56 protein-coding genes and 1 riboswitch (1 of these 57 cut by a window edge) are annotated in these 54,139 nt (G+C 70.6%); of the genes, 29 read left to right on the forward strand and 27 right to left on the reverse strand.

Features of this window, described 5'->3' with window-relative positions:
• Positions 1-89: 89 nt before the first annotated feature.
• On the reverse strand, positions 90-890 hold the full coding sequence (hisN, locus tag ABT001_RS25380; RefSeq protein WP_351281685.1) for a histidinol-phosphatase: 801 nt from the start codon (positions 888-890) through the stop codon (positions 90-92).
• Positions 891-1,039: 149 nt separating this feature from the next.
• Between hisN and ABT001_RS25385 the strand changes: the two genes are divergently transcribed.
• The gene (locus tag ABT001_RS25385; protein WP_351281688.1) at positions 1,040-1,690 is read left to right on the forward strand and encodes a TetR/AcrR family transcriptional regulator; all 651 of its coding nucleotides are present in this window, start codon (positions 1,040-1,042) and stop codon (positions 1,688-1,690) included.
• On the opposite strand, the gene ABT001_RS25390 is transcribed toward ABT001_RS25385, so the two are convergent.
• From ABT001_RS25390 to ABT001_RS25405, 4 genes are all read right to left on the reverse strand, one after another.
• Positions 1,582-1,905 carry a DMT family transporter gene (locus tag ABT001_RS25390; protein ID WP_351281691.1) on the reverse strand — a complete coding sequence of 108 codons (324 nt, stop codon included), beginning with the start codon at positions 1,903-1,905 and terminating at the stop codon, positions 1,582-1,584. The genes ABT001_RS25385 and ABT001_RS25390 overlap by 109 nt on opposite strands.
• Before the next feature lie 118 nt (positions 1,906-2,023).
• Complete coding sequence (rsgA, locus tag ABT001_RS25395; RefSeq protein WP_351281694.1) at positions 2,024-3,040, reverse strand: ribosome small subunit-dependent GTPase A; 1,017 nt, start codon at positions 3,038-3,040, stop codon at positions 2,024-2,026.
• 4 nt (positions 3,041-3,044) lie between these two features.
• A complete protein-coding gene (gene aroA / locus ABT001_RS25400) occupies positions 3,045-4,424 on the reverse strand; it encodes a 3-phosphoshikimate 1-carboxyvinyltransferase (RefSeq protein WP_351281697.1) in 1,380 nt (459 codons plus the stop codon).
• A gap of 120 nt (positions 4,425-4,544) precedes the next feature.
• Positions 4,545-5,258, reverse strand: a complete 714-nt coding sequence (locus ABT001_RS25405; protein WP_351281700.1) for a M50 family metallopeptidase — start codon at positions 5,256-5,258, stop codon at positions 4,545-4,547.
• Positions 5,259-5,341: 83 nt separating this feature from the next.
• On the opposite strand from ABT001_RS25405, the gene ABT001_RS25410 reads away from it, so the two are divergent.
• The 9 genes from ABT001_RS25410 to ABT001_RS25450 all read left to right on the forward strand — a co-directional run bounded on the left by ABT001_RS25410 (position 5,342) and on the right by ABT001_RS25450 (position 13,630).
• The gene (locus ABT001_RS25410; protein ID WP_351281702.1) at positions 5,342-6,157 is read left to right on the forward strand and encodes an SOS response-associated peptidase; all 816 of its coding nucleotides are present in this window, start codon (positions 5,342-5,344) and stop codon (positions 6,155-6,157) included.
• A 24-nt stretch (positions 6,158-6,181) separates the two neighbouring features.
• Positions 6,182-6,835 carry an alpha/beta hydrolase family protein gene (locus ABT001_RS25415; RefSeq protein WP_351281705.1) on the forward strand — a complete coding sequence of 218 codons (654 nt, stop codon included), beginning with the start codon at positions 6,182-6,184 and terminating at the stop codon, positions 6,833-6,835.
• A 331-nt stretch (positions 6,836-7,166) separates the two neighbouring features.
• Complete coding sequence (locus ABT001_RS25420; protein WP_033298180.1) at positions 7,167-7,823, forward strand: sigma-70 family RNA polymerase sigma factor; 657 nt, start codon at positions 7,167-7,169, stop codon at positions 7,821-7,823.
• The gene (gene rsrA, locus ABT001_RS25425; protein WP_351281708.1) at positions 7,820-8,137 is read left to right on the forward strand and encodes a mycothiol system anti-sigma-R factor; all 318 of its coding nucleotides are present in this window, start codon (positions 7,820-7,822) and stop codon (positions 8,135-8,137) included. Before ABT001_RS25420 ends, rsrA begins: the two co-directional genes overlap by 4 nt.
• Before the next feature lie 141 nt (positions 8,138-8,278).
• Positions 8,279-9,667, forward strand: coding sequence for an HD-GYP domain-containing protein (locus ABT001_RS25430; protein ID WP_351281711.1), 1,389 nt, complete (start codon positions 8,279-8,281; stop codon positions 9,665-9,667).
• On the forward strand, positions 9,664-10,911 hold the full coding sequence (locus ABT001_RS25435) for an HD-GYP domain-containing protein (protein WP_351281714.1): 1,248 nt from the start codon (positions 9,664-9,666) through the stop codon (positions 10,909-10,911). The genes ABT001_RS25430 and ABT001_RS25435 overlap by 4 nt, the downstream gene beginning before the upstream one ends.
• Positions 10,912-11,001: 90 nt before the next feature.
• Positions 11,002-11,994: a tetratricopeptide repeat protein gene (locus ABT001_RS25440; RefSeq protein ID WP_351281716.1), complete on the forward strand. Its 993-nt coding sequence runs from the start codon at positions 11,002-11,004 to the stop codon at positions 11,992-11,994.
• A gap of 91 nt (positions 11,995-12,085) precedes the next feature.
• Positions 12,086-12,724: a peptide deformylase gene (gene def, locus ABT001_RS25445; protein WP_351281719.1), complete on the forward strand. Its 639-nt coding sequence runs from the start codon at positions 12,086-12,088 to the stop codon at positions 12,722-12,724.
• 168 nt (positions 12,725-12,892) lie between these two features.
• Positions 12,893-13,630, forward strand: coding sequence for a D-Ala-D-Ala carboxypeptidase family metallohydrolase (locus ABT001_RS25450; RefSeq protein ID WP_351281721.1), 738 nt, complete (start codon positions 12,893-12,895; stop codon positions 13,628-13,630).
• Positions 13,631-13,694: 64 nt separating this feature from the next.
• Here the strand turns inward: ABT001_RS25450 and ABT001_RS25455 are convergent, their stop codons facing one another.
• Positions 13,695-14,669: a GlxA family transcriptional regulator gene (locus ABT001_RS25455; RefSeq protein ID WP_351281723.1), complete on the reverse strand. Its 975-nt coding sequence runs from the start codon at positions 14,667-14,669 to the stop codon at positions 13,695-13,697.
• 81 nt (positions 14,670-14,750) lie between these two features.
• Here ABT001_RS25455 and ABT001_RS25460 point away from each other — a divergent pair, with 81 nt between their 5' ends.
• The gene (locus ABT001_RS25460; RefSeq protein ID WP_351281725.1) at positions 14,751-14,963 is read left to right on the forward strand and encodes a hypothetical protein; all 213 of its coding nucleotides are present in this window, start codon (positions 14,751-14,753) and stop codon (positions 14,961-14,963) included.
• Here the strand turns inward: ABT001_RS25460 and ABT001_RS25465 are convergent.
• The 6 genes from ABT001_RS25465 to ABT001_RS25490 form a co-directional block, all read right to left on the reverse strand.
• Positions 14,960-15,916, reverse strand: coding sequence for a ribonucleotide-diphosphate reductase subunit beta (locus ABT001_RS25465; RefSeq protein ID WP_502967520.1), 957 nt, complete (start codon positions 15,914-15,916; stop codon positions 14,960-14,962). The two genes, ABT001_RS25460 and ABT001_RS25465, sit on opposite strands and share 4 nt — an antisense overlap.
• 59 nt (positions 15,917-15,975) lie before the next feature.
• The gene (locus ABT001_RS25470; protein ID WP_351281731.1) at positions 15,976-18,372 is read right to left on the reverse strand and encodes a ribonucleoside-diphosphate reductase subunit alpha; all 2,397 of its coding nucleotides are present in this window, start codon (positions 18,370-18,372) and stop codon (positions 15,976-15,978) included.
• A 140-nt stretch (positions 18,373-18,512) separates the two neighbouring features.
• A riboswitch (cobalamin riboswitch) is annotated at positions 18,513-18,636 on the reverse strand.
• Positions 18,637-18,688: 52 nt separating this feature from the next.
• Positions 18,689-19,189, reverse strand: a complete 501-nt coding sequence (locus ABT001_RS25475; RefSeq protein ID WP_351281733.1) for a GNAT family N-acetyltransferase — start codon at positions 19,187-19,189, stop codon at positions 18,689-18,691.
• Between the two features lie 146 nt (positions 19,190-19,335).
• Positions 19,336-20,970 (reverse strand): monocarboxylate uptake permease MctP, encoded by a 1,635-nt coding sequence (gene mctP / locus ABT001_RS25480; protein ID WP_351281735.1) that lies wholly within the window; start codon positions 20,968-20,970, stop codon positions 19,336-19,338.
• Positions 20,967-21,221 (reverse strand): DUF3311 domain-containing protein, encoded by a 255-nt coding sequence (locus tag ABT001_RS25485; RefSeq protein WP_351281737.1) that lies wholly within the window; start codon positions 21,219-21,221, stop codon positions 20,967-20,969. Before ABT001_RS25485 ends, mctP begins: the two co-directional genes overlap by 4 nt.
• Before the next feature lie 180 nt (positions 21,222-21,401).
• Complete coding sequence (locus tag ABT001_RS25490; protein WP_351281890.1) at positions 21,402-22,172, reverse strand: GntR family transcriptional regulator; 771 nt, start codon at positions 22,170-22,172, stop codon at positions 21,402-21,404.
• 283 nt (positions 22,173-22,455) lie between these two features.
• On the opposite strand from ABT001_RS25490, the gene ABT001_RS25495 reads away from it, so the two are divergent.
• From ABT001_RS25495 to ABT001_RS25510, 4 genes are all read left to right on the forward strand, one after another.
• Positions 22,456-23,736: an extracellular solute-binding protein gene (locus ABT001_RS25495; RefSeq protein WP_351281739.1), complete on the forward strand. Its 1,281-nt coding sequence runs from the start codon at positions 22,456-22,458 to the stop codon at positions 23,734-23,736.
• A gap of 81 nt (positions 23,737-23,817) precedes the next feature.
• A complete protein-coding gene (locus tag ABT001_RS25500) occupies positions 23,818-24,798 on the forward strand; it encodes a carbohydrate ABC transporter permease (RefSeq protein WP_351281741.1) in 981 nt (326 codons plus the stop codon).
• 29 nt (positions 24,799-24,827) lie between these two features.
• Positions 24,828-25,634 carry a carbohydrate ABC transporter permease gene (locus tag ABT001_RS25505; RefSeq protein ID WP_451127433.1) on the forward strand — a complete coding sequence of 269 codons (807 nt, stop codon included), beginning with the start codon at positions 24,828-24,830 and terminating at the stop codon, positions 25,632-25,634.
• 10 nt (positions 25,635-25,644) lie between these two features.
• Complete coding sequence (locus ABT001_RS25510; RefSeq protein WP_351281745.1) at positions 25,645-27,168, forward strand: glycoside hydrolase family 3 protein; 1,524 nt, start codon at positions 25,645-25,647, stop codon at positions 27,166-27,168.
• 73 nt (positions 27,169-27,241) lie between these two features.
• Here ABT001_RS25510 and nagB read toward each other — a convergent pair whose 3' ends face one another.
• Positions 27,242-28,027: a glucosamine-6-phosphate deaminase gene (gene nagB, locus ABT001_RS25515; protein WP_351281747.1), complete on the reverse strand. Its 786-nt coding sequence runs from the start codon at positions 28,025-28,027 to the stop codon at positions 27,242-27,244.
• 531 nt (positions 28,028-28,558) lie between these two features.
• Between nagB and ABT001_RS25520 the strand changes: the two genes are divergently transcribed.
• Positions 28,559-30,025, forward strand: coding sequence for a sensor histidine kinase (locus tag ABT001_RS25520; RefSeq protein WP_351281892.1), 1,467 nt, complete (start codon positions 28,559-28,561; stop codon positions 30,023-30,025).
• Positions 30,026-30,206: 181 nt separating this feature from the next.
• Here ABT001_RS25520 and ABT001_RS25525 read toward each other — a convergent pair whose 3' ends face one another.
• The gene (locus ABT001_RS25525; RefSeq protein WP_003953983.1) at positions 30,207-30,464 is read right to left on the reverse strand and encodes a WhiB family transcriptional regulator; all 258 of its coding nucleotides are present in this window, start codon (positions 30,462-30,464) and stop codon (positions 30,207-30,209) included.
• Between the two features lie 320 nt (positions 30,465-30,784).
• Positions 30,785-31,753, reverse strand: a complete 969-nt coding sequence (locus ABT001_RS25530) for a diacylglycerol/lipid kinase family protein (protein ID WP_351281750.1) — start codon at positions 31,751-31,753, stop codon at positions 30,785-30,787.
• A 147-nt stretch (positions 31,754-31,900) separates the two neighbouring features.
• On the opposite strand from ABT001_RS25530, the gene ABT001_RS25535 reads away from it, so the two are divergent.
• On the forward strand, positions 31,901-32,350 hold the full coding sequence (locus ABT001_RS25535; protein WP_351281752.1) for a hypothetical protein: 450 nt from the start codon (positions 31,901-31,903) through the stop codon (positions 32,348-32,350).
• Positions 32,351-32,374: 24 nt separating this feature from the next.
• Here the strand turns inward: ABT001_RS25535 and ABT001_RS25540 are convergent, their stop codons facing one another.
• From ABT001_RS25540 to ABT001_RS25550, 3 genes are all read right to left on the reverse strand, one after another.
• The gene (locus ABT001_RS25540) at positions 32,375-33,328 is read right to left on the reverse strand and encodes an RNA polymerase sigma factor SigF (protein WP_351281755.1); all 954 of its coding nucleotides are present in this window, start codon (positions 33,326-33,328) and stop codon (positions 32,375-32,377) included.
• Entirely contained in the window at positions 33,325-33,738 is a 414-nt protein-coding gene (locus ABT001_RS25545; protein WP_003966375.1) for an ATP-binding protein, read from the reverse strand. Before ABT001_RS25545 ends, ABT001_RS25540 begins: the two co-directional genes overlap by 4 nt.
• Before the next feature lie 230 nt (positions 33,739-33,968).
• Entirely contained in the window at positions 33,969-34,229 is a 261-nt protein-coding gene (locus tag ABT001_RS25550) for a UBP-type zinc finger domain-containing protein (protein WP_351281758.1), read from the reverse strand.
• 35 nt (positions 34,230-34,264) lie between these two features.
• On the opposite strand from ABT001_RS25550, the gene ABT001_RS25555 reads away from it, so the two are divergent.
• Positions 34,265-35,866, forward strand: coding sequence for a Na+/H+ antiporter (locus ABT001_RS25555; protein ID WP_351281761.1), 1,602 nt, complete (start codon positions 34,265-34,267; stop codon positions 35,864-35,866).
• A 4-nt stretch (positions 35,867-35,870) separates the two neighbouring features.
• On the opposite strand, the gene ABT001_RS25560 is transcribed toward ABT001_RS25555, so the two are convergent.
• The 4 genes from ABT001_RS25560 to ABT001_RS25575 all read right to left on the reverse strand — a co-directional run bounded on the left by ABT001_RS25560 (position 35,871) and on the right by ABT001_RS25575 (position 39,313).
• Complete coding sequence (locus tag ABT001_RS25560) at positions 35,871-36,764, reverse strand: 1-aminocyclopropane-1-carboxylate deaminase/D-cysteine desulfhydrase (RefSeq protein WP_351281764.1); 894 nt, start codon at positions 36,762-36,764, stop codon at positions 35,871-35,873.
• Positions 36,765-36,792: 28 nt separating this feature from the next.
• Positions 36,793-37,383 carry an N-acetylmuramoyl-L-alanine amidase gene (locus ABT001_RS25565; protein WP_351281766.1) on the reverse strand — a complete coding sequence of 197 codons (591 nt, stop codon included), beginning with the start codon at positions 37,381-37,383 and terminating at the stop codon, positions 36,793-36,795.
• A 141-nt stretch (positions 37,384-37,524) separates the two neighbouring features.
• Positions 37,525-38,724 carry a globin domain-containing protein gene (locus ABT001_RS25570; RefSeq protein WP_351281769.1) on the reverse strand — a complete coding sequence of 400 codons (1,200 nt, stop codon included), beginning with the start codon at positions 38,722-38,724 and terminating at the stop codon, positions 37,525-37,527.
• 136 nt (positions 38,725-38,860) lie between these two features.
• On the reverse strand, positions 38,861-39,313 hold the full coding sequence (locus ABT001_RS25575) for an RrF2 family transcriptional regulator (protein WP_351281772.1): 453 nt from the start codon (positions 39,311-39,313) through the stop codon (positions 38,861-38,863).
• Between the two features lie 102 nt (positions 39,314-39,415).
• Between ABT001_RS25575 and ABT001_RS25580 the strand changes: the two genes are divergently transcribed.
• From ABT001_RS25580 to ABT001_RS25615, 8 genes are all read left to right on the forward strand, one after another.
• The gene (locus tag ABT001_RS25580) at positions 39,416-40,843 is read left to right on the forward strand and encodes an FAD-binding oxidoreductase (RefSeq protein WP_502967519.1); all 1,428 of its coding nucleotides are present in this window, start codon (positions 39,416-39,418) and stop codon (positions 40,841-40,843) included.
• A gap of 272 nt (positions 40,844-41,115) precedes the next feature.
• Positions 41,116-42,522: a family 2B encapsulin nanocompartment shell protein gene (locus tag ABT001_RS25585; protein WP_351281777.1), complete on the forward strand. Its 1,407-nt coding sequence runs from the start codon at positions 41,116-41,118 to the stop codon at positions 42,520-42,522.
• 97 nt (positions 42,523-42,619) lie between these two features.
• The gene (locus tag ABT001_RS25590; RefSeq protein ID WP_351281779.1) at positions 42,620-43,663 is read left to right on the forward strand and encodes a family 2 encapsulin nanocompartment cargo protein polyprenyl transferase; all 1,044 of its coding nucleotides are present in this window, start codon (positions 42,620-42,622) and stop codon (positions 43,661-43,663) included.
• Between the two features lie 91 nt (positions 43,664-43,754).
• Positions 43,755-44,351 (forward strand): GNAT family N-acetyltransferase, encoded by a 597-nt coding sequence (locus ABT001_RS25595; protein WP_351281781.1) that lies wholly within the window; start codon positions 43,755-43,757, stop codon positions 44,349-44,351.
• Between the two features lie 79 nt (positions 44,352-44,430).
• Complete coding sequence (locus tag ABT001_RS25600; RefSeq protein ID WP_351281784.1) at positions 44,431-45,099, forward strand: DUF6304 family protein; 669 nt, start codon at positions 44,431-44,433, stop codon at positions 45,097-45,099.
• Between the two features lie 168 nt (positions 45,100-45,267).
• Positions 45,268-46,272 (forward strand): NAD-dependent epimerase/dehydratase family protein, encoded by a 1,005-nt coding sequence (locus ABT001_RS25605; RefSeq protein ID WP_351281787.1) that lies wholly within the window; start codon positions 45,268-45,270, stop codon positions 46,270-46,272.
• 17 nt (positions 46,273-46,289) lie between these two features.
• The gene (locus ABT001_RS25610; protein WP_351281789.1) at positions 46,290-46,643 is read left to right on the forward strand and encodes a DUF952 domain-containing protein; all 354 of its coding nucleotides are present in this window, start codon (positions 46,290-46,292) and stop codon (positions 46,641-46,643) included.
• Positions 46,640-47,521, forward strand: coding sequence for an NAD(P)H-binding protein (locus ABT001_RS25615; protein ID WP_351281791.1), 882 nt, complete (start codon positions 46,640-46,642; stop codon positions 47,519-47,521). Before ABT001_RS25610 ends, ABT001_RS25615 begins: the two co-directional genes overlap by 4 nt.
• A 124-nt stretch (positions 47,522-47,645) precedes the next feature.
• Here the strand turns inward: ABT001_RS25615 and sodN are convergent, their stop codons facing one another.
• Positions 47,646-48,041, reverse strand: coding sequence for a superoxide dismutase, Ni (gene sodN, locus ABT001_RS25620; protein ID WP_033298259.1), 396 nt, complete (start codon positions 48,039-48,041; stop codon positions 47,646-47,648).
• 180 nt (positions 48,042-48,221) lie between these two features.
• Here sodN and sodX point away from each other — a divergent pair, with 180 nt between their 5' ends.
• On the forward strand, positions 48,222-48,659 hold the full coding sequence (gene sodX / locus ABT001_RS25625) for a nickel-type superoxide dismutase maturation protease (RefSeq protein WP_351281794.1): 438 nt from the start codon (positions 48,222-48,224) through the stop codon (positions 48,657-48,659).
• Here sodX and ABT001_RS25630 read toward each other — a convergent pair.
• On the reverse strand, positions 48,563-49,192 hold the full coding sequence (locus tag ABT001_RS25630) for a CGNR zinc finger domain-containing protein (protein ID WP_351281797.1): 630 nt from the start codon (positions 49,190-49,192) through the stop codon (positions 48,563-48,565). The genes sodX and ABT001_RS25630 overlap by 97 nt on opposite strands.
• An 88-nt stretch (positions 49,193-49,280) precedes the next feature.
• Here ABT001_RS25630 and ABT001_RS25635 point away from each other — a divergent pair, with 88 nt between their 5' ends.
• The gene (locus ABT001_RS25635; RefSeq protein ID WP_351281799.1) at positions 49,281-50,036 is read left to right on the forward strand and encodes a class I SAM-dependent methyltransferase; all 756 of its coding nucleotides are present in this window, start codon (positions 49,281-49,283) and stop codon (positions 50,034-50,036) included.
• Positions 50,037-50,096: 60 nt separating this feature from the next.
• Here the strand turns inward: ABT001_RS25635 and ABT001_RS25640 are convergent, their stop codons facing one another.
• The 3 genes from ABT001_RS25640 to ABT001_RS25650 are packed head-to-tail and all read right to left on the reverse strand — an operon-like array spanning position 50,097 to position 52,807.
• Positions 50,097-50,858, reverse strand: a complete 762-nt coding sequence (locus tag ABT001_RS25640) for an amino acid ABC transporter ATP-binding protein (RefSeq protein WP_351281801.1) — start codon at positions 50,856-50,858, stop codon at positions 50,097-50,099.
• Positions 50,855-51,820 (reverse strand): amino acid ABC transporter permease, encoded by a 966-nt coding sequence (locus ABT001_RS25645; protein WP_351281803.1) that lies wholly within the window; start codon positions 51,818-51,820, stop codon positions 50,855-50,857. The genes ABT001_RS25640 and ABT001_RS25645 overlap by 4 nt, the downstream gene beginning before the upstream one ends.
• A 27-nt stretch (positions 51,821-51,847) precedes the next feature.
• Positions 51,848-52,807, reverse strand: a complete 960-nt coding sequence (locus ABT001_RS25650; RefSeq protein ID WP_351281806.1) for an ABC transporter substrate-binding protein — start codon at positions 52,805-52,807, stop codon at positions 51,848-51,850.
• A gap of 522 nt (positions 52,808-53,329) precedes the next feature.
• Between ABT001_RS25650 and ABT001_RS25655 the strand changes: the two genes are divergently transcribed.
• Positions 53,330-54,139, forward strand: the 5' portion of a protein-coding gene (locus ABT001_RS25655; RefSeq protein WP_351281809.1) for an NAD(P)-dependent malic enzyme. It continues 426 nt past the right edge of the window; 810 of the gene's 1,236 nt are visible here — the first part of the coding sequence; the start codon lies at positions 53,330-53,332; its stop codon lies beyond the right edge, outside the window.

Raw genomic sequence — 54,139 nt, forward strand, 5'->3', positions numbered from 1 at the left:
TCAGCCGAAGGCCGCCTGCGTGTACCGCAGTTACCAGCCCGAGTGATCAAGTACGACGGACCGTTCGGACCCCGAGGTTAAAGATCAAGCTAGTAGCGCTGGTTGAGATAGCCGAGCAGCTCGTGGTGCAGCAGTCCGTTGGACGCCGCCGCGTTGCCACCGCCCGGGCCGGAGACCCCGTCCAGGCTGGTGAACTGCCCACCCGCCTCCTGGACGATGATCGCGTTCGCCGCCATGTCCCAGAGGGAGAGCTCCGGCTCCGCGCAGATGTCCACGGAACCCTCCGCGACCATCATGTACGGCCAGAAGTCCCCGTAGCCACGCGTGCGCCAGCAGGCCCGGGTCAGATCCATGAAGCCGTCGAGCCGGCCCTGCTCCTCCCAGCCGGTCATCGAGGCGTACGCGAACGACGAGTCCGCGATCCGCTCGACCTTCGAGACGTGCAGCCGGGTCGCGGACGTCAGGCTGCGGCCGGAGAAGGCGCCGGCGCCCTTCGCCGCCCACCAGCGGCGGTTCAGCGCGGGGGCCGACACCACGCCGACCACCGGCTGGAAGCCGTCCTCGCCCGCCTCCATCAGCGAGATGAGGGTCGCCCAGACGGGGACGCCCCGCACGTAGTTCTTGGTGCCGTCGATCGGGTCGATGACCCAGCGTCGCGGCCCCGTGCCCTCGATCCCGTACTCCTCGCCCAGGATCGCGTCGCGTGGGCGGGCCCGGTGCAGGTGCCCGCGGATCAGCTCCTCCGCGTGTTTGTCGGCCTCGCTCACCGGGGTCATGTCCGGCTTGGTCTCGACCTTGAGGTCCAGAGCCTTGAACCGGTCCATCGTCGCCGCGTCGGCGGCGTCCGCCAGCACGTGGGCAAGGCGCAGATCATCGTGGTAGTCGGGCATGCCGTCACAGTATCCACCGCCACCCGCCCGGGCTACACGGCCCCGCGTGGCCCCGGCCCTGCCGAGCCGGGGCCGGCCGTGCGTGGACCCTTGACAGCCACCCCGGGCGCATCGACTCTGACCGCAGGTCCCCGGGGTGGGAGGCGACGATGCCATCGGCGCGAGAAGCACTGCTGGACTCCGCGCGCTCGGCGCTCTCCGAACTGCCCTGGACGGCCGTGCGCATGGTTGACGTGGCGGCGGACGCGGGTGTCTCGCGGCAGACCCTCTACAACGAGTTCGGCAGCAAGGACGGTCTGGCCCGCGCGTTGGTCCGGCGTGCGGCCGACGGGTACCTGGCCGGCGTCGAAGGGTCGCTCGGCGCTGCCGCGGAGGGGGAGTGGCCGGCGGAGCTCGTGCGCTGGACGGTCCGGGCGGCCCGCGCGGACGTCCTGGTCAGGGCCCTGCTGACGGGTGTCTGGGGAGAGCGGCTCCCCGGGCCGGGGTCGTCACCCGGCGGGTCCGGCTCCGACAGTGCACCGCCCACGCCCCTCGAGTTCCTCGTGATCGTCCGGGACCGGGCCGTGGCCGCGCTGGGGGCCGGGCGCCCGCCGCGTGACCCCGGGAGGCTGGAGCTGACCTGCGAGGTCGCGCTCCGGCTGGCCCTGTCCTACATGCTGGTGCCGACGGGGATCCCGCCGGCACCCGGGGCTCAGTGCGCCGAACCGGACAGCTGCAGCCCGATCACGCCGATGATCACCAGCGAGATCGACACCAGCTTGAGGGCGGAGACCACGTCGTCGAGGAAGATCATTCCGTAGATCGCCGTCCCCGCCGCCCCGATGCCCGTCCACACCGCGTACGCGGGGCCGACGTCGAGCTTCTTGAGGGCCATCGTGAGCAGACCGAAACTGCCGAGGGCGAACGCACAGAACGCGATCGTCGGCCAGAGGCGGGTGAATCCGTGCGAGAGCTTCAGGCACACGGCGAAACCGGTCTCCAGCAGTCCGGCGACCACGACCAGCAACCACGCCATCGTCAGGTGCCTCCCACGTAGGTGACGCTTCGTCTCGCTTGCGCGATTATGCCCTTACCAGCTCCGAGAGCTCGCAAACGTGCGCGAGTCGGGCGGTCCGGCGCTCGGCCGACGTGACTCAGTCGCCCTCGCGCCGCTCCCGGGTCGCGAGGAGCCGCCGCAGTGAGTCGAGCCGCGCCGGATCGGCGTGCCCCTCCGCGACCCACGCGTCCAGGGCGCACTCGGGCTCCTGGCCGTCATGGGTGCAGCCGCGCGGACAGTTCTCCGTACCTGGCTGAAGATCGGGGAAGGCGTTGATGACCCGGGAGGGGTCGACGTGGTGCAGACCGAACGACCGCACACCCGGGGTGTCGACCATCCAGCCACGGCCGTCCGGCAGCGGCAGGGCGAGCGCCGAGGTGGTGGTGTGCCGGCCGCGTCCCGTGACGGCGTTGACCACCCCGGTGGTCCGCCGTCGGTCCTTGGGCACCAGGGCGTTGACCAGCGTCGTCTTGCCGACACCGGAGTGCCCGACGAAGGCGGTCACCCGGTCGTTCAGCAGCTCGCGCACGTGTTCGGCGGCGTCGCCGTTCTCCAGCTCCTCGCGGCTGGTCACGATGTAGGGGACGCCCAGCGGGGTGTACGCCTCCAGGAGCTTGTCCGCCGAGGCCAGATCGGACTTGGTCAGTACGAGGAGCGGGGTCAGCCCGCCGTCGTACGCCGCGACCAGACAGCGGTCGATCATGCGCGGGCGGGGTTCGGGATCGGCGAGTGCGGTCACGATGGCCAGTTGGTCGGCGTTGGCGACGACCACCCGCTCGAACGGGTCGTCGTCGTCCGCCGTGCGGCGGAGCACCGAGGTGCGGGCACCGATCCGCACGATGCGCGCCAGGGTGTCCTTGGCGCCCGAGAGGTCACCCACCAGGGAGACCCGGTCGCCCACCACGGCGGCCTTGCGGCCCAGTTCGCGGGCCTTCATGGCCGTCACCGTACGGTCGTCGACGAGGCAGGTCAGCCTGCCCCGGTCGACGGTGAGGACCATGCCGTCCTCGGCGTCCTCGTGCTTGGGGCGCGTGTGTGTGCGGGGGCGGTTGCCCTTGGGATTGGGGCGGACGCGGATGTCGTCCTCGTCGGGGTTCTTCCCGTAGCGGCGCATGCCCTCAGCCCTCGCGCCGGCCCGTGGGGGCGCCGAGCGCCCCGGCGGACACGCCCACGGCGCCGGACGGCTCCCCGAGCATGCCGGTCCACATGTCAGGGAAGTCCGGCAGGGTCTTGGCCGTCGTACCGACGTTCTCGATCTCCACCCCCGCCACGGCGAGGCCGATGATCGCGCCCGCGGTCGCCATCCGATGGTCGTCGTACGTGTGGAAGGTGCCGCCGTGCAGCGGGCGGGGGTTGATCCGCAGGCCGTCGGCGGTCTCGGTGACGTCGCCGCCGAGGCCGTTGATCTCCTTGGTGAGCGCCGCCAGCCGGTCCGTCTCGTGCAGCCGCAGGTGGGCGACGCCGCTCAGGGTGGACGGGGAGTCCGCGAGGGCTGCGAGGGCCGCGATGCCCGGCGTCAGCTCACCGACCTCGCTCAGGTCGACGTCGATGCCGTGGACCGTGCCCGAGCCCGTGAAGGTGAGGCCGCGCTCGGTCAGCTCGCAGGCGCCACCCATCGTGGTGAAGATCTCGCGCAGCGCGTCACCCGGCTGGGTGGTCCGCAGGGGCCAGTCGGGGACGGTGACCCGACCGCCGGTGACCAGCGCGGCTGCCAGGAACGGCTGGGCGTTGGAGAGGTCGGGCTCGACCGTCAGATCGCGGCCCAGCAGGGCGGAGGGGGAGACCCGCCAGACATCGGGCTCACCGCCCGACTCCGGTTCGTCGACCTGGGCGCCGGCCGAGCGGAGCATGTCGACGGTCATCCGGATGTGGGGCATGGAGGGCAGCGCCGAGCCCGTGTGCCGCACCTCCACGCCCTGGTTGAACCGGGGCGCGGACAACAGCAGCGCGGAGATGAACTGGGAGGACGAGGAGGCGTCGATGGACACCGTGCCCCCGTCCAGTGCGCCCGCCCCGTGCACGGTCAGCGGCAGTGTCCCGCGGCCGTCGTCGTCGATCCGGGCCCCCAGGGACTTCAGTGCGCCGATCACGCCGTGCAGGGGTCGTTCGTAGGACCGCGGGTCCCCGTCGAAGTGGACGGGGCCGTCCGCTAGGCAGGCCGCGGGCGGCAGGAAACGCATCACCGTGCCGGCGTTGCCGACGTCCACCCGGGCCGGGCCGTGCAGGCCCGCGGGGATGACCCGCCAGGCCTCGCCCGAACCGTCCGGGCCCACTCCCTCCTCGATGCCGACGCCCATCGCGCGGAGCGCCTGGGCCATCAGGAGGGTGTCGCGGGAGCGGAGCGGGCGGCGCAGCCAGCCCGGCTCGGAGGACAGGGAGGCGAGGACGAGGGCGCGATTGGTGACCGACTTCGATCCGGGCACGGTGACGGTCGCGTCGACGGCCCCTGTCGCTCGGGGGGCGGGCCAGAGGGCGGGGCGCACGGAACTATCGGTCATGCCCCTCACTTTAGTGGCTCAGCGCAATCCCAGATCCTCAACAAAAAGGACGAAACCAGGGCGTAACGCGAGGGTGGTAGGGGCGGGCTCTCCTGGTCCCAGCTCTCCCGGTCCGGTCCCTCACAGCCCGAGCAGCCAGCGCCCGCCACCGATGAGCGAGCAGAGCGACACGGCGTGGAAGAGGAAGAGCCATATCGCGGCCGGCGCGTGCGTCAGCCGGGCGAGCTGGTCGGCGTCGGAGTCGGGTGCACCCCCGTGCCGCCGCTTGGACTGCAGCTCGAACGCGGGACGCACGCCGCCGAGCAGCAGGAACCAGACCACGGTGTACGCGAACGCCGACTGGACGTCCGCCGAGGTCAGCCAGGACACCAGCAGGAAGGTCGCCCCCGTGAGGATGACCGTCAGCGCACCGTACAGATTGCGGATCATCACCAGCATCACCGCCAGGAGCGCCGTCGCCAGCCACAGGAGCAGGGTGATGCGGCCGTTGGTCAGCAGCCAGGCGCCGCCCAGGCCGAGCAGGGGCGGAGCCGTGTAGCCGGCCGCCGCGGTGAGGATCATGCCGATGCCGGTGGGCTTGCCGCGGCTGACGGTCAGGCCGCTGGTGTCCGAGTGCAGCCGGATGCCGGAGAGCTGCCGCCCGGTGAGCAGGGCGATCAGTCCGTGACCGCCCTCGTGCGCGATGGTGATCGCGTTGCGGGAGAGCCGCCATATGAGGTTCGGCACCACGGCGACGAGTGCCGCCGTGGCCGTGACGACCACCAGCCACTGCTCGGGAGCGGGCTGGGTACCGAAGACGCGATCCCACAGATCGCCCAGTTCGCTGCTGTCCATGGTGCGGGTGGCTCCTTGAGGTACTCGAAGGGCTTGAGGGATCAGGGTCCACTCGACTGGCGGGTCGTGGCAGTCTGGCACTTATGTGCGGACGGTATGCAGCGAGTCGGCGGCCGGAAGATCTGGCCGGGCTCTTCGGTGTGGAGAAGTGGGAACCCACGGAGACCTTGGAGCCCGACTGGAACGTCGCGCCGACCAAGGAGGTCTACGCGGTTCTGGACCGTCCTGTGAAGGACGCGGACGACCCACGTCCGGTTCGCCAGCTGCGGGCACTGAAGTGGGGACTCGTGCCGTCGTGGTCGAAGACTCCGGAAGGGGCCGCCCGCATGATCAACGCCCGCGCGGAGACCGTCCACGAGAAGCCGTCCTTCCGCCGGCCCTTCGTGTCGCGGCGCTGCGTGCTGCCCGCCGACGGCTACTACGAGTGGGTCACCGGGGCCGACGAGCGGCAGCTGGAGGAGAAGGGGAAGAGGAAGCGTCCCCGGAAGCAGCCGTACTTCGTGACCCCCGCGGACGGCTCCGTCTTCGCGATGGCCGGTCTGTACGAGTTCTGGCGCGACCGGACACTGCCCGACGACCATCCGCAGGCCTGGTGGGTGACCTGCTCGGTGATCACCACCGAGGCGGAGACGGCCCCCCTCGCCGTGGCGCCCGCGGAAGGGCCAGGTTCGCTGGCCGACATCCATCCACGGATGCCGCTGATGCTGACCCCGGACCGTTGGGACGCCTGGCTCGACCCGTCGCGCACCGATGTCGACGAGCTGAAGGCGCTGCTCGAATCGCCGCCCGGCGGACTGATGCGGGCCTACCCGGTGGCGACCGCCGTCAGCAACGTCCGCAACAACGGCCCGGAGCTCCTGGAGGAGCTGGCCGCGCCGGAGGCGAGCACGCTCTTCTGACCCGGTACCCGGCAGGATGGCGGTGTGAGCCGTACTACAGCGACAGCGCGGAAGACCGAGAACGTCGGCACGGATGCCGGGGAGGCCAGGATCACCTGGCTCCCCGCCGAGCGGGCCCGCCTGGTGCTCGCCGTCAGCCACGGGGCGGGCGGCGGCATCGAGGCCCGCGACCTCCAGGCCCTGGCCGCCGTGCTGCCGGGCCGCCGGGTGACCGTGGCGCTGGTGGAGCAGCCCTGGAGGGTGGCCGGAAAGAAGCTGGCGCCCGCGCCCCGGACCCTGGACACCGGATGGCGGGGCCTGTGGCCGGCGCTGACGGCCCCGGGGCTCCCCGTCGTCGCCGGGGGACGCAGTGCGGGGGCCAGGGTGGCCTGCCGTACGGCGGCGGAGCTCGGCGCCCGCGCGGTGCTCGCCCTGAGTTTCCCGCTGCACCCTCCCGGGAAACCGGAGAGGTCCCGTGCGGACGAGCTGCTCGGCGCGGGCGGCCCCACCCTCGTGGTGCAGGGCGGCCGTGACCCGTTCGGCCGGCCGGAGGAGTTCCCGCGGGGTGGGCACCGGCTCGTCGAGGTGCCGCACGCGGATCACGGCTTCGCCGTCCCCAGGAAGGCGCCGCTGACCCAGGATCAGGCGATGGACCTCCTCGCCGACGCGGTGGCCGGCTGGCTGGACGGGCTCACCTGACCTCCGGCTCCGGGTGGGCCCCCACACTTCCGGCACCCGCGCAAGTCCCCCGGGAATGCGCCGCGCGGGGCGGCTGTTGTGGCTGGTGTCGGTACACCGCCGATGTCGGTGCAACGCCGTCGTACGTGGAGAGGGAGTCCGTCGTATGGGTTCGACCATCTGCCCGAGCCGCTCGAACGCCGCTGATCTCGAGTGGACGGTGCTTCACGCGGCCACGAGTACTCCGGCGCGCGCCCCGGGCGGAACCGATCGGCAGCCCGCGCGGAAGCAAGGTCGACTATTCTCCGATGCGAGCGGGTCCGGTTTCGGCTCCGCCACATCGTTGGAGGAGGTGGGTCCGGTCACTGGGACCGACACAGGGACCGACGACGGCCGTGCGCAGGAGACGACTGCCGAGCGCAACGCGCGCTTCGAGCGGGACGCCCTCGGGTATCTGGACCAGATGTACTCGGCCGCGCTGCGCATGACGCGCAACCCCGCGGATGCCGAGGACCTCGTGCAGGAGACGTACGCCAAGGCCTACGGCTCCTTCCACCAGTTCCGTGAGGGCACGAACCTCAAGGCGTGGATGTACCGCATTCTCACCAACACCTTCATCAACTCGTACCGCAAGAAGCAGCGCGAACCCCAGCGGAGCGCCGCCGAGGAGATCGAGGACTGGCAGCTGGCGCGTGCGGAGTCGCACATGTCGACCGGTCTGCGCTCGGCGGAGTCCCAGGCGCTCGACCACCTGCCGGACTCCGACGTGAAGTCCGCGCTGCAGTCGATCCCCGAAGAGTTCCGCATCGCCGTGTATCTCGCCGACGTAGAGGGCTTTGCCTACAAGGAGATCGCGGACATCATGGGGACACCCATCGGTACGGTGATGTCCCGGCTGCACCGGGGGCGCCGTCAGCTGCGCGGCATGCTTGAGGACTACGCGCGTGAGCGCGGGCTCGTCCCGGCCGGAGCCGGTGAGTCGGACGACAGGAAAGGCTCGGCCTCATGAGCTGCGGAGAGCCGCACGAGACGGACTGCTCAGAGGTTCTCGATCATCTCTACGAGTTCCTCGACCATGAGATGCCCGAGGGCGACTGCACCAAGTTCGAGGTTCACTTCGAGGAGTGCTCCCCGTGCCTGGAGAAGTACGGCCTGGAACAGGCCGTGAAGAAGCTGGTCAAGCGCTGCTGCGGGCAGGACGACGTGCCCGCCGACCTGCGCTCGAAGGTGATGGGACGGATCGACCTGATCCGTTCGGGCCAGGCCGTCCCCGAGCAGGACGTGGCCCTGGGCGGCGCCGATCGCCCGGCCGCCGCCGAATGACGGCCGCCCTGCCGCGCGTCGGTCGCTGAACCCCCGGGTCGAGTCACCCGAACGTGCTAATTCAGTCCGTTCGAAGCCTGGCCGCTCCCCAACTCGCTAGCGTGGCGCCTCCATCGACCATGCTGGGGGCGGGCGGTACGGGTGAGGGGCACACCGGGGGCGGCACGCGTCCATATCCTGTGCACGGCGGCCTGTGCCGCACTCTGCGCACTGCCGGCGCTGTCTCCCGGGGCCGCCACGCCCTGGGGCACGATCGGCCTCCTGGCCGCGCTCTACCTGGCCTGTGAACTCCCCGGCCGCTGCCGCCTCGTCGGCGGCTCCGTCCCCGTCAGTGCCGGATCGTTCTTCCCCCTGCTGCTCGCCGGGGCGTTCCTGCTGCCGCCGTCCGCCGCCGTGCTGGTCGCGGTACCCGGCGCGCTCGCCGGACGGGTGGAGCGCCCGCCCGCCGCGGCCCGCCGTGTCTGGAGGGCCGCCCAGCTCGCCCTGACCGTGGGTGCGGCCTCGTGGACCTACGCCTTCCTCGGCGGTCCCGCCACGCTCGGCGGCGGCTCGGGGGACGCCGTGCCGGATCTTCCGTACGCCCTCCTCCCCGCCTGTGCGACGGCGCTCGTCTTCAGCCTCGTGCTGGCCGCGCTGGACGGCGGCATCCTCGTCACGGCCGAGCGCGTGGCCGTCAGGCACGCCTGGCGCGGTCTTCCGGCCCGTTCCGTGGGACCGCACCTGGTGCACGCGCTCGCGGGGCTGATGATGGCCGTCCTGTGGCGCAGCTCCTACGGGCCGCTGTCCGCGCTGGTCGTCCTGCTGCCGATGTACATCTCGTGCTGGGTCTTCGCCCAGTACCACCGCCAGCACGCCGCCCACCGCGCCACGATCAGGGCTCTCGTCCAGGCGGTCGACATCAAGGACGGGTACACCCGTGGACACAGCGAGCGGGTGGGCCGTGCCTCCGAGCTGATCGCCCGTGAACTCGGCATGGAGGAGAGCCGGATGGAAGCCCTCCGCTTCGCCGGCATCCTGCACGACGTCGGCAAGCTCGGCGTCCCGACGCGGGTCCTGCGCAAGGACGGGCCGCTCACCCCCGAGGAGCGCCGCGTCATCGAACTGCATCCGGAGTACGGCCACGAGATCGTCCGGGGCATCGGCTTCCTGGACGAGGCCCGCGCCGCGATCCTGCACCATCACGAGCGACTCGACGGCAGCGGCTATCCGTACGGCCTCGCCGGCGACAGCATCCCGGAGTTCGCCCGGGTCGTCGCCGTCGCGGACGCCTTCGACGCGATGACCTCCACGCGCTCCTACCGACGGGGGCGGCCCGTCCCCGCGGCGGTGGAGGAGCTGCTGCGCTGCGCCGGAAGCCAGTTCGACCCGCGGATGGTGCACGCGCTGGCGCACGCCCTGGAGCGCCACGGCTGGTCCGCCGCGGCCAACACGGTCACCTCGGACGAGGAGCCGCCCGGGCTGCCGCACCAGCGGGCGGGGGCACGACCGCCCGCCACCGGTTCCCCGGGCCGGCGGGGACGGCAGCGGTGACCCCGGCCCACCCGCCCCCGGCCGTTCTCGTGGTCCGTGGCGCCGCACTGGCCGTCGCCGTCGTCGCGCTCGGCCACACCCTGTGGCACGGCGTCGTCGAGCCGGGCCACGCCCTCGCCTTCGGAGTCCTGGTCACGGTCGGCGAGCTGGCCCGCTGGGGCGCCCTGCCCGGGGAGCGGGAGCCCGCGCCGCTCGGGGCGGCCGGAGCACTCGCGTACGCCCTGCTCGGGCGCAGCGGCGGACAGGACACCGCGCACGGGGTCCTCCAGGTGGTCACCGTCGTCGCCGCGGCACAGCTGCTCGCCGCCGTGCCGCACATGGCGCGCGGCAGCGGCCCGGGGCCCGACCAGTCCGCCCGGCGCGTGCTGGTGGTGGCGTTCGCCGCCGTGTGTTTCCAGCCGCTCCATCATTCGGGCCGGTCGGAGCGCTGGTTCGGCGAGGGACCGTACGTCGCCCTCTTCCTGCTCGTGCTGCTGATCCTCACCGCCCTCTGCGACGCCGTCCTCACGGCCCTCACGGCGGGGACGCCCCGTCCGTACGGGCCGCAGCTCCGCGACGAACTCCGCGCGCTCAGCGGCATCGGCTCGGCCGTCTGCGCGACCGGCGCCGTGATGGCGCTCGGGGTCGCCGCCGCGGGGTTGTGGGCCCTGCCCGTCCTGTGTGTACCGCTGCTGCTCACCCAGGTCTCGTTCCGCCGGTACGCGGCCGTCCGTACGACGTACCGGCAGACCATCGCCTCGCTGGCCCGGTCCACGGAGATCGCGGGCTACACCCCGCACGGACACGCCCGCAGGGTGGCCGAACTCTCGACGGCGGTCGGGAGGGAGCTCGGGCTGGCGGGTCCGGAGCTGACCGTGCTGGAGTACGCGGCGCTGATGCACGACATCGGCCAGCTCTCGCTCGTCGACCCGGTGGCCGACGGTGCCACCGCCGTGCTCCCGGCCTCCGAGCAGCGCAGGATCGCCCTGCTCGGAGGAGCGGTGGTGCGTCAGACCGGGGTGGACCCGGCGGTCGCCGTGGTGGTGGAGCAGCAGGCCGATCCGTACCGGGAACAGCAGGCCGCAGCCAGGATCGTCCGTGCGGTCAACGCGTACGACGACCTGAGCGGGGAAGGCGTCAAGGGCCCCTTGGGGGCGCTGGAGCAGCTCAGGCTCGGCACCGGCCGCGACTACCAGCCGCAGGTGGTCGAAGCTCTGGCCAGAGTTCTGGCGCGGGGCGGTCTGACCCCGGTCGGGGCTGGGTAACCCATGGGTAATGAGCGAGCGTCCGGCCGGGCATGGTTGGATGCGAAGGAGAGCGGTAAAGAGGGTGTCCAGTCGGGACAGGCGGGAATCGTGAGGATCTTCGGGAAGGTACGGCATCGGCCGTCCGCCTCTTGGCGGCAGGCCACGGACCGCGCGTTCACGCTGATCGGCGACGGCCGGTACGAGGACGCGGGGGCGCTGCTGACGCGCGCGGCGGACCTGGAACCCTGGCTCTCCGAGTCCTGGTTCAATCTCGCGCTGCTGCACAAGTTCCGGCACGACTGGGAACAGGCGAGAGCCGCGGGCCTGCGCGCCGTCGCGCTGCTCGACCGTGGCTCAGGAGCGCCGGACTGGTGGAACGTCGGCATCGCCGCCACGGCCCTGCAGGACTGGCCGCTGGCTCGCCGGGCCTGGCAGGCCTACGGGCTGAGGGTGCCGGGCAGCGCCCAGCACAACGCGGCGGCCAACAGCGAGCCCGCGGGCATGGAGCTGGGCAGCGCGGCCGTGCGGCTCTCGCCCGAGGGTGAGGCCGAGGTCGTCTGGGGCCGCAGGCTCGACCCGGCGCGGATGGAGGTGCTCTCGATCCCGCTGCCGTCCTCGGGGCGGCGCTGGGGCGAGGTCGTCCTGCACGACGGGGTGCCGAACGGCGAGCGGGTCACGGCGGCCGGGCCGTCGTACCCGGTCTTCGACGAGATCGAGCTGTGGGCGCCCTCTCCCGTTCCCACCTGGGTGGTGCTCCTGGAGGCCGCCACCGAGGCCGACCGGGACGCGCTGGAGCAGCTCGCCTCCGATGCCGGATTCGCCGCCGAGGACTGGTCGTCCTCGGTGCGGCTGCTCTGCCGTGCCTGTTCGGAGAGCCGGATGGAGAGCGACGAGGGCCACGGTGAGCACCTGGACCCGCACGACCACAGCGAACCCGGCCACCCCGGCCCCCTGGGCCACCGCACCTCGGGCGACCTCTGGGTGCCGGAGCGTGAGTGCGGCATAGCGGCCCCCGCCGGGCTGGTGCGCGGGCTGCTGGACGGCTGGGTCGCCGACAGCCCGGACAGCCGTGAATGGCGGGATCTCGAAGAAGTCTGCTGAGCGGCGGCCGCAGGTGCCCGTAGGCTGTACGGGCACCGATTCAGGTGCGGTGGTCACGGGTTTGAGGCTTGCAGGAAGGCGTACGGCGGACATGTCGCAGCAGGAGACGGACGAGCGGACCGGTGTGGACGACGAGGGATTCCTCGTGGACACCGAGGACTGCGAGGCGCGCGAGGCCGCGCACCGGGAGCGCGGCACCTCCCGCCCGATCACGGTGGTCGGCAACCCGGTCCTGCACAAGGAGTGCAGAGACGTCACGGAGTTCGACGACGAGCTCGCGCAGCTGATCGACGACATGTTCGCCAGCCAGCGCACGGCGGAGGGCGTGGGCCTGGCCGCCAACCAGATCGGTGTCGACCGCAAGGTCTTCGTCTACGACTGCCCGGACGACGACGGGGTGCGGCACGTCGGCGCGATCTGCAACCCGGTGCTGGAGGATCTCGCGCCGGAGCGGCGCAACCTCGACGACTCCAACGAGGGCTGCCTCTCCGTGCCCACGGCGTACGCCGCGCTCGCGCGCCCCGACTACGCCGTCGTGCGCGGTCAGGACGCCCAGGGCAACGCCGTGAAGGTGCGGGGCAGCGGATACTTCGCGCGCTGCCTGCAGCACGAGACGGACCACCTGTACGGCTACCTGTACATCGACCGGCTCTCGAAGCGGGACCGCAAGGACGCGCTGAAGCAGATGGCGGAGGGTACGCCGCGTTACGAGGTCGTCCCGAACGACTGACGTCCGTACGAGGAGGGGCCCCGTCGCAAGCGGGGCCCCTCCGTGCGTCCGGTGGTGCGAGAGGCTTCGTCAACCAGCGTTATCCGGCGCGTAGTTGACGCGCGTCGACCCGTCCGCCAGGCTCGTCCCACGCTTCACTTCTCCACCTCATCGCGCAGGGAGATCCCCATGCTCAGACGTACCGCACAACTGCTGCTCGGCCTTGTCATGACCATGGCTTTCGCCATCGGTGGTGCCGTCGTCACCGCCGGCACCGCACAGGCCGACGGCTGCTACACCTGGACCCGCACCCTGTCCTCCGGAGCCACCGGCAACGACGTCACCCAGCTCCAGATCAGGGTGGCCGGCTATCCGGGATACAACTCGGTGCTGGCCGTCGACGGGTCGTACGGCCCCGCCACCAAGGCCGCCGTCCAGCGCTTCCAGTCCGCGTACGGCCTCGCCGCCGACGGGATCGCAGGACCGGCCACGCAGGCCAAGCTCTACGCGCTCCAGGACGACGACTGCACCCCCGTCAATTTCACGTACTCCGAGCTCAACACGTGCAACAGCACCTGGGCGGGCGGTGCGGTCGCCGCGGGCACGGCCAAGGCCAACGCCCTCAGCAGCATGTGGAAGCTGCAGGCGCTGCGGCACGCGCTGGGTGACCAGCCCCTCCGGGTCACCAGCGGCTTCCGGTCCACCTCCTGCAACGCGGCGGTCGGCGGAGCCACGAACAGCCGTCATCTCTACGGTGACGCCGTCGACCTCGGCGCCGGACCGCACTCGCTGTGCACCATCGCCAAGCAGGCCCGCTACCACGGCTTCAGGGGCATCCTCGGCCCGGGCTACGCCGGCCACGGTGACCACATCCACGTGAACCAGGGGCCGAGCCACTTCTGGTCGGCCTCGCAGTGCGGCATCTGACCGTACGCGCCCAGTGGTTCAGGACCCGCCGGGGTGATCGTGCGACACCCCGGCGGAGCCTCCGTCAGGCCACCTCGACCAGCTCGGCCGGGCCCCGGAAGGCGCGGCGGTAGGCGTTCGGGGTCGTTCCCAGGGAACGTACGAACTGATGGCGCAGCGCCGCGGCGTTCCCGAAGCCGGTCTGCCCCGCGATCGTGTCCACGGTCGCGTCCGAGGTCTCCAGCAGGTGCTGCGCCAGCAGCACCCGCTGCCGGAGCAGCCAGCGGTACGGGGTGGTGCCGGTCTCCTGCTGGAAGCGGCGGGCGAAGGTCCGGGGCGACATGTGCGTCTGTGTCGCCAGCTGTTCGACGGTCATCTCCTGGTCGAGGTGGCGCTCCATCCAGGCGAGGGTCTCGCCGACCGTGTCGCACCGGGTGCGGGGCAGCGGGCGCTTGATGTACTGCGCCTGGCCGCCGTCCCGGTGCGGCGGGACCACCATGCGCCGTGCGATGGCGTTCGCGACGTCGGGACCGTGCGCCTGGCGGACCAGGTGCAGGGCGGCGTCGATGCCCGCGGCCGTGCCCGCCGAGGTGATGACCGCGCCCTCGTCCACGTAGAGCACGTCCGGCTCCACGACGGCCTTCGGGAAGCGGCGCGCCAGCTCGTCGGAGTGCCGCCAGTGGGTGGTGCAGCGGCGGCCGTCCAGCAGTCCCGCCTCACCGAGGACGAAGGCGCCGGAGCAGACGCTCAGCACGCGCGCGCCGCGTTCGACGGCCCGGCGCAGGGCGTCCAGGGCCTCCTCCGGGTACGTCCGGTCCACGAAGTGGCTCCCGGCGGGCACGACGATGAGGTCGGCCTCCTCCAGTCTGTCCAGGCCGTAGGGGGTGCTGATGGTGAACCCGGCGTGCGTCCGCAGCACCGGGCCCTCCGCCGAGACGACCGCGAAGTCCTGGACCGGCAGCCCGTCCTCGGAGCGGTCGAGCCCGAACACCTCGCACACGACGCCGAGTTCGAAGGGGTGGACCTCGTCGAGCAGCAGAGCGGCGACATTCTTCAGCATGAGCTCAGTGTGGCAGTAATTCGAGGGTGTGTGACAGTCCTGCCACTGCCGAATCTCTGGCACGCCGACGACAGTAGAGCCATGAACACATTCATGAACTACCTGGCCGTAGCGGTACTTTTCGCCCTCGTCCTGCTGCCCGCGCTCGTCGGACTCGCGCGGGAGCGCCGCATCGACCGCGAGCTGCGGGACGCGCGACGGGACCAGGAGGCGACGCCGCCGCGTGAGGCGGGCGCCGCGCAGCCGGTCGTGGTCACGCGGCGCCCGTACCTCAGGTCCTGGGCGCGGATCTAGAAGTCGTCGTCGAAGCCGACGGAGCCCTCCACCGCCACCTGGTAGGCGGAGGGGCGGCGCTCGAAGAAGTTGGTCAGCTCCTGCACCCCCTGGAGCTCCATGAACGAGAACGGGTTCTCCGAACCGTAGAGAGCGGGAAAACCGAGCCGGGTGAGCCGCTGGTCGGCGACGCACTCCAGGTACTGGCGCATCGACTCGGTGTTCATCCCCGGCAGGCCCTCGCCGCACAGGTCGCGGCCGAACTGCAGTTCCGCCTCGACGGCCTCCTTCAGCATGTCGGTGACCTGCTGCTGGAGGGCGTCGTCGAAGAGGTCGGGCTCCTCCTTGCGGACGGTGTCCACGACCTCGAAGGCGAAGTTCATGTGCATCGTCTCGTCACGGAACACCCAGTTGGTGCCCGTGGCGAGACCGTGCAGCAGGCCTCGTGAGCGGAACCAGTAGACGTACGCGAAGGCGCCGTAGAAGAACAGCCCCTCGATACAGGCGGCGAAGCAGATCAGGTTGAGCAGGAAGCGCCTGCGGTCGGCCTTCGACTCCAGCCGCTCGATCTTCTCGACCGAGTCCATCCACCGGAAGCAGAACTGCGCCTTCTCGCGGATCGACGGGATCTCCTCGACCGCGTCGAAGGCCGCCGCGCGGTCCTCCGGGTCCGGGAGGTAGGTGTCGAGCAGCGTCAGATAGAACTGGACGTGCACGGCCTCCTCGAACAGCTGGCGTGACAGGTAGAGCCGCGCCTCGGGTGAGTTGATGTGCTTGTAGAGCGTCAGCACCAGGTTGTTGGAGACGATCGAGTCGCCCGTCGCGAAGAACGCGACCAGCCGGCCGATCATGTGCTGCTCGCCGGGGGTGAGCTTGGCGAGGTCGGAGACGTCGGAGTGCAGGTCGACCTCCTCCACCGTCCAGGTGTTCTTGATCGCGTCCCGGTAGCGCTCGTAGAAGTCCGGGTAGCGCATGGGGCGCAGGGTCAGTTCGAAGCCCGGGTCGAGCAGGTTCTTGGTCTCGTTCGTGCTCGTCACTGGCAGGCCTCGCAGGACTCGGGGTTTTCGAGGGAACAGGCGATCGCGTCCGCGTCGGGGGCGGAGGCCTGCTGCACGGGGATCGGGGCAGCGGCGGCGGCCGTCCCGGACGCCGCGCGGGCGATCCGGGTCGCAGGGCGCGAGCGCAGGTAGTACGTCGTCTTCAGCCCTTGCTTCCAGGCGTACGCGTACATCGAGGAGAGCTTGCCGATCGTCGGCGTCTCCAGGAACAGGTTCAGCGACTGGCTCTGGTCGAGGAACGGCGTACGGGCCGCCGCCATGTCGATCAGACCGCGCTGCGGGATCTCCCACGCCGTGCGGTACAGCGCCCGCACGTCCTCGGGGATCCAGGCGAAGCCCTGGACCGAGCCGCTCGCCTCCCGCAGCGCCTCGCGGGTCCGGGCGTCCCAGACGCCGAGCTTCTTCAGCTCGTCCACCAGGTAGGCGTTGACCTGGAGGAACTCACCGCTGAGCGTCTCGCGCTTGAAGAGGTTGGAGACCTGCGGCTCGATGCACTCGTACACGCCCGCGATCGAGGCGATGGTGGCCGTCGGCGCGATGGCGAGCAGCAGCGAGTTGCGCATCCCGCTCTTCGCGATCCGGGCGCGCAGCGCGTCCCAGCGCTCCGGCCAGTTCAGCTCGGTGGCGTAGTGGTCGGGGTGCAGCACGCCCCGGGCCGCGCGGGTCTCGGACCAGGCGGGCAGCGGGCCCGACCGCTCGGCGAGCGAGCAGGAGGCCTCGTACGCGGCCAGCATGATGCGCTCGGAGATCCTCGTGGACAGCGCGCGGGCCTCGGCGGAGTCGAACGGCAGCCGCAGCTGGAAGAAGACGTCCTGCAGGCCCATCGCGCCCAGACCCACGGGGCGCCAGCGGGCGTTGGACCGGCCGGCCTGCTCGGTCGGGTAGAAGTTGATGTCCACCACCCGGTCGAGGAAGGTCACCGCCGTACGGACGGTGGCGTCCAGCCGCTCCCAGTCGATGGTGCCGTCGGCGACGAACGCCCCGAGATTGACCGACCCGAGGTTGCAGACAGCCGTCTCGCCGTCGTCGGTGACCTCCAGGATCTCGGTGCAGAGATTCGAGGAGTGCACGACGCGGCCCGGCTCGGCGGTCTGGTTCGCGGTCCGGTTGGAGGCGTCCTTGAACGTCATCCAACCCTGCCCGGTCTGCGCGAGCGTCCGCATCATCCGCCCGTACAGCTCACGGGCCGGCAGGGTCTTGCGGGCGAGCCCCTTGGCCTCGGCGGCCCGGTACGCGGCGTCGAACGCGTCGCCCCACAGGTCCACCAGCTCGGGGGTGTCCGCCGGTGAGAAAAGCGACCAGTCGGTGTCCGCGTCGACGCGACGCATGAACTCGTCCGGGATCCAGTGCGCCAGATTGAGGTTGTGCGTACGCCGCTGGTCCTCGCCGGTGTTGTCGCGCAGCTCCAGGAACTCCTCGATGTCCGCGTGCCAGGTCTCCAGGTAGACGGCGGCGGCACCCTTGCGACGGCCGCCCTGGTTGACCGCGGCGACCGAGGCGTCGAGCGTCTTCAGGAACGGCACGATGCCGTTGGAGTGCCCGTTGGTGCCACGGATGAGTGAACCCCGGGCACGGATGCGGGAGTACGAGAGGCCGATGCCGCCCGCGTGCTTGGAGAGGCGCGCCACCTGGTGGTAGCGGTCGTAGATCGAGTCGAGCTCGTCCAGCGGCGAGTCCAGCAGGTAGCAGGAGGACATCTGCGGGTGGCGCGTGCCGGAGTTGAAGAGGGTGGGGGAGGAGGGCAGGTAGTCGAGCCGGCTCATCAGGCCGTACAGCGCGGCCACTTCCTCCAAGGCGCGCTCGGAGGTGTCCTCGGCGAGGCCGGCGGCGACACGCAGCAAGAAGTGCTGCGGGGTCTCCACGACCTCACGGGTGAGCGGGTGGCGCAGCAGATAGCGGCTGTGCAGGGTCCGCAGCCCGAAGTAGCCGAAGCGGTCGTCGGCGCCGTCGGCGAGCGCCTGGTCGACGAGCGCGTCGAGGGCGGTGGCGTGCAGCGTGACGAACTCGGCCGTACGGTCCGCGATCAGGCCTTCGCGGTGTCCGACGGCGACCGATGCCGAGAAGGAGACGGCGCCCTGGCCCGCGGCCTCGTCCGCGACGGCCCGGGTGAGGAGCCGGGCGGCGAGCCGGGAGTAGGCCGGGTCCTCGGAGATCAGGCCCGCGGCCGCCTCGGTGGCCAGCGAGCGCAGCTCGGCCTCGTCCGACCGTGCGTTGCGGCCGCGCAGCGCGGCGGCGGCCACCCGTCCCGGGTCGGTGTCGGGCAGATCGGCGGCGAGGTCGGTCAGGGTCCGCAGCAGCGCGGTCCCGGGGGCGTCGGTCGTACGGCCTTCGGGTTCCGCGGCTGAAACCGGATCGGCGGGCGCGATGGTCACTGGGGGCTATCCCTCGCTCGGCTCAGGGCCTGCGGGAGCGGGGCAGCCGGGCACGGCGGCGCCCGGGGGAGGGGGCAGCACGGCGCACGGCGTCCACCGGCCCTCCGCGGGGCCCGGACGTCTCGGCGTCCGGTTCGGTCGAGCCGGACGCACTGTCGACAGGTCTTCGGACTTCGGGATGCGCGAAAGCACACCGATCACACCGTTGCGGGACAGTTCCGGATTCACACCGGATTCCCCTGCGGCGACAGCGAGGTCGAGCATACATGTGGGGGCTGCTTATCGAAGCAGCCCCCACATGTTGTGTCGTGGTGGGTCAGAGCTCCAGCCGGAACGTCAGGAGCGGTAGGTCCGGCAGAGGGCACCAGTCCCGCTCCGGGGTCCGTACGAAGCCGAGACGCCGGTATATCCGGTGGGCCCCCAGCATGGACCGCTGCGTCGACAGGACGACCCCATGGAGCCCTCCGGCAGCTCGTGCCCGGTCGATACAGGCCCGTACGAGCGCCTCGCCCGCACCACGTCCACGCGCCTCCGGCGAGACCGCCAGCATCCGGAACTCGGCCTCGTCCTCCCCGGCGATGTCCGCCCAGGGGCTGCCGGGCGCGACGTACGTGACGCCCCCCAGCAGGCGGCCGCCCGCGTCCTCGGCGACCAGCACCTCGGCCTCGGCCGCTCGCCGCTCCACCGCGCGGAGCTGCTCCAGGTAGGGGTCCTCGGCGCCGAAGTCCAGCAGCCCGTCCCCGAGATACGCCTGCGCGGTGATCTCGCCGAGCTCCTCGAACTGAGCCGGCCGGACCGGTCCGATCGATACGTCCATGGGCGCAGTCTGCCGCAGCCGAGATGTGCGCGCCCCCGATTTCCGGCCCGCCGCCGCATGGCCCACCGCCGCATGGAACGGCACCGCATGGAACGACGCCGTCCCGGCAGGGCGGACCCTGCCGGGACGGCGTCACGCCGTGGAGGTCAGTGACCGCCCGGCGCACCCGCCGTGGCCGGCGGGAGTTCGGCCTTGACGCCCGGGTCGCCGACGTCCGCCGTGTAGTCGGACGGAGAGGTCTCGTCCACTCCGGCCGGGGCCTTCATCGCGTTGAGGACGAAGGTCAGCACGACCACGACCACGAGGTTCAGCACGAACGCGGTGAGCCCGATGTACCCGATCTCGCCGATGCCCGGGATCTCCTTGGAGGACCCGCCGAAGTGCTTCTGCGTCGGGCTGGCGACGCCGTACGCGGCCACCGTGCCGTAGATCATGCCGACCGCCCAGCCCGCGATCAGGGCCCAGCGGTGGAACCACCGGGTGAACAGGCCGCCCACCAGGGCCGGCATGGTCTGGAGGATCCAGATACCGCCCAGCAGCTGGAAGTTGATTGCGACCGTCTTGTCCATGGTGAGGACGAAGGCCAGCGCGCCGACCTTGACCAGCAGCGAGACCAGCTTGGAGATCTTGGTCTCCTGGGCCGGGGTCGCGTCGGGCTTGATGAAGTCCTTGTAGATGTTGCGGGTGAAGAGGTTGGCCGCGGCGATCGACATGATCGCGGCCGGCACCAGGGCGCCGATGCCGATCGCGGCGAAGGCCACGCCCGCGAACCAGTCGGGGAACATGTTCTCGAACAGCTGGGGGATCGCGAGCTGGCCGTTGTCCACCTTGATCCCGGCGGCGATCGCCATGAATCCGAGCAGGGCCAGCAGACCCAGCATCAGCGAGTACAGCGGCAGGATCGTGGTGTTGCGCCGGATCACCTCACGGCTGCGGCTGGAGAGCGTCGCCGTGATCGAGTGCGGGTACATGAAGAGGGCCAGGGCGGAGCCGAGAGCCAGCGTGGCGTAGCCCCACTGGCCCATGTCGCCGGGCACGAGCGCACCGCGCGGCTGCCCCGTCGCCTCGTTGGTCTGCGCGAACGCCTCGCCCGCCTTGGCGAAGATGTCGTCGAAGCCGCCGAGCTTGATCGGGATGTAGATGATCGCCACGGCGATGACCAGGTAGATCAGCCCGTCCTTGACGAACGCGATGAGCGCGGGAGCGCGCAGCCCCGAGGAGTAGGTGTACGCGGCGAGGACGGCGAAGGCGATCAGCAGGGGCAGGTCCTTGATGAACCAGTGCGTGGTCTCGCCGCCGCCGACGCCCATGACGTCCAGCACGGCCTGGATGCCGACCAGCTGGAGCGCGATGTACGGCATCGTGGCGAGGATGCCGGTGAGGGCGATCGCCAGCGAGAGCCCCTTCGAACCGAAGCGGCCACGGACGAAGTCCGAGGTGGTGACGTAGCCGTGCTTGTGCGACACCGACCAGAGGCGCGGCAGGAAGGTGAAGATCAGCGGGTAGACCAGGATCGTGTACGGGACGGCGAAGAAGCCGGCCGCGCCCGCCGCGTAGATCGCCGCGGGCACCGCGACGAAGGTGTACGCCGTGTAGAGGTCGCCGCCGAGCAGGAACCAGGTGACCCAGGTGCCGAACGACCGTCCGCCCAGGCCCCATTCGTCGAGGCTCGCCTCGTTCTCGGCCTTGCGCCAGCGCGCTGCCATGAATCCGATGACCGTGACGGCCACGAAGAAGAAGATGAATACGGCGAGTGCGACGCCGTTCACGCCGTCCTTCATGCCGACGCACCCCCCTTGCGGGCGCGCTGGTCACGCTGCCACAGCTTGTACGCGATCATGGTGAGAGCGGTCGAGATGACCACCCAGAGCATCTGGTACCAGTAGAAGAACGGGATGCCGATGAAGGTCGGTTCGACCCGCGCGTACGAACTGACCCAGAGCATCGCCACGAACGGGGCGATCAGGCAGAGCCCGATGATCACCCTGGTGGGTGTCACCGTCGGTGGTTTCGTATCGTTTTCCTCTGGCATGTGGCGGCTCCGTCCCCTCGCTGATCACCTGTTGCAACGCGCAGGAAATCTAAGCGAGAGTTCCGACCACCGTCACCCCCCGTCCGCATTGCGGTCCTGCAACGGTCCGGTGTGGCCCGAAATGACTGATCCCCCTGCGGCGGCAGGGGGATCATGAGGTGTCAGGCGCCCGGCGCCGTCTCAGTCGTTGGGACGCTTGAGCCGGGCGACGAACTTGTACCGGTCGCCCCGGTAGACCGAGCGCACCCACTCCACCGGTTCGCCGTCCCCGTCGATCGAGTGCCGGGACAGCATGAGCATCGGAAGGCCCACGTCCGTGCCGAGCAGTCCCGCCTCGCGCGGTGTGGCGAGCGAGGTCTCGATGGTCTCCTCGGCCTCGGCGAGCCGGACGTCGTACACCTCGGCCAGGGCCGTGTAGAGCGAGGTGTACTTCACCAGTGAACGCCGCAGCGCGGGAAAGCGTTTGGCCGACAGATGAGTGGTCTCGATGGCCATCGGCTCACCGCTGGCGAGCCGGAGCCGCTCGATCCGCAGCACCCGCCCTCCCGTCGTGATGTCCAGCAGCCCGGCGAGCGTGTCGTCCGCCGTGACGTAGCCGATGTCCAGCAGCTGGGACGCGGGTTCCAGGCCCTGGGCGCGCATGTCCTCGGTGTACGAGGTCAGTTGCAGGGCCTGGGAGACCTTCGGCTTGGCGACGAAGGTGCCCTTGCCCTGGATGCGCTCCAGCCGGCCCTCGACGACCAGCTCCTGGAGCGCCTGGCGCACGGTGGTGCGTGAGGTGTCGAACTCCGCGGCCAGGGTCCGTTCGGGTGGCACCGGGGTGCCGGGTGGCATGGTGTCCGTCATCTCCAGGAGATGGCGCTTGAGTCGGTAGTACTTCGGGACACGTGCGGTACGCGCTCCCGGGCCCGCACCGGTCTCGCTCGTACTGCTGCCCCCGTCGGCACCCATGGCCCGCCTTCCCGACTGCTGCGTTGCTGCCGTCACCGGCTCCTCCGTCTGTCGCGGCTCACATGGTGGCACGGTCCCGTCACGGGTCGTCGCCCTCCCTCAGGTGTCGGTCCGATAACGGACGCGAGTGCACTTCTTATACACCCTTGACACCCCTATAGGTCTAGGCCAAGCTCCCGGTACTGGTCTAAACCATTAAAGGCCAGGTCCCAGCCCCAGCAGTACTACTCGTCGGTGTCTTCGCGGTGGGCGGGGGGTTGCAGCACCCTGAGGAGGGTTTGGCGTGAAGCGCAAGCTCATCGCGGCGATCGGCGTCGCGGGCATGATGGTCAGCATGGCAGCGTGTGGCTCCGACGACGGCGGCGACAGCGGCAAGAAGTCCGGACCGGACAGCTACAAGGGCGAGACCCTGACCGTCTGGGCCATGGACGGTTCCACGCCCGAGCAGTGGCAGAAGGACCTGTCCGCCGAGTTCGAGAAGAAGACCGGCGCCAAGGTCAAGTTCGAGGTGCAGGTCTGGAACGGCATCCAGCAGAAGCTGACGACCGCCCTCTCCGAGGAGAACCCGCCCGACGTCTTCGAGATCGGCAACACCCAGACCGCCGCCTACGCCAAGACCGGTGGTCTCGCGGACCTGGGTGACCTCAAGTCGGAGATCGGCGGCGACTGGGCCGCCAACCTGAACGAGGCCGCGGTGGTCGACGGCAAGCAGTACGCCGCCCCGTGGTACTTCGCCAACCGCGTGGTGATCTACAACAAGTCGGTCTTCGCGGAGGCGGGCGTCACCGACACCCCCAAGACCCGCGACGAGTTCTTCGCCGCCCTGGACAAGATCAAGGCCAAGGGCAAGGCCGAGCCGCTCTACCTGCCCGGCCAGAACTGGTACTTCTTCGACGGTCTCACCATCGGTCAGGACGCGGACCTCATCAAGAAGGACGGGGACAAGTGGGTCTCCAACCTCGCCGACCCGAAGATCGGCGCGGCGATGGACCTCTACAAGAAGTACCAGGGCTACTCCAAGGCGCCCAAGGACAAGGACGAGGCCACCCCGCAGCAGGCCGACATCTTCGCCAAGGGCAAGACGGGCGCCTTCATAGGCATGGGCTGGGAAGCCGGCACGGCGATCAAGGCCAACCCGGCCATCGAGAAGGAGATCGGCTACTTCACCATCCCGGGTGAGACCGCCGAGAAGCCCGAGGGCGTCTTCCTCGGCGGCTCCAACCTCGCCGTCGCCGAGGGCAGCGCGAAGCAGGACCTCGCCAAGGAGTTCCTGAAGCTCGCGCTCTCCGACAAGTACGAGGGTCAGCTCGCCAAGCTGAACGGCATCATCCCGAACAAGGAGTCGCTGAACTCCAACCTGGTCGGCAACCCGGTCGCCGAGGCCGCCGCCCCGTCCGCCAAGTTCGGCGGCACCACGCCGCTGATCCCCGAGTGGGCCGCGGTCGAGAACGCTCCCAACCCGATCAAGACCTTCATGACGGCGGTCCTGAACGGCAAGTCGAACGCCGAGGCCGCCAAGCAGGTCGAGGAAGAGTTCAACGAGCGCCTCGCGCAGAAGCAGTAAGGCCGAAACGCCGGGGGCGGACTCCTGTGACGGAGTCCGGCCCCGGCCGTGTCCCATGGTGCCGAGAAAGAGATGGCGAGCATGACCGTGCAGACCGAACGGCCGCCCTCCGGGCCGACGGAGGTTACGAAGCGGCCCGACTCCGGGCCGGACAAGCCCCGGGGAGCCGGAAGACGGGCCGTGTCGGCCCCGTATCTGCTGCTGCTTCCCCCCGTGGCCGTGACCCTGGTGTTCCTCGGCTGGCCCGTGGTCAAGAACACCCTGCTGTCGTTCCAGAACCTCAACATGAGGCAGCTGATCCAGCACCTCACCGAGTGGAACGGGATCGACAACTACACGGACATCCTCGGCAGCGAGGAGTTCTGGAACGTCACCGGCCGGTCGATCGTCTTCGCCGGCACCAACGTCGTCCTGATCATGCTGTTCGGCACCCTGATCGGCCTCCTGTTGGCCCGGCTGGGCAAGCGCATGCGCGTCACCCTGCTCGTCGGACTGGTACTCGCCTGGGCGATGCCGGTCATCGCCGCGACCACCGTCTACCAGTGGCTCTTCGCCTCACGCTTCGGTGTCGTCAACTGGGTGCTGGACGCCATCGGCTTCCACTCCATGGCCGAGTTCAACTGGACCGGCAGCCAGTTCTCCACCTTCTTCGTGATCACGGTCCTCATCGTGTGGCAGTCGATCCCGTTCGTGGCGATCAACCTGTACGCCGCGACGACGACGATCCCCAAGGAGCTCTACGAGGCCGCCTCGCTGGACGGCGCGGGCCCCTGGAAGAGCTTCACCTCGGTCACCATGCCCTTCCTCAAGCCGTTCCTCCTCGCGACCACGTTCCTCGAGGTCATCTGGGTCTTCAAGGCCTTCGCCCAGGTGTTCGCGATCAACGAGGGCGGCCCGGACCGGCTCACCGAGATCCTCCCCGTCTACGCGTACATCGAGGGCATCGGCAACCAGCACTACGGCATGGGCTCGGCGATCGCGCTGCTCACCATCGTGATCCTGCTCCTCCTCACCTCGTACTACCTCAGGATCGTCTCCAAGCAAGAGGAGGACGAGCTGTGAAGCGCTCGGCTTCGTCCCGGTTCAGCCGTATCTGGCCCAACGTCACGGCGGTCCTGCTGGTCATCGGCTTCGTCTTCCCCGTGTACTGGATGTTCGCGACGGCCTTCAAGCCGACGCCGGACATCGTCTCCGAGGACCCGGTCTGGTTCCCGACCGACATCACGTTCCAGCACTTCCGTACGGCCGTCGACGCCGAGAACTTCTGGACGATGGTCCGGAACTCGCTCACCGTCACCGTGCTCGCCGTGGCCTTCTCCCTCATCCTGGCGCTCGCGGGATCGTTCGCCCTCGCCCGGATGCGCTTCAAGGGCCGGCGGGGGTTCATCATCGGCTTCATGGTCGCCCAGATGGCGCCCTGGGAAGTCATGGTCATCGCGATCTACTTCATCGTGCGCGACACGGACATGCTCAACAGCCTGATCCCGCTGACGCTCTTCTACATGGTCATGGTCCTGCCCTTCACCCTCCTGACGCTGCGGGGCTTCGTCGCCGCCGTGCCCAGGGAGCTGGAGGAGTCGGCCATGGTCGACGGCTGCACCCGGCCCCAGGCCTTCGTGAAGGTGATCCTGCCGCTGCTGGCCCCCGGGCTGATGTCCACCTCGCTGTTCGGCTTCATCACCGCGTGGAACGAATTCCCGCTGGTCCTGGTGCTCAACAAGCAGGCCGAGGCGCAGACCCTGCCCCTGTGGCTCTCCCAGTTCCAGAGCCAGTTCGGCGACGACTGGGGCGCCACGATGGCCGCGTCCTCCATCTTCGCCATCCCGATCCTCGTCCTCTTCGTCTTCCTGCAGCGCAAGGCCGTCAGCGGTCTGACCGATGGCGCAGTGAAGGGATAACACGGCTGCCATGACCACCCTCGTATCGACCACCGACACCCTCACCCGTGACGCGCTCGCCGTGCTCCAGCCGGGCTTCACCGGCACGAGCGCCCCGGACTGGCTCCTCCGCCGGGTCGGCGAGGGCCTCGCCTCCGTCGGGTTGTTCGGCCGCAACATCCACTCGCCCGAGCAGCTCGCCGCGCTCACCGCCCGTCTCCGGGCCGAGCGGGACGACGTGCTCGTCGCGATCGACGAGGAGGGCGGTGACGTCACGCGGCTGGAGGTCCGCAGCGGATCCTCCTTCCCCGGAAACCTCGCTCTCGGCGCGGTGGACGACGTGGATCTGACCAGGGCCGTCGCCCGGGAGCTCGGCCGCCGGCTGGCCGAGTGCGGGGTCAATCTCAACTGGGCGCCGTCCGCGGACGTCAACTCCAATCCGGGCAATCCGGTCATCGGTGTGCGTTCCTTCGGCGCGGACACCGGGCTGGTCGCCCGCCACACCGCCGCGTACGTCGAGGGGCTCCAGGCCGCCGGTGTCGCCGCGTGCACCAAGCACTTCCCCGGGCACGGGGACACCGCGGTCGACTCCCACCACTCGCTGCCCCGCATCGATGTGGATCTGGACACCCTGCACGCCCGTGAGCTGGTGCCTTTCCGGGCCGCGATCGCAGCGGGTTCCAAATCGGTGATGAGCGCACATATCCTGCTTCCCACGCTCGACCCGAACCGGCCGGCCACGTTGAGCCCGCGGATCCTCACCGGTCTGCTGCGCCAGGAGCTGGGCTACGACGGTCTGATCGTCACCGACGGCATGGAGATGGACGCCATCGCCGGCACGTACGGCATCGAGCGTGGATCCGTCCTCGCCATCGCCGCGGGCGCCGACGCCATCTGCGTCGGCGGCGGGCTCGCCGACGAGGACACCGTGCTCCGGCTGCGCGACGCGTTGGTGACGGCGGTGCGGACGGGTGAACTGCCCGAGGAGCGGCTGGCCGACGCGGCCGCACGGGTACGGGCCCTCGCGTCCTGGACGCGGAGGGCCAGGGGGGCTGCCACGGAGCCGGGCGCGGACGTGCAGGAGGGGACCGCGCCCGGCACCGGAGCCGGCATCGGACTGGTCGCTGCCCGCCGTGCCCTGACGGTCACGGGCGCCGCCGAACCCCTGAGTGAACCCGCCTTCGTCGCGGCGTTCAGTCCGGTCGCCAACATCGCGGTCGGCGACGAGACCCCGTGGGGCGTCGCGGCCGAGCTGACCCGGATCCTGCCCGGCACGGAGACGGACACCTACGGCAGCGGGAGTGCGTCACCGGCGGCCGAGGTGCTGCGGGCGGCGGGGGAGCGGCGCATCGTCGCCGTCGTCCGTGACGTCCACCGGCACGTGTGGATGAGCGAGGCCCTGGACGCCGTGCTCGCGGCGCGGCCCGACACGGTCGTGGTCGAGATGGGCCTGCCCGAGGCTCCGCCCAGGGGAGCGCCGCACATCGCCACGCACGGCGCGGCACGGGTGTGCGGGGTCGCTGCCGCGGAGGCGGTCACCGGCACGGTTTCCTGAGCCCCGGAGGGGCGACGTGCGAGGGCCGGGTCCACCGTCATGGGTGGGCCCGGCCCTCGCACGTACAGGAGTTCTACAGGCCCTGCCACCGCGGCTTCGCCGCGTACGTGGCGCGGAAGTAGTCCGCCAGCTTCAGCTTCGACGCCGCGGCCTCGTCGACCACCACGGTGGCGTGCTGGTGCAGCTGCAGCGCCGACGCCGGCACGACCGAGGCGACCGGGCCCTCGACGGTGAGGGCCACCGCGTCGGCCTTGCCCTCGCCGGTGGCCAGCAGGATCGGGTGGCGTGACTCCAGGATCGTGCCGATGCCCTGGGTGATGACGTGGCGGGGCACCTGCTCGATGTCGTCGTCGAAGAAGCGCGCGTTGTCGATCCGCGTCTGCTCGGTCAGCGTCTTGATGCGGGTGCGGGAGGCGAGCGAGGAACAGGGCTCGTTGAAGCCGATGTGACCGTCGGTGCCGATGCCGAGCAGTTGGAGGTCCACGCCGCCCGCCTCGGTGAGCGCCTTGTCGTACGCCTCGCAGGCCGCCTGCACGTCCTCGGCCGTGCCGTCCGGGCCCATGAAGGACTTCTCGGACAGGCCGAGCGGCTCGATGACCTCGCGCAGCACGACCGAGCGGTACGACTCGGGGTGGCCGGCGGGCAGCCCCACGTACTCGTCGAGCTGGCAGATGCGGGCGCGTGCTGCGTCCACGGCGCCGGAGCGGACCTTCGCGGCCAGGGCCTGGTAGATGGGCAGCGGGGTCGAGCCGGTGGCAACGCCGAGCAGGGCGTCGGGCTTGCGGCTCAGCAGGGCCGCGATGGCCTCCGCGATGAGTTCGCCGCCTGCCGTGGCGTCCGGGACGATGACAACTTCCACGCTGTGCCTGCCGATCTGGAGAGTGGCGTCATGTGGTATAGACCAATCTTGAGGCTCAATCTAGCAGAACGACGCGGCCCGGAGGTGAACCGGTCGCGTGTGCGTCACTGCTTGTCGCCCTGTCGGCGGACGGCCTCGGCGGCCGGGAGGGGGGGGAGGGGAGCCTCGGAAATACCCGCGGGCCGCGGCGCCGGGACGGGACCCTCGGCCCGTCCGGCACCGCAGCCCGGAGCTGCTCGGCCGGCGGTGTGCGGTGCCTCCGGCCACGTGAGGCACCGGCGCGGTCAGGGCAGAGAGCGCCGGATGCCTCGGTCCGCTCTCCTGTGCGGGGAGAGCGGAGGTCTTTCGCGGGGCCACGCTCTTCCTGCCGTGTCCCTACGTGCTGCATTGTGGACTAGACCATTAGGCCGTGTCCATCGGTCGGTGAGGACCTTCTCCGCGCGGTCCGTCCCCCCACAGTGTCACGTATGCGGGGACCGTTCGGTTCGGAACCTCTTCCTCCGCGCGGGTACGCTCGCACACGTGCCCTCCATGAACGACCTCGTCCGCCAGCACACCGCCCTGAGTGACACCGACCTCGAGTGGCTCCACCTGCTGGTCTCGGAGTGGCAGCTGCTCTCCGACCTGTCCTTCGCTGACCTCGTCCTGTGGGTGCCCACCCGCGACGGGACCCGCTATGTGTCCGTGGCGCAGATGCGGCCCAACACCGGCCCCACCTCCTACCAGGACGACATGGTCGGCCACCTCGTGCCGCGCGGCCGCCGGCCGCTGCTGGACGCCGCGCTGGACGAGGGCCGCATCGTGCGAGAAGGGGACCCGGAGTGGCGGGAGGAGGTGCCCGTACGGGTCGAGTCGATCCCCGTGCGGAGGGAGGGGCGGGTCCTCGGTGTCATCGCCCGGAACACCAACCTCCTCACCGTGCGCACGCCGTCCAGGCTGGAGCTCACGTACCTTCAGTCCGCCTCCGACCTGGCCCAGATGATCGCCGCCGGATCCTTCCCGTTCCCCGGCCAGCAGGTCGACATGGACGCATCACCACGCGTCGGTGACGGGCTGATCAGGCTCGACGCCGACGGCGTCGTCCAGTACGCCAGCCCCAACGGCCTCTCCGCCTACCACCGGCTCGGCCTGGCCTCGGACCTCGTCGGCCACAACCTCGGCGCGACCACCGCCGAACTCGCGCCCTCGCGCGGCCCGGTGGACGAGGCGCTGGTCAAGGTGGCGAGCGGCTACGCGCCCCGGGAGTTCGAGGTCGAGGGGGCCGGCGGGGTCATCCAGCTGCGCGCGATCCCGCTCAAGCCCAAGGGGGTGCGCATCGGTTCGCTGGTGCTGCTCCGCGACGTCACGGAACTGCGCCGCCGTGAGCGGGAATTGATCACCAAGGACGCCACCATCCGGGAGATCCACCACCGGGTGAAGAACAACCTCCAGACCGTGGCCGCCCTGTTGCGCCTCCAGGCGCGCCGGATGGACTCGGAGCGGGGCCGTGAGGCGCTCAACGAGGCCGTGCGGCGCGTCGGTTCGATCGCCATCGTCCACGAGACGCTGTCCCAGAATCTGGACGAGCGCGTCGAGTTCGACGAGATCGCCGACCGGGTGATCGCGATGGTCGCCGAGATCTCGCCCGGCAAAGTCACCTGCCGCCGCACGGGGCGCTTCGGGATCCTCGATGCGGAAGTGGCCACTCCGCTCTCGATGGTGCTCACCGAGGTGCTGCAGAACGCGCTGGAGCACGCGTTCACCGTGGCCGAGCGCGGCACGGTGGAGGTGTCCGCGGTGCGCGGTGGGTCACCGTCCGAGGGCCGGCTGCTGATCACCGTCACGGACGACGGGCGCGGGCTGCCCGAGGGGTTCGATCCCCAGCGCGCCGGCAATCTGGGGCTGCAGATCGTGCGCACGCTGGTGGAGGGCGAGCTGGGCGGCACCTTCGGTATGGTCCCGGCCCCGGTGCGCGGCACACAGGTGGTGCTCGACATCCCCGTACGGAACGACAAGTAGCACAGAAGCGACAAGTAGCACAGAGCAGTGGGCCCGGACCGTGGTGACGGTCCGGGCCCACTGTGTGGTGCTCACGGTGCGATGCGCTTCGGGGGTACTGCGCGCTGCGACTCGAAGGCGGGGCTGTGCGTACGCTCTGTACGCGCCGCCGGGCTGAGGCTCGTGGTGCGGGGGGCTTCGGTCAGGCGCTGGCGTTACGCGCCCGGTTGCGAGCGGCGCGGCGCTTCATTGCCCGGCGCTCGTCCTCGCTGAGGCCACCCCAGACGCCGGAGTCCTGGCCGGACTCGAGCGCCCACTGCAGGCACTGCTCCATGACGGGGCAGCGACGGCAGACGGCCTTGGCTTCCTCGATCTGCAGCAGCGCAGGACCGGTGTTGCCGATGGGGAAGAACAGCTCGGGGTCTTCCTCACGACAAACGGCGTTGTGACGCCAGTCCATGGCTGCTACCTCTCCTTGGTATTACATGCTGGTGCTTGTGAATGTGAACGCTTTCACGAATCCCCCCGCAGACGAAGGTCCGACGCCCAGATGGACTGGATGTGGTCCTGTTGTGGTGAGGAGGGGTTCTGGCTTTCAGTGGAGGCCGATGTTGCGGGCCGTCCCGATCGCCATGTAGAGATTCGCAAACCTCGGCGGCGGATACAACCCCTTCTGGAAAGTTTTTTTTGATTCCTCGGTGTCGACTAGGTCACAGCCGTACTTCTAAGGGGTGGGGGCCAGCCCAAACGTTCGAGTTAAAGGACTTTCGCCCCTTCCACTCACACAATCACACGCAGTGCACGGCGTACGCCTGTGAACGTCACGCTCGTACGCAGTCCCAGGTGGTCACCGTCCATCTGGAAGGGGAGCGGCGCCTTTGAATGCAAGGTGAAGTCCGTGAGGTCGTGCATGGAGACGGCGTGCTTACCGTGTGGTCCCCTCTCCGGACTGGAAGTGAGCAACTGGGTGGCGTACCGGGCCACCGCGGGGGTGGTGAGACGCTTCAGTCCGAGGATGTCCAGGCCGGTGTCGAAGGACGCCTTGGGGGCGGCGTACATCGGGCGATTCCCCAGGTAGGTCCAGGGTGCGGTGTTGCAGACGATGGACAGTGCGAGGTCGGTGACCGGGGTCCGGCCGGGCACGTCCAGCGTGATCAGCCCGTTGCGCCGGTGCGGCTCCTCCAGGAACTGCCGGACCACCTGGCGCACGTACAGCGGGTGGGTCGAACGCTTTCCGAGTTCGCGCTTCTGTTCGACCCGGCCGAGGACGCCCGCGTCGAACCCCAGTCCGGCGCAGAAGGTGAACCAGCGTTCCGGGACGGCCTCGTCCGTCGTCCCCGAGGTGCCGACGGCCAGACCGAGGCCCACGGTGCGCTCGCTGCGGTCGGCCAGGGCGTCCAGGATGGCGCCGGTCGCCTCCACGGCGTCGTTGGGGATGCCCAGGGCGCGGGCGAAGACATTGGTGGAACCTCCAGGGACCACGGCCAGGCTCGGCAGGCCCTCGGGGTCGGGGCCGCGGTGCAGCAGGCCGTTGACCACCTCGTTGACCGTGCCGTCGCCCCCGAGCGCGACCACCAGGTCGATGTCGTCGGCGTCTGCGGCCCGTCGTCCCAGGTCCCGGGCGTGCCCGCGGTACTCCGTGGTGACGGCCTCGATCTTCATCTCGCTCGCCAGGGCGTGGATCAGCACGTCACGTGTCCGCGCACTGGTAGTGGTGGCAGCTGGGTTGACCACGAGGAGTGCGCGCATGCCCGCCAGAGTACCTACCGCGCGGTACCGGGCCGAAGCCGTGATCCACCGGTCCCTGAGCGGTCACACGGTGTGACCGCCTCGCGGCGGGGACCCGCCGTGGCCCCGGCTTCGCGTCCGGCGGGCGGGGATGCGAATCTGAAAGGCGTGAGCACTCAGCAGAACACGCCTTCTCCCTCGCCCTCGGCCGGCCCGGAGAAGCCGGGCCGGATCGCCGCCCTGGCCGCACTCAACGCGCTCGAAGGCGCGGCGCTCGCCGTCGGCGGGATCTACATGCTGGCCGTCGGGCTCTTCGGGCGGCCGGACAGCATCCAGCAGGCCGAGATGGGCGGACTCACGCTGGTGGCACTCGGCCTGATCCCGCTGTTCGCCGCGCGCGGGCTGCTGCGCCGGCGCAGCTGGAGCCGTGGCCCCGCGCTCATCACCCAGCTCATGGCGCTGCCGGTGGCCTGGACGCTGCTGCGGTCCCAGGGGGCCCTGATTCCGGCGGGCATCGTCCTGGCCGCAGTCGCCGTGACGGCCCTCGTGCTGGTCATGGACCCCGCGACCACGAGGGCGCTGGGCATCCGGGGGCCGCGGACGACCCCCGACGCCTGACCTGGTGCCGCACCCGGTGCGGCTCTACTCCTCCACCAGCAGTCGCTCGCGCAGCTGCGCGAGCGTGCGGGCCAGGAGGCGGGAGACGTGCATCTGGGAGATGCCGACCTCCTGGGCGATCTGCGACTGGGTCATGTTGCCGAAGAAGCGCAGCAGCAGGATCCGCTTCTCGCGCGGCGGGAGGTCCTCCAGCAGCGGCTTGAGCGACTCGCGGTACTCGACGCCCTCCAGCGCCTCGTCCTCGGAGCCCAGCGTGTCCGCGACCGCCGGTGACTCGTCGTCCGTGTCCGGGACGTCCAGGGAGAGCGTGCTGTAGGCGTTGGCCGATTCGAGCCCCTCCAGGACCTCCTCCTCGGAGATGCCCAGGCGCTCGGCCAGCTCGTGCACGGTGGGGGAGCGTCCGTGCTGCTGGGAGAGCTCGGCGGTGGCCGTGGTCAGCGACAGCCGCAGCTCCTGGAGGCGCCGCGGGACGCGCACCGCCCAGCCCTTGTCCCGGAAGTGGCGCTTGATCTCGCCGACGACCGTGGGGGTCGCGTACGTCGAGAACTCGACGCCGCGGTCCGGGTCGAACCGGTCCACCGACTTGATCAGGCCGATGGTGGCGACCTGGGTGAGGTCGTCCAGCGGCTCACCGCGGTTGCGGAATCTGCGCGCCAGGTGCTCCACGAGCGGCAGGTGCATCCGGACCAGCCGGTTGCGCAGCTCGGCCTTCTCCGCCGATCCGTCGGGAAGCTCCCGGAGCTCGATGAAGAGCGCCCTCGCCCCACTGCGGTCGTGTGGATCGTGATGCTTGTGTTCGCTCATCTGGCCCGCCCGCTCCGACTGCGCATGCTCCACCGCGGCCGGACGGCCTTGCGCGCCGTCCGCCCCGCCTTCCGGATGCGGCCGGGCCTGCTGCTCCGGGAGCGCTGCGGGGCGCACCGCCCCCGACCGGATCGTCTCGTCCCGCACAGGACCGTCCCCGTTCCCGTCGCTCACGCCGGCCCGGGTCCCGCGCCGCGCTGTTTGTAGAGACTGATGCTGACCGTACGGTCGTCCGCGACCGTGGAGTCGACCTTGCCGGCCAGCGCGGAGAGCACCGTCCAGGCGAAGGTGTCGCGCTCAGGGGCGCGGCCGTCCGTCGTGGGGGCCGAGACGGTCACCTCGAGGGAATCGTCGACCAGTCGGAAGACGCAGCTGAGGACGGAGCCCGGCACGGCCTGCTGAAGCAGGATCGCGCAGGCCTCGTCGACCGCGATGCGAAGATCCTCGATCTCGTCGAGAGTGAAGTCCAAGCGCGCTGCGAGGCCGGCCGTGGCCGTACGCAGCACCGACAGGTAGGCACCCGCAGCGGGCAGCCGGACCTCTACGAAGTCCTGGTTCCCGGGCTCGCCTGCGATCTGGGACACCCTCACCTCCAAGGTGGCACAAACTCGTTCGAGGCTCCGGGACGGGTGCCCGGGGCCGTGCGGTCCGTCGTCGGTTCCGTGGTTCCGCGACGCTGTCGCGACCCATGATGCCGTGTCGCCGAGACCACACCCTCATGATTACTCATGGTAAGCATATGAGTACACACAGTGGCTAGGGGTCTGCGGCGGTCAATTGCGAAGAACCGGCGCCGGTTTGACGTACCCAGGCGTCAGACGATCGAACCGTCCACGAAGCACCAGCGCCAGCTCTCCGCGCATTCGAAGCTCCGCATCACCGGGTGCCCGGTCGCCTCGTGATGTGCCGTCGCGTGCTTCAGCGGCGAGGAGTCGCAGCACCCGACGTGTCCGCAGGTGAGACAGAGCCGCAGCTGCACGGGATGGGTGCCGGCCGCCAGGCACTCCGGACAGGTCCCGCCGAGCGGGGTGGGCTCGGGGCGCGGCAGTTCGGCAACGTGGACGCACTCACTCATGATGGCCACGTTACGTCGGATGTGAGGACTGTGGGATGGACGCATTGCCGCTGGTGGCGCTCGTCGCGGTGAGCGCGGCGGTCGCGGGGGCCGCCCGCCGGACACCGGTGCCCGCGCCACTGCTGCTGGTCGCCGCCGGGCTGCTGGCCTCGTACCTGCCGGGAGTGCCGGACTACACGCTGGACGCGCACATCGTGCTGCCCCTGCTGCTGCCGCCGTTGCTGTACACGGCGGCGGTCGACAGCTCGTACCTCGATCTGCGGGCCAATCTGCGGCCGGTCGCCCTGCTCTCGGTCGGGTACGTGCTCTTCGCGACGGTCGCCGTGGGGTGGCTGGCCCATCTCCTGGTGCCGGGCCTGCCGCTCACCGCCGCACTGGTGCTCGGCGCGGTGGTCGCCCCGCCCGACGCCGTCACCGCCGCGGCGATCGCCCGGAGGGTGGGCCTGCCCGCCCGGGTCACCACGATCCTCCAGGGCGAGTCCCTGGTGAACGACGCCACCGCGATCACCGCCTTCAAGGTGGCCCTCGCCGCGGCCGTGGGCGAAGGGATGAGCTGGGGCGCCGGAATCGGCGAGTTCGCGCTGGCGTCCGTCGGCGGCGTCGGCGTCGGCCTGCTGCTCATGGTGCCGTTGCACTGGCTGCGTACGCACCTCAAGGAGGCGCTGCTCCAGAACACCCTGTCGCTGCTGATCCCGTTCGTCGCCTACGCGGCGGCGGAGAGGGTGCACGCCTCCGGGGTGCTCGCCGTCGTCGTCGTGGCGCTCTACCTGGGGCACCGCTCCTGGCAGGTCGACTTCGCGACCCGGCTCCAGGAGGCGGCGGTCTGGAAGATGGTCGCGTTCGTCCTGGAGTCCGCGGTGTTCGCGCTCATCGGCCTGCAGCTGCCCTTCGTCCTCAAGGGCCTGGGCACGTACGGCGTGGCCGAGGCCCTCGGCTACGCGGTCCTGGTGTTCGTGGCCGTGGTCGTGGTGCGCTTCGTCTGGGTGTATCCGGCGAGCTACCTGCCGCCCCGGCTCTCCCGGCGCATCAGGGAGCGCGAGGGGGTGCCACCGTGGACCTCGTCCCTGATCGTCGGGTGGGCCGGCATGAGGGGGGTCGTCTCGCTCGCCATCGCCTTCTCCATCCCCATGGTCACGCACGACGGCGAGGACTTCCCCGCGCGCAACCTGGTGCTGTTCCTGACCTTCACGACCGTCATCGGCACGCTGGTCGTCCAAGGGCTGAGCCTGCCCCTCCTGGTGCGGGTGCTGAAGCTCCCGAAGCGCAGTGCGCGCGCCGAGACGCTGGCCGAGGCGCAGGCGCAGAACGAGGCGTCCACGGCAGCGGACGCACGGCTGGAGGCCCTGTCGGAAGATCCGCGCAACGCGCTGCCCGACCCCCTCACCCAGCGGCTGCGCGCCGTCATGGAACGACGGCGCAACGCCGTGTGGGAGAGGCTCGGCGCGGCCAATCCGGTCACCGGGGAGTCGGCGGACGACACCTACCGGCGACTGGCGAGGGAGATGATCGCCGCCGAGCGAGAGGTCTTCGTGCGCCTCAGGGACGAGCGGCGGATCGACGACGAGATGCTGCGTGCCCTGCTGCGGCGGCTGGACCTGGAGGAGGCCGCCGCCTACCGGGAGACGGACGGCGCGTGAGCGCTCAGGGCCGCCCGGTGACGACCGCGGTGACCGTGGACCCCGGGGCGAAGGCGCCCTCCCCGGCCAGCACGGTCAGCCCGTACAGGAGTTTGGCGACGTAGAGCCGCTCGACGGGCAGGCCGTGCCGGTCCTCGAAGTCGTCGGCGAAGGCGTGCAGCTCCGGCGGCGTACGGGCGTACCCGCCGAAGTGGAAGCGTTCGTCCAGGGACCACCGGCCGGCCGGGGCGCCGAACGCCTCCCGCTGCAGCTCGCGTACCGCCGCTCCCAGGAATCCGCCGCGCAGGACGGGGACGCCCAGGGCGCGCTGTCCGGGGCCGAGCCCGGCCGCCAGCCCCGCGAGGGTGCCTCCGGTGCCGCAGGCGACCGCCACGGTGCCGGCCGTCGCGCGGAGTTCGCGGCCGAGCTCTGTGCACCCCTGTGCGGCCAGCGCGTCGCTGCCGCCCTCCGGGATGACCAGGCACTCCCCGAAGAGGCTCAGGAGGCCCTCCAGGACCTCGGGGGCGGTCTTCGCGCGGTAGGTGGTGCGGTCCACGAAGTGCAGCCGCATCCCGTCGGCCGCACATCGGGCGAGCGAGGGGTTCAGCGGGCGGTGGGCCAGCTCGTCACCCCGTACGACGCCGACGGTGGGGAAGCCCAGCAGGCGTCCTGCGGCGGCCGTGGCCCGGAGGTGGTTCGAGTAGGCGCCGCCGAAGGTCAGGACGGTGCGGCCTGCGACGGACCGGAGGTTGAGGGCGAGTTTGCGCCACTTGTTGCCCGGCAGGTCCGGATGGATCAGGTCGTCGCGCTTGAGCAGCAGCGTCACGCCGTGGCGCGCGAAGCGCTCGTCCTCCGCCGGCTGCAGGGGCGACGGGAGCACCGGCCGCAGCCGGGAGAGGTCGGGCGCTTCGTCGTGCATGCCTCCATTGTGGGCCGCCCGTGCCGCCCTACTTCAGGCGGTCGTGGATGCGGTTACGCATCCCCGTCATCGAGAAGCCGCGCGGGTCGACCTTTCCGGGCTGCCACTCCCGGTGGCCGAGGACCGACGGTGCGTCCCAGCCGTGGAAGCGGCAGACCGCCGCCGCGGCCTTCTCGACGGCCTCGAGCTGGACGGCGGGCCAGGGGTCCTTCCCGTCGCCGAGGTTCTCGCACTCGAAGCCGTAGAAGTGACGGTTCCCGTCGGTGTTGGACTCGTTGTCCGACGGCAGGCGCTTCTCGGCGACGACGGCGCGCAGGACGTCGTCGTCGCCGAGACCGGCGTGGTTGGTGCGGCCGTAGCCGACCAGGTGGATCCGGCCGTCCTTGGCGATCACGCCGTGGCAGAGGGGGCCCGGCAGACCCGCGTGGCCGTCGCGGCAGATCTCGACGGTGCGGGCGGTGCCCTCCGTGACGGTGTGGTGGAGCATCACGCCGTGCACCGGGCCCCAGGGGCCCTGGCGGTCGCGGTTGTGCGTGCGCCAGTCGCCGACCTGGACGACGGTGAGTCCTTCGCCCTTGAGGGCCTTGAGGAAGTCGCTTGCGGACATCGGTGAGGACATGGCCGTCTCCTTCGTCGGTGGGGGGAACGTGTCCGGTACAGCGCTTGTACCGGAACCTGAGCCTCCGTCAAACCCGCCCCGGCGCTGTTCGTATCGTGTGCGATTCGGCCGGTTACCTCGCGGCCCCGGGCTGGGCCGGGCTCAGTCCTGCGCGAGCCAGAGGTCGGGGCCGAACACCTCGTAGTGGATGTCGGCCGCGGACACTCCCTTGTCCAGCAGTTGGGAGCGGACGGCGCGCATGAAGGGCAGCGGGCCGCAGAGGTAGGCGCGGGTGCGCGGGGCGACGGGGAGGCCGCTCAGATCGACCGTGCCGGTGCGGTGGGCGGGGTGGCCGGGCTCCGGATGCTCGTACCAGAAGTGGGCCGAGGCGTCCGGGAGTCCGCCGGTCAGCGCCGCGTGGTCCACGCGCAGCGCGTGGTCGGCCGGCGACCGGTCGCCGTGGACCACGGTGACGGGCGAAGGGTGCCCCTCCTCCGCCAGGTGCTCCAGCATCGACAGGATCGGCGTGCAGCCGATGCCGGCCGAGGCGAGGAGCAGCGGGGCGTCGTCGGTGCCGTCGAGCACCAGGTCCCCGTACGGAGCCGAGACGCGCAGCCGGTCACCCGGGCTCAGCCGCGCGTGCAGGTGCGCGGAGACCTCGCCCTCCGGGCCGTCCTCGCCCCGTACCCGCTTCACGGAGAACGTGCGGTGCCCGGCGCCGGTCGTTCCGGTGAGGCTGTACTGGCGTATCTGGCGGGCCCCGTCGGGGAGTTCCACCTGGACGGAGACGTACTGGCCCGGCCGGAAGCCGGGGGCCGGGGTGCCGTCGGAGGGGGTGATCCTGAAGGTGGCGACGTCCTGGGTGTCCTCGGCGCGGGAGGTCACCGTCCACTCGCGCCACACGTCGCCCGCGGCCACGGCCCGGTGCGCGTAGAGCCGTTCCTCGATCGCGATCAGGGCGTTGGCCATCAGCCAGTAGACCTCGTCCCAGGCCGCGGCGACCTCGGGCGTGACGGCGTCGCCGAGCACCTCGGCGATCGCGGCGAAGAGGTGGGTGTGCACGATCTCGTACTGAGGGGCGGTGATGCCCAGCGAGGCGTGCTTGTTGGCGATACGGCTCAGCATCACGTCGGGCCGGGTGTCCGGGTGTTCGACGAGCTGGGTGGCGAAGGCGGCGATGGAGCCGGCGAGCGCTTGGCGCTGGGCGCCGGACGCCTGGTTGCCCCGGTTGAACAGGTCACGGAGCAGCTCCGGGTGGGCTTCGAACAGCTTCCGGTAGAACAGGTCCGCTATGTCCCCGATGGCCGCCCCGACGGCGGGCAGGGTGGCTCGGACGGTGGCGGTCGAGGTCTCGGAGAGCATCGGGTGACTCCTTGGGGTGAGGGCCGTCTGGCGAACGGCCGTGTAATTGGTATATCGCATGCTTATTTTCAGTCATGCGTGGCAGGGGTTTCCGGCCATGCGCGGCAAGGGTGGTGCGCGTGGGCCCGCTCCCGGCTCAGCCGGGCGCGGGGCGGCCGCGGCTGATGCCGAGCAGCAGTGGGCCGGTGGGGGAGGCGACGAGATCGTCGATCGTGAGCGGGTCGAGCGAGGCGTAGAAGGCTTCTTCGGCCTGGCGCAGCGCCGAACGGAGCCGGCAGGCGGAACGCAGGGGGCACGGGGCGCTGCCCTCGCAGTCGACGACCTCGCCGGGTCCCTCCAGTTGCCTCACCAGGGCGCCGATCGAGGCCGACCGGCCCGCGGCGGTGAGGGTGAGGCCGCCGCCCCGGCCCCGCCGCGCGTCGACCAGGCCGAGGTGCTGGAGGCGGGCGACGACCTTCGCCGCGTGGGTGTACGGCACCTGCATGGTGGCCGCCACCTCGCGGGTGGTCGGCGGGTCGCCCCCCTCCGCCGTGACCGTCAGGCGCATGAGTACCCGGAGCGCCACATCGGTGAATCGCGTCAGCCGCATGGCGGCAGCGTAGATAAGTTGCATCTTGGATGCAACTTAGGTTGCCCGCCCGGCCTCCGCACGGGGGGCCGCGTCATCATGGAAGGTGCCGCCCCGTGACGGATGCGGGGCGCGCATGGGCAAGAGAGGTGGTCAGCGGCCGTGCCGAAGCCGAACGCAGCCGACGGGATACCGGCGAGCAAGGTCATCACCGACCCGGACAGCCTGGGCCGGTACGCGCACGACGAGGCCGAGTGGGCCCCGTCAGGGATGCCCCTCGCCGTCGTGCGGCCCCAGGACACCGATGAGGTGCGGGCCGTCGTCGCGTACTGCGTGGAGCACCGGATCCCGGTGATCCCGCGTGGCGCGGGTACCGGGCTGTCGGGCGGGGCCAACGCGGTGGACGGCGCCGTCGTCCTCTCCTTCGAGGACATGAACAGGATCCTGCGCATCGACCCGGTGGAGCGCCTCGCCGTCGTCCAGCCCGGCGTCGTCAACGACGACCTGCGCGCGGCCTGCGCCGGACAGGGCCTCTGGTACCCGCCGGACCCGGCGAGCTCCCCCTGGTCCACCATCGGGGGCAACGCCGCCACCAACGCGGGGGGCATGTGCTGCGTCAAGTACGGCGTGACCCGCGACTACGTGCTCGGGCTCGAAGTGGTCAACGGCCTCGGCGAGATCGTGCGGGTCGGCCGGCAGACCGCCAAGGGGGTGGCCGGGTACGACCTGTGCGGTCTGTTCGTCGGCTCGGAGGGCACCCTCGGAGTGATCACCGAGATCACCGTCAAACTGCGGGGCGCGCGGCCCGCGGAACGCACCGTGGCCGGCTTCTTCGACTCGGTCGTTGCGGCCGGCGACGCGGTGAGCCGGGTGACGGCGGCGGGCATCGTGCCCTCGGCGCTCGAACTCCTCGACCGGCACTGCCTGAAGGCCGTCGACGAGTGGAAGAACATGGGGCTGTCGGCGGACGCGAACGCGATCCTGCTCGGCCGCGTGGACACCCCGGGGGCCGCCGGAGACGCCGAGGCCGAGGCCGTCCGGGCCTGTTTCGCGGAGGCCGGCGCCGCCTGGGCCGAGGTCTCCACCGACCAGGCGGAGGCGGACGCCCTGTTCCAGGCCCGCCGACTGGCCTACCCGGCACTGGAGCGACTGGGGCCGGTCCTGACCGAGGACGTGGTCGTGCCGCGGGCCCGGGTGCCGCAGATGCTGGCGTGTGTCGAGGAGATCGCGGACCGACACGACGTCCTCATCGCCAACATCGCCCACGCCGGCAACGGCAACCTCCATCCCCTGATCATCACCGAGCCCGGCGACGACGCGGCCAGGGCCCGCGCCCAGCTCGCCTTCGAGGACATCCTCGACGCGGCGATCTCCTTCGGCGGCACGGTCACCGGAGAACACGGCGTGGGTCTGCTGAAGATGGGCGGCATGGGCCGGGAGGTGGGTCCGGTCAACCTCGCCATGCAACGCGCCGTCAAGGCGGCTCTCGACCCGCACGGCATCCTCAACCCCGGCAAGGTCGTCGTATCCGGAGCGCCGCTGGCGCGCTGACGGCTCCGCGTGGCTGTTCCTGTCGCGTCCTGTCGCAGCGGTTCGCCGAGCACCACGGGCACGCGCAGTGCCCGCTCGTCGCCCACGTCCGGAGCCGTGTCGCGAGTTCGATGAGCTGTTCGGATCTCGCTCGGGCTGTTCACGAGCGCCTCGACGCGGGCGACGTTCCCGGCCCGGGCCCGAATAGTCACACTCTTTTGTGTAATGGTGCATGACGTCCCTCGACTGCAAGTCTCGTCTCGCAGGTCAGCTCATGATCGAGAGGATGTCGGATGTCCGTTGGTGAAGAGGTTCGCGACACGCAGCCGCAGCCGCAGCAGAGTCTCGGCACAGCGGCTGCGCGGAACCTCACGACGACGACCAAGTCCGCCCCGCAGATGCAGGAGATCACCTCGCGGTGGCTGCTGCGCATGCTGCCATGGGTGCAGGTACAGGGCGGCACGTACCGGGTGAACCGCCGGCTGAGCTATTCGGTCGGGGACGGCAGGGTGACGTTCGTCCAGACGGGCGACCGGGTCACGGTCATCCCGGCCGAGCTCGGCGAGCTTCCCGCCCTGCGCACATTCGCCGACGAGGAGGTGCTGGCCGAGCTGGCGCGCAGGTGTGAACAGCGTGATGTCGCGGCCGGCGAGGTGATCGCCGCATCGGGGGACGTGGCGGACCAGGTCCATCTGCTGGCCCACGGCAAGGTCGAGAAGCTCGGTACGGGGCCGTACGGCGACGAGACGGTGCTCGGAGTCCTCGCCGACGGCGCCTACTTCGGCGACCAGGCCCTGATCGACGGCGGCGCGACCTGGACGTACACGGTCCGTGCGGTGACCGCCTGCACGTTGCTGACGCTGCGCCGGTCGGACGTGCTCAACCTCGCGGCCCGCGCGGACTCGCTCCGGGACCACCTCGCCGGGCTCCTCACCATCCCGCACCAGCGGACCAACCGCTACGGCGAGGCGGAGATCGACCTGTCGGCCGGCCATGCGGGAGAGAGCGTCATCCCGCACACCTTCGTCGACTACGAGTTGGCGCCCCGTGAATACGAACTGAGCGTCGCCCAGACCGTGCTGAAGGTCCACAGCAGGGTCGCCGACCTCTACAACCAGCCGATGAACCAGACCGAACAGCAGTTGCGGCTGACGGTCGAGGCGCTGCGTGAACGCCAGGAACACGAGCTCGTCAACAACCGGGAGTTCGGCCTGCTGAACAACTGCGACTACGGGCAGCGCATCCAGCCCCACGACGGGGCGCCCGGCCCCGACGACATGGACGAGCTCCTGTCGCGGCGGCGCGGATCGAAGCTGTTCCTCGCCCATCCGCGGGCCATCGCGGCGTTCGGCCGTGAGTGCAACAGGCGAGGCCTGACGCCGGAGAGCGTCGAGGTCGGGGGGCACCACGTGCCCGCCTGGCGGGGAGTGCCGATCTTCCCCTGCAACAAGATCCCCGTCACCGACGCCCGCACCACATCGATCATCTGCATGAGGACCGGCGAGGCCGAACAGGGCGTCGTCGGGCTCCAGCAGACCGGCATCCCGGACGAGATCGAGCCCAGCCTCTCGGTCCGCTTCATGGGCATCGACGAGCGGGCGATCATCTCCTACCTCGTGACGGCGTACTACTCCGCGGCCGTGCTGGTGCCGGACGCCCTCGGCGTCCTGGAGAACGTGGAGGTGAGCCGCCGGCGGTGACGTGCCCCGGGGCGCCGGCGGCAGCCGCCCCCGGGCCCGGCGGGCCGAGGCCGCGACCAGGGTGCCCCGTGGGCGCCCGGAAGGAGTGACCGTGACCATGACCAGTACGGATGCCGCGATGGAGGGGCGCAAGGCCGCCGCTCTCCTGGAGGACACCCGCAGCGCCGTCGACCCCCACCTCCGGGCAGCCGTCGGAACGCTCCCCGGGGCGATCCGACGGGTCGCCATGTACCACTTCGGCTGGCAGAACGCCGACGGGAGCCCCGCCTCCGGGCAGGCCGGCAAGGCCATCAGACCGGCGCTCGTCCTGGCTGCCGCCCGCGCGCTGGGCGGTGACCCGGAGGCGGCGATGCGGGCGGCCGTCGCCGTCGAACTCGCGCACAACTTCACCCTGCTCCACGACGACGTCATCGACGAGGACACGACCCGCCGGAACCGGCCCACGGCCTGGGCGGTGTTCGGAGTGCCGGACGCGGTCATCACGGGAGACGCCATGTCCTCCCTCGCCCTGCGGCTGCTGGCGGAAGACCCGCACCCGGCGTCAGCGCACGCCGCGGTACGGCTCTCCACCTGCGTCATCGAGCTGTGCGCGGGGCAGCAGGCCGACTGTGCCCTGGAGGACCGCAACCCCGGCGAGGTCACCCTGGACGAGTCCCTCGCCATGGCCATGGCCAAGACGGGCGCCCTGCTCGGCTGTGCCTGCGCTCTCGGCGCGCTCTACGCCGGGGCGGGGGAGCGGGCGGTCCGCGCCATGGACGGCTTCGGCCGGGAAGCGGGGCTCGCCTTCCAGCTCATCGACGACCTCATCGGTATCTGGGGGGAGACGGACCGCACGGGCAAACCGGTCGGGGCCGACCTGGCCGCCCACAAGAAGTCCCTGCCGGTGGTCGCGGCGCTCACCTCGGAGACCTCCGCCGCCGCCGAGCTCGCCGCGCTGTACCAGGGAGCCATGAACACCCCGGGGGAGCTGAGGAGCGCCGCAGACGCGGTCGAACGGGCCGGAGGCCGCGACTGGGCCCAGGCCGCCGCCGCGGACCGGATGGCCCGGGCCGTCCAGCACCTGTCCCGTGCGGTGCCCGCGCCGGAAGCCACGGGGGAGTTGCTTACCCTGGCCGAATTCGTCACCCGAAGGACCCACTGAACGGTGCTGCCCGTGACCTGGCCTTTGCTCCAACTCTAGTATCCGGTGCGTCAGTTGAGAGCGACGGCACGGAGTGAGGGAGGGGCCGGTCATGGGCGTACGCGTACGGCGGGCGAAACGGCGGGACAGGGACCAGGTCGTGCGGATCCTGGAGGAGGCCTTCCATGAGGACCCGGTCAGCAGCTGGGTCTTTCCCGACGAGGAGCACCGGCGAGCGGTGCACGGGAAGTTCCTCGGAGTCTTCGCGGACGTCACCCTGGACGGAGGCCGGGTCGACCTGCTGGAGGACGGTGCGGCGGTGGCGCTCTGGCTCTCCGTCCCGGCGGGCGTCCCGGAGGAGGACGACGACACTCCCGCACTCATGCGGGAGACGGCGGATCCGGACAACGAGCGGGCCGAGCTGGTGGGGAGGCTGACCGGAGCCGTCCACCCCCACGACCGGGCGCACGAGTACCTGTTGATGATCGGTGTCTCCCCGGAGCGCCAGGGCGAGGGGATCGGTGAGGCGCTGATGAGAGGGGTCCTGGAGCGTTGTGACCGGGAGGGCACCCCTGCCTATCTGGAGGCGAGCAGCGGGCGCAGCCGAGCTCTCTACGAGCGGCTCGGTTTCACCCTCATGGGGCGGACCGTGGACCTTCCTGACGGCCCGTCGATGTGGCCCATGTGGCGTGAGCCCCGGACCGGATGAGCGGGCCGCGGCCGGCGCCGGCACGGAAGGGGAGGGTGCCACCGGGGTGGCCCGGTGGCACGGGCTACAGTCCCTGCTCATGACAGATGAGTCGTGGGCAGGCTGGTACCGGGACCGTCAGGGTTCCGAGGCCGTCATTCTCACCACGGACGGACAGCAGCTCCGTATCCGCGTCCGGGGAACGGACTTCGAGGGCGAGAGCTTCGACGGACTGGCCCCGGTGGCGGGTGCGCCGGTCCAGGAGGGGCTCTTCGACCTGGTGGCCGGCGTGCTCGACGACTGCGTGCTGGAGTGGGATCTGCCCCTGCCGGTCCTTGTGTCCGGAACGGTCCGGCAGGCCACGCTCAGCTGCCTGCTGTCCCTGCGCCGGGCGGACCCGGACCTGTATCTCGCACTCCATCTGGACGGGGCGGTGTACGAGTCGAACCGCGCCGAGGGCGACTTCGCCGCAGCGCTGGCCACGGTCCAGCGGATCCTGCCGCCGGACATGCATCTGCAGACGTGCATAGCGTGCGCCTTCTCCGACTACTTCCCGGTTCCGACCCGCGGCCTGTCCGGCGGGCTCGCCTGCTTCCGCGGGGCGAAGGACGCCTACCGTGACGTGACGGGCGGGGACGACGTCGCCGGCCTCTGGGACCGGCGCACCGGATTCGTCCAGGAGATATGGAGCTGCCGGGAGTTCGAACCGCGCCCGGCCCACGGTGCCGGCACGGGCCACCGGGGTGCCTTCCCGCTCGAACTCGCCTGAGCCACGTCAGGGCGCAGGCGCCGTATCCTGCCGTGTCCGCGTGGGCACCCGGCACGTCGCCGCTCCCCCGGAGCGTGACTGCCGCACACCCGGGGCCGGAGAAGTTCCCCGTTCTGCCGACAGCGAGGTCCCGTTTCCCCCTTCCGCGCAGGAGGGCACGCTGACCCCATGAGGCTCTTGATGCTGGGCGGAACAGAATTCGTAGGACGCGCCGTCACCGACGCGTCTCTCGCACGCGGTTGGGAGGTCACCGTCTTCCACCGCGGCCGCCACGCCGCACCGGCCGGGGCCCGGGCCCTGACCGGTGACCGGACGACGGGCGAGGCGGGGCTGGCGGCACTGGCCGACGGCACCTGGGACCTGGTGGTCGACACCTGGAGCGGCGCGCCCTCCGCCGTACGGGACGCCGCCCGGCTGCTGGCGGGCCGGGCCGGCCACTTCAGCTACGTCTCCAGCAGGTCCGTGTACGCCTACCCCACTCCGGCAGGGCTCAAGGAGGACGGACCGGTGGTGACCGGGGCCTCCCCGGACGCCGGGGAGGACGTGTCGTACGCCCTGGCCAAGCGCGGCGGAGAGCTCGCCGCACTCGACGCCTTCGGCGACCGGGCCCTGCTGGCCCGGGCCGGACTGATCCTCGGCCCCGGGGAGAACATCGGCCGTCTGCCGTGGTGGCTGACCCGGACGGCCAGGGGCGGACCGGTCATCGCGCCGGGGCCACCGGACGCCCGGCTCCAGTACATCGACGCCCGGGACCTGGCGGACTGGCTCCTGAACGCCGCTGCGGACGGCCTGGGCGGGGCGTACAACACGGTGAGCCGGCCGGGGCACACGACCATGGGCGAGCTCCTGGACACCTGCGTCCGCGTCACCGGCTCCCGCGCCCGACTGCGGTGGACCGACCCGGAGGCCCTCCTCGCGGCGGGTGTCGAGCCGTGGACGGACCTCCCGGTCTGGCTGCCGGCCGGAGAACTCCACGACAGCCTGCACCAGGGCGATGTCACCAAGGCGCACGCCACGGGCCTGCGCTGCAGGCCCGTCGGTGAGACCGTCGCCGACACCTGGGCCTGGCTGTGTGAGCGCGGCGGGACCGCCCCGCAACGCCCGGACCGGCCCGCAGTCGGTCTCGACGCGCGGACCGAGGCGAAGCTCCTGTCGTCGCTCGACACCCCCTGAGCGCTTAGCGTGACCTCATGACCGAACACCTGCTGCACCTCACGGAAGAGCCCCTGTGGGAGGCCGCCCGCAGTGCGGGGACGTACGAGATGTCCACCCGGGGCCGCACCCTCCGCGAGGAGGGCTTCATCCACTGCTCGCTGCCCCACCAGCTCCCCGCCGTCGCCCGGGCGCTGTACGGCTCCGACGACGAGGGCCTGGTGGTCCTGGTCATCGATACGGGCCTGCTCCCGGCTCCCGTCCGGTACGAGGCCGTGCGGCCCGGCGGCGAGGAGTTCCCGCACATCTACGGGCCGCTGCCGACGGGCGCGGTCGTGGAGGTGCGCCCCTGGGCCCGGGACATGGCAGCGGAGACGGGGGAAGCGCGATGATCAGCCCGCTTGTCGCGGTGACCGGCGCGAGCGGCGCTGTCGGCGGCCGGGTGGCCGCGCGGCTGGCCCGGACCGGCGTCCCCGTGCGGCTCCTCGGCCGGGACCCGTCCCGGCTGCCCCGGCTGCCCGGAGCGACCGCCGCGCCCCCTGCCGCGTACGGCGACGGCCAGGCCATGCACCGCGCGCTGGAGGGCGCGCACACCCTGTTCCTCGTCTCGGCGCACGAGAGTCCGGACCGGGTGCTGGAGCACACCACGGCGGTGGACGCGGCAGTCGCCGCCGGCGTCGAGCGCATCGTGTACGTGTCGTTCCTCGGGGCGGCACCGGACGCGACGTTCACGTTCGCACGCGACCACTGGCACACCGAGGCGCACATCAGGATGACCGGGGTGCGCCACACCTTCCTGCGGGACAGCTGGTACCTCGCGGCGATCCCCGCGATGACGGGCTCCGACGGCGTCCTGCGCGGTCCCGGCGGCGAGGGGCGGGTCTCGGCCGTCGCCCACGAGGACATCGCGGACGCGGCGTCAGCGGTGCTGCTGGACGAGGGAACGGACCACGACGGCACGACGTACGACCTCACGGGCCCCGAGGCGTTCACCCTGGCGGAGGCGGCAGACGAACTGAGCCGGCGTACCGGCCGCACGATCCGCTACGCACCCGAGACCAGGGAGGAGGCCTACGCCTCCCGTGCCCACTACGGTGCCCCGGAGTGGGAAGTGGCCGGCTGGGTCACCTCGTACGAGGCGATCGCCGCAGGCGAACTGGAGACGGTCTCGGACGCCGTCCCCCTCCTCACGGGCCATCCGGCCCGGAGCCTGGCCGCCTTCCTCCAGGAGAACCCGGAGAGCTACCGCCATCTCCTGCCGGAGTCCTGAGGCGGTGGCCGACCCGGCTCCCGAACAGCCGGGAACAGCAGAAAAGCCCAACCGCACGGAGCGGCTGGGCTCTTCCGTTCACCCGTCCGACCCGGGGCGGAGCCTGGGTCAGCTGATCGGGTGATCAAGCCTTCTTGGTCTCCCAGAAGATCTTGTCGATCTGGGCGATCAGGTCCAGAGCCTTCTGGCCCGTGGCCGGGTCGTTCGAGCCCTTGGCCGCGGAGAGCGCCTTCAGGGTGTCGTTGACCAGCTGGTGCAGCTCCGGGTACTTCTCGAAGTGCGGGGGCTTGAAGTAGTCGCTCCAGAGCACCGAGACGTGGTGCTTCGCGAGCTCGGCGCGCTGCTCCTTGATCAGAACGGCGCGCGTGCGGAAGTCCGCGTCCTCGTTGGCCTGGTACTTCTCCTGGACGGCCTTGACGGACTCCGCCTCGATGCGGGCCTGGGCCGGGTCGTAAACGCCGCAGGGGAGGTCGCAGTGGGCGCTGACCTTCACCTTGGGGGCAAACAGGCGGGAAAGCATGGAGCTGTCCTTCCTCGTGATCGTCTTCTCAGGTGGGACATTACTCCGTAGGGAGCCTCTTTTTGCGGCTGCCCCCTTGGGCTTAGGCCAAAAGTCCGGGGTGAGGATGGGACCGGTGGCCGAAATGCGGAGCGGTACGCGCCGCCATGTGCTGGAGGATTGGACCGGGAGGTGCCAGAGATGCCGGAACCGGCGCAGGAACCGTGGAGGGGGCGGGCGGCGCGCAGGCCGTTCCAGGTGGTGGAGGTGACGGGGCCTTCGATGGTGCCCACGCTCTACCACGGGGACTGGCTGCTCGTGCAGCGCGGGGCGCCCGTGCGACCTGGGGACGTGGTGATCCTGCGTCACCCGTTCCAGCAGGACCTGCTGGTCGTCAAGCGGGCCACCGAGCGGCGCGACGGGGGCTGGTGGGTGCTGGGCGACAACGCGTACGCGGGCGGGGACAGCACGGACTACGGGGTGGTGCCCGAGGAGCTCGTGCTGGCCCGGGTCCGGGCCCGCTACCGGCCGCCGAGGAAGGATCAGCGGTCGGTGCTCGCGCTGCCGACCTGGGCGCTGTCCGCGGTGCGTCGCGTCTCGCCCGAGCGGTTCGTCTCCAGGCGCTTGCGGGCCCGGTAGGCCGCCACGTTGGCGCGGGTGGCGCAGCGGTCCGAGCAGTAGCGTCGCGAGCGGTTGGTCGAGGTGTCGAGGTAGGCGTTGCGGCACGGAGTCGCCTCGCACAGGCCGAGCCGGTCCACGCCGTGCGAGGTCAGGTGGAAGGCGAGGCCCATCGCCGCGATCGCGGCGAAGCCCGCCGTCGCGTTCGACGGATGGTCGGAGAGGTGCATGTGCCAGTCCGGTGTGCCGTCCTCGTCCCGGGTGTCGTGGCCGGAGATCTGGGGGCTCACCGGGAACTCCAGCAGCAGTGAGTTGAGCAGATCGACCGCGAGGGTCTCGTCGCCCCCGTCGGCGGCCTCGAAGACGGCGCGCAGCCGGGCCCGCACCGACCGGAAGCGGGTGACGTCCGCGTCCGTCGCCCGGCGGGCGGCCTGGGCGTTGGCACCGAACAGTTCACGTACGGACTCGACCGTGGTGAGTGAGTCCTTGCTGCGGGCCGGCTCCTCGGTGTTGACCAGACGCACGGCGTAGTCCGAGTAATAGGCCAGTTCCACTTGTAGTCCTTACGGTGTCGGTCTATGGTCGCTCCATCGACCAGCGTAATGGTCGATTGCGCTACGTGGGTGTTACCTGGAGGTTGGGATGGCGGAGACGGGCACCGACTGGCAGTCCTGGCAGGAGAGCTGGGACCGGCAGCAGGAGTGGTACATGCCGGACCGCGAGGAGCGGTTCCGAGTGATGCTGGACATGGTCGAGGCCGTGGTGGGGCCCGAACCCAGGGTGCTCGACCTGGCGTGCGGTACGGGCAGTATCACCGACCGGCTCCTCAGGCGGTTCCCGAACGCCACCAGTACCGGCGTCGACCTCGACCCCGCGTTGCTCGCCATCGCGCGCGGCACCTTCGAGGGGGACGACCGTGCCACCTTCGTGACCGCCGACCTGAAGGACCCCGCCTGGACGGAGCGGCTCCCGTACCCGTCGTACGACGCCGTGCTGACCGCCACCGCCCTGCACTGGCTGCACGCCGAGCCGCTCGCCGCACTGTACGGGCAGATCGGCTCGCTGGTCAGGGACGGCGGGGTCTTCATGAACGCGGATCACATGATCGACACCGACACCCCTCGCATCAACGCCGCGGAACGCGCCCACCGGCACGCCGCCATGGACCGGGCCCGGGCCGCCGGCGCCGTGGACTGGGCGGAGTGGTGGGCCCTGGCGGCGAAGGACCCGGCGCTCGCGGAGCCCACCGCCGAGCGGTTCGCGATCTACGGCGAGCATGCGGACGGCGACATGCCGTCCGTCCACTGGCACGCCCGCACCCTCCGCGAGGCCGGCTTCGGCGAGGCACGCGCCGTCTGGGCCTCACCGTCGGACAGCCTGGTGCTCGCGGTGAAGTAGAACGACGAGGAGGGCGGTACGGACCCGGTCCGTACCGCCCTCCTCGCACTGCTCGACGGGTTACAGCACCTTCGACAGGAAGGACTTCGTCCGGTCGTGCTGCGGGTTCGTCAGGACATCGCGCGGGTGGCCGGACTCGACCACGACGCCGTCGTCCATGAAGACCAGCGCGTCGCCGACCTCACGGGCGAAGCCCATCTCATGCGTGACGACGATCATCGTCATGCCGTCCTCGGCCAGGCCGCGCATGACGTCCAGGACGTCCCCGACCAGCTCCGGGTCGAGGGCCGACGTCGGCTCGTCGAAGAGCATCAGCTTCGGCTCCATGGCCAGGGCGCGGGCGATGGCCACGCGCTGCTGCTGCCCGCCGGAGAGCTGGGTGGGGTAGTTCTTCGCCTTGTCGGACAGGCCGACCCGGTCCAGCAGCCGCTCCGCGCGGGCCCGGGCAACGGCCTTGGCCTCGCCCTTGACCTGGATCGGCGCCTCCATGACGTTCTCCAGGGCCGTCATGTGCGGGAACAGGTTGAAGCGCTGGAAGACCATGCCGATGTCCCGGCGCTGCAGGGCGACTTCGCTGTCCTTGAGCTCGTAGAGCTTGTCGCCCTTCTGCCGGTAGCCGACCAGGTCGCCGTCGACGTACAGCCGCCCGGCGTTGATCTGCTCCAGGTGGTTGATGCACCGCAGGAACGTCGACTTGCCGGAACCGGACGGCCCGATCAGGCAGAAGACCTCTCGCGGGGCGACCTCCAGGTCGATGCCCTTGAGGATGTGCGCGGGGCCGAAGGACTTGTGTACACCCTCGGCCTTCACCATGGCGGTCATGCGGAAACACCTCCCGAGGGGCGGTTGCTGAAGGAGGCGAGACCGACCTTGACCCGCTGGAACGGGGTGAGCGGCAGGCTCCGCAGGGAACCACGGGCGTAACGGCGCTCCAGGTAGTACTGGCCCACGCTGAACACGCTGGTCATCACGATGTACCAGATGGAGGCGACGAAGAGCATCTCCATCACCGCGTACGAGGTCGAGCCGATCTGCGAGGTGGAGCGCAGCAACTCGTTGTAGGTGACCGCGTAGACCAGGGACGAAGTCTTCAGCATGTTGATGAACTCGTTGCCGGTCGGCGGGATGATCACCCGCAGGGCCTGGGGGAGGACCACGCGGCGCATGGTCTTCGCCTGGGTCATGCCGAGTGCGTGCGACGCCTCGGTCTGGCCCTCGTCCACCGACTGGATGCCCGCCCGGACGATCTCCGCCATGTACGCGGCCTCGTTGAGGGCGAGCCCCAGCAGGGCGCACATGAACGGCGTCATCACATCGGTCATCTCGTCCTTGTAGATGAACGGGATGTTGAGGACCGGGAAGATCAGTGCCAGGTTGAACCAGAGCAGCAGCTGCACGTAGACCGGAGTGCCGCGGAAGAACCAGATGTACAGCCACGCGACCCAGCTGGTCACCGGGTTCCTGGAGAGCCGCATGACGGCGAGCACCACACCCAGGACCACGCCGAGGACCATGGCGAGCACGCTGATCATCAGCGTGCGCCCGGCCCCGGCCAGGACGGTGTCGTCGAGCAGCTTGTCCTGAACCGCCTGCCACTGGATGTCGCCCTGGGAGAAGGCGTACACCAGGCCTGCGAGCAGGGCGAGGACGACCACGCCGCTGATCCAGCGGCCGTAGTGCCGGACGGGAACGGCCTTGATGGTCTCCGGTGCGACGGTGGTGGCCTTGGAGACGGGTGCGGCGGCCGATGGGCCGCCGGGCACCTTGTCGAACTTGTCAGTCACGGTGACTGCCCTTCGGTGGTGCGCCGGTCACTTGCCGCCGTTGATGGCGGCCTTGTCGATCGCGCCGGTTCCGGCACCCCACTTGTCGAGCACCTTCTGGTAGGAGCCGTCGGCGATGATCGCGTCCACGGCCTCCTTGAGCACGTCACGCAGCTCGGTGTTGTCCTTGTTCACCGCGATGCCGAAGGGGCCGGCGTCGACCTGCTCGCCGACGACCTCGAAGTCCTTGCCGCCACCGGCCTTGAGGGCCAGGTCGACCGCGACCGGGTAGTCGTTGACACCAGCGACGGCGCCGCCGGACTTCACCCGGGTCTGGGCCTCGGTGTCGTTCTCGAAGGACTCGATCTTCACGGCCTTCTCGCCGGCTTCCGTGCAGGCCTTCGACTGCTTCTGCAGGGCCTCTTCGTACGTGGTGCCGCGCTGGACCGCGGCGGCCTTGCCGCACAGGTCCTCGATGGACTTGATGCCCTCGGGGTTGCCCTTCTTGGTGTAGACGGCGGTACCCGCGAGGAAGTAGTCGACGAAGTCGACGCCCTTGCCGAGCTTCTTGCCGCTGTCGTCCAGGCCCTCCTGGCGCTGCTTGTTGTCCGTGATGGACGACATGGCGATGTCGTGGCGGCCGGTGTTCAGGGCGGTGATCAGGCCGTCGAAGGAGCCGGAGGTGAACTCGAACTTCACGCCGAGCTGCTTGCCGAGAGCTGCGGCGAGGTCGGGGTCGACGCCGACGATCTTGCCGTTCTCGACGGACTCCATCGGGGCGTACTCGGCGTTCGTGCCGACCTTGATGACGCCGGACTTCTGGTACTTCGCCGGAAGCTTGTCGAAGAGCGGGGCGCTGTTCGAAGCCGTGTCGCCACCGGCCTTCGTCGAACCGCTGTCGGTCTGGTCGCCACAGGCGGTCAGCAGCAGGGTGCCGGCGACCGCGACTGCGCAGACCGCGGCAATCCGGGACTTCGCGGCCGTACGACAGAGGGTGCTTGCGGTCATGATCGGAATCCTCCGGCGGTGAGGGAATACTGGTCAGGTGGGCACGCACGCACCTTCGAGTGTCGCCACCTTGTGTGATTAGGGCATCTTGCCATTCGGACTCGCCCAATCAGGGGGCTGGCCATGTCAAAATCGGGTAACGGGCGACCCCCGAAGCTCAACGGGCCGGTACGGCAAGGCCGGACCTTCTGCTGGAAAGTGCGTACATCCCCGGAGGATCTCCGGTGCGTCTCGACCTACGGACGGCCTTTATAGCCCTTAGTGGACTTGTCCAGATATTCGGCTATGAGTCATGTCACCGAGTCGATACCGACTCGTAAGAGGCCCGGTCCGTCCGGTATGAAAGACCTTTACACCCCTCATCCGGGGCTCAGGGCGCGTGTGCGGCGCGCCCGCGCGTATGTGTCTCCCCTGCCGGAGCGGGCCAACCGCTCGGTGCCGGGAACGTACGCGGTGCCCGCCCACCCCTCCTCAACCAGGAGTGGCCACCCTCAACTGATGAAGCCTTAAGGGGTCAACACAATGGCAGCGGAGATCGTCAATCCTCGCAGCGACAGCATCACGCACGGCACGGCCGATGCGGCAGGAGTCAGCAGTGCGGACGAGCCCTTCGACCCGGCCTTCGCCCTCCACCGCGGAGGGAAGATGGCCGTGCAGGCCACCGTTCCGATCCGGGACAAGGACGACCTGTCCCTCGCGTACACACCCGGCGTGGCCAAGGTGTGCAGCGCCATCGCCGAGAACCCTGAGCTCGTCCACGACTACACCTGGAAGTCGCAGGTCGTGGCCGTCGTGACGGACGGCACCGCCGTCCTCGGCCTGGGGGACATCGGTCCCGAGGCATCCCTCCCGGTGATGGAGGGCAAAGCGATTCTCTTCAAGCAGTTCGGCGGGGTCGACGCGGTGCCGATCGCGCTCGCCACGACCGACGCGGACGAGATCGTCGACACCGTCGTGCGTCTCGCGCCGTCCTTCGGTGGCGTGAACCTGGAGGACATCTCGGCGCCGCGGTGCTTCGAGATCGAGCGCAAGCTCCAGGAGCGGCTCGACATCCCGGTCTTCCACGACGACCAGCACGGCACGGCCGTGGTGACCCTCGCGGCGCTGCGCAACGCGGCGAAGCTGTCCGGCCGGACGCTCGGTGATCTGCGCGCAGTCATCTCCGGCGCCGGTGCGGCGGGTGTGGCCATCGCGAAGTTCCTGCTGGAGGCGGGCATCGGAGACGTCGCCGTCGCCGACCGCAAGGGCATCGTCAGCGGCGACCGCGACGACCTCACGGAGGTCAAGCGAGAGCTGGCGGGGATCACGAACCGGGCCGGCCTCACCGGTTCC

The organism is Streptomyces sp. NPDC002793 (genome assembly GCF_040295485.1).
Lineage (GTDB): Bacteria > Actinomycetota > Actinomycetes > Streptomycetales > Streptomycetaceae > Streptomyces.

What these genes read in the sequence shown, in the direction of transcription:
- sodN (WP_033298259.1), bottom strand. Translation starts at nt 48,041, where the DNA reads ATGCTTTCCCGCCTGTTTGCCCCCAAGGTGAAGGTCAGCGCCCACTGC.
- ABT001_RS25650 (WP_351281806.1), bottom strand. Translation starts at nt 52,807, where the DNA reads ATGACCGCAAGCACCCTCTGTCGTACGGCCGCGAAGTCCCGGATTGCC.
- ABT001_RS25525 (WP_003953983.1), bottom strand. Translation starts at nt 30,464, where the DNA reads ATGGACTGGCGTCACAACGCCGTTTGTCGTGAGGAAGACCCCGAGCTG.
- ABT001_RS25520 (WP_351281892.1), top strand. Translation starts at nt 28,559, where the DNA reads ATGAACGACCTCGTCCGCCAGCACACCGCCCTGAGTGACACCGACCTC.
- ABT001_RS25555 (WP_351281761.1), top strand. Translation starts at nt 34,265, where the DNA reads ATGGACGCATTGCCGCTGGTGGCGCTCGTCGCGGTGAGCGCGGCGGTC.
- ABT001_RS25405 (WP_351281700.1), bottom strand. Translation starts at nt 5,258, where the DNA reads ATGGACAGCAGCGAACTGGGCGATCTGTGGGATCGCGTCTTCGGTACC.
- ABT001_RS25610 (WP_351281789.1), top strand. Translation starts at nt 46,290, where the DNA reads ATGACCGAACACCTGCTGCACCTCACGGAAGAGCCCCTGTGGGAGGCC.
- ABT001_RS25605 (WP_351281787.1), top strand. Translation starts at nt 45,268, where the DNA reads ATGAGGCTCTTGATGCTGGGCGGAACAGAATTCGTAGGACGCGCCGTC.
- aroA (WP_351281697.1), bottom strand. Translation starts at nt 4,424, where the DNA reads ATGACCGATAGTTCCGTGCGCCCCGCCCTCTGGCCCGCCCCCCGAGCG.
- ABT001_RS25585 (WP_351281777.1), top strand. Translation starts at nt 41,116, where the DNA reads ATGTCCGTTGGTGAAGAGGTTCGCGACACGCAGCCGCAGCCGCAGCAG.
- ABT001_RS25475 (WP_351281733.1), bottom strand. Translation starts at nt 19,189, where the DNA reads ATGGACGTATCGATCGGACCGGTCCGGCCGGCTCAGTTCGAGGAGCTC.
- ABT001_RS25580 (WP_502967519.1), top strand. Translation starts at nt 39,416, where the DNA reads ATGCGGGGCGCGCATGGGCAAGAGAGGTGGTCAGCGGCCGTGCCGAAG.
- ABT001_RS25570 (WP_351281769.1), bottom strand. Translation starts at nt 38,724, where the DNA reads ATGCTCTCCGAGACCTCGACCGCCACCGTCCGAGCCACCCTGCCCGCC.
- hisN (WP_351281685.1), bottom strand. Translation starts at nt 890, where the DNA reads ATGCCCGACTACCACGATGATCTGCGCCTTGCCCACGTGCTGGCGGAC.
- ABT001_RS25450 (WP_351281721.1), top strand. Translation starts at nt 12,893, where the DNA reads ATGCTCAGACGTACCGCACAACTGCTGCTCGGCCTTGTCATGACCATG.
- ABT001_RS25560 (WP_351281764.1), bottom strand. Translation starts at nt 36,764, where the DNA reads ATGCACGACGAAGCGCCCGACCTCTCCCGGCTGCGGCCGGTGCTCCCG.
- ABT001_RS25465 (WP_502967520.1), bottom strand. Translation starts at nt 15,916, where the DNA reads ATGCGCTACCCGGACTTCTACGAGCGCTACCGGGACGCGATCAAGAAC.
- sodX (WP_351281794.1), top strand. Translation starts at nt 48,222, where the DNA reads ATGCCGGAACCGGCGCAGGAACCGTGGAGGGGGCGGGCGGCGCGCAGG.
- ABT001_RS25460 (WP_351281725.1), top strand. Translation starts at nt 14,751, where the DNA reads ATGAACACATTCATGAACTACCTGGCCGTAGCGGTACTTTTCGCCCTC.
- ABT001_RS25600 (WP_351281784.1), top strand. Translation starts at nt 44,431, where the DNA reads ATGACAGATGAGTCGTGGGCAGGCTGGTACCGGGACCGTCAGGGTTCC.
- ABT001_RS25635 (WP_351281799.1), top strand. Translation starts at nt 49,281, where the DNA reads ATGGCGGAGACGGGCACCGACTGGCAGTCCTGGCAGGAGAGCTGGGAC.
- ABT001_RS25385 (WP_351281688.1), top strand. Translation starts at nt 1,040, where the DNA reads ATGCCATCGGCGCGAGAAGCACTGCTGGACTCCGCGCGCTCGGCGCTC.
- ABT001_RS25595 (WP_351281781.1), top strand. Translation starts at nt 43,755, where the DNA reads ATGGGCGTACGCGTACGGCGGGCGAAACGGCGGGACAGGGACCAGGTC.
- ABT001_RS25565 (WP_351281766.1), bottom strand. Translation starts at nt 37,383, where the DNA reads ATGTCCTCACCGATGTCCGCAAGCGACTTCCTCAAGGCCCTCAAGGGC.
- rsgA (WP_351281694.1), bottom strand. Translation starts at nt 3,040, where the DNA reads ATGCGCCGCTACGGGAAGAACCCCGACGAGGACGACATCCGCGTCCGC.
- ABT001_RS25490 (WP_351281890.1), bottom strand. Translation starts at nt 22,172, where the DNA reads ATGGGTGCCGACGGGGGCAGCAGTACGAGCGAGACCGGTGCGGGCCCG.
- mctP (WP_351281735.1), bottom strand. Translation starts at nt 20,970, where the DNA reads ATGAAGGACGGCGTGAACGGCGTCGCACTCGCCGTATTCATCTTCTTC.
- ABT001_RS25590 (WP_351281779.1), top strand. Translation starts at nt 42,620, where the DNA reads ATGACCAGTACGGATGCCGCGATGGAGGGGCGCAAGGCCGCCGCTCTC.
- ABT001_RS25530 (WP_351281750.1), bottom strand. Translation starts at nt 31,753, where the DNA reads ATGCGCGCACTCCTCGTGGTCAACCCAGCTGCCACCACTACCAGTGCG.
- ABT001_RS25390 (WP_351281691.1), bottom strand. Translation starts at nt 1,905, where the DNA reads ATGGCGTGGTTGCTGGTCGTGGTCGCCGGACTGCTGGAGACCGGTTTC.
- rsrA (WP_351281708.1), top strand. Translation starts at nt 7,820, where the DNA reads ATGAGCTGCGGAGAGCCGCACGAGACGGACTGCTCAGAGGTTCTCGAT.
- ABT001_RS25410 (WP_351281702.1), top strand. Translation starts at nt 5,342, where the DNA reads ATGTGCGGACGGTATGCAGCGAGTCGGCGGCCGGAAGATCTGGCCGGG.
- ABT001_RS25640 (WP_351281801.1), bottom strand. Translation starts at nt 50,858, where the DNA reads ATGACCGCCATGGTGAAGGCCGAGGGTGTACACAAGTCCTTCGGCCCC.
- def (WP_351281719.1), top strand. Translation starts at nt 12,086, where the DNA reads ATGTCGCAGCAGGAGACGGACGAGCGGACCGGTGTGGACGACGAGGGA.
- ABT001_RS25615 (WP_351281791.1), top strand. Translation starts at nt 46,640, where the DNA reads ATGATCAGCCCGCTTGTCGCGGTGACCGGCGCGAGCGGCGCTGTCGGC.
- ABT001_RS25575 (WP_351281772.1), bottom strand. Translation starts at nt 39,313, where the DNA reads ATGCGGCTGACGCGATTCACCGATGTGGCGCTCCGGGTACTCATGCGC.
- ABT001_RS25550 (WP_351281758.1), bottom strand. Translation starts at nt 34,229, where the DNA reads ATGAGTGAGTGCGTCCACGTTGCCGAACTGCCGCGCCCCGAGCCCACC.
- ABT001_RS25500 (WP_351281741.1), top strand. Translation starts at nt 23,818, where the DNA reads ATGACCGTGCAGACCGAACGGCCGCCCTCCGGGCCGACGGAGGTTACG.
- ABT001_RS25510 (WP_351281745.1), top strand. Translation starts at nt 25,645, where the DNA reads ATGACCACCCTCGTATCGACCACCGACACCCTCACCCGTGACGCGCTC.
- ABT001_RS25485 (WP_351281737.1), bottom strand. Translation starts at nt 21,221, where the DNA reads ATGCCAGAGGAAAACGATACGAAACCACCGACGGTGACACCCACCAGG.
- ABT001_RS25455 (WP_351281723.1), bottom strand. Translation starts at nt 14,669, where the DNA reads ATGCTGAAGAATGTCGCCGCTCTGCTGCTCGACGAGGTCCACCCCTTC.